This window comes from Actinophytocola sp. (assembly GCF_036378875.1).
GTDB lineage: Bacteria > Actinomycetota > Actinomycetes > Mycobacteriales > Pseudonocardiaceae > Actinophytocola.
In genome coordinates this window covers 1-57322 of the sequence record NZ_DASUVO010000017.1, presented here as the reverse complement: position 1 = coordinate 57322, position 57322 = coordinate 1, and the positions used below count along the sequence as shown (strand labels likewise).

General features: G+C 69.1%; 53 protein-coding genes, 1 tRNA gene, 1 pseudogene and 1 riboswitch (1 of these 56 cut by a window edge). Of the genes and pseudogenes, 36 read left to right on the top strand and 19 right to left on the bottom strand.

Annotated features, from left to right (window positions below):
* The 4 genes from VF106_RS04775 to VF106_RS04760 form a co-directional block, all read left to right on the top strand.
* Nucleotides 1-270 carry the 3' portion of a GNAT family N-acetyltransferase gene (locus VF106_RS04775; protein ID WP_330838314.1) on the top strand. Its footprint begins 399 nt before the window's first position, so the window shows 270 of its 669 coding nt (coding positions 400-669); its start codon lies beyond the left edge, outside the window; its stop codon occupies nt 268-270.
* Nucleotides 271-371: 101 nt separating this feature from the next.
* Nucleotides 372-1223 carry a divisome protein SepX/GlpR gene (gene sepX, locus VF106_RS04770; protein WP_330838313.1) on the top strand — a complete coding sequence of 284 codons (852 nt, stop codon included), beginning with the start codon at nt 372-374 and terminating at the stop codon, nt 1221-1223.
* A gap of 33 nt (nt 1224-1256) precedes the next feature.
* A tRNA-Ala gene (locus tag VF106_RS04765) sits at nt 1257-1329 on the top strand.
* 240 nt (nt 1330-1569) lie between these two features.
* On the top strand, nt 1570-1821 hold the full coding sequence (locus tag VF106_RS04760) for a hypothetical protein (protein WP_330838312.1): 252 nt from the start codon (nt 1570-1572) through the stop codon (nt 1819-1821).
* Nucleotides 1822-1833: 12 nt separating this feature from the next.
* On the opposite strand, the gene VF106_RS04755 is transcribed toward VF106_RS04760, so the two are convergent.
* The 3 genes from VF106_RS04755 to VF106_RS04745 form a co-directional block, all read right to left on the bottom strand.
* Nucleotides 1834-2634 carry an SDR family oxidoreductase gene (locus tag VF106_RS04755; RefSeq protein ID WP_330838311.1) on the bottom strand — a complete coding sequence of 267 codons (801 nt, stop codon included), beginning with the start codon at nt 2632-2634 and terminating at the stop codon, nt 1834-1836.
* 88 nt (nt 2635-2722) lie between these two features.
* On the bottom strand, nt 2723-3211 hold the full coding sequence (locus tag VF106_RS04750; RefSeq protein ID WP_330838310.1) for a cupin domain-containing protein: 489 nt from the start codon (nt 3209-3211) through the stop codon (nt 2723-2725).
* A 441-nt stretch (nt 3212-3652) separates the two neighbouring features.
* Nucleotides 3653-4903, bottom strand: coding sequence for an MFS transporter (locus VF106_RS04745; protein ID WP_330838309.1), 1251 nt, complete (start codon nt 4901-4903; stop codon nt 3653-3655).
* A 508-nt stretch (nt 4904-5411) separates the two neighbouring features.
* Here VF106_RS04745 and VF106_RS04740 point away from each other — a divergent pair.
* From VF106_RS04740 to VF106_RS04730, 3 genes are read left to right on the top strand one after another with little or no spacing between them, the layout of a single operon-like run.
* Entirely contained in the window at nt 5412-5726 is a 315-nt protein-coding gene (locus tag VF106_RS04740) for a hypothetical protein (RefSeq protein ID WP_330838308.1), read from the top strand.
* Nucleotides 5716-6918 carry an EndoU domain-containing protein gene (locus VF106_RS04735; RefSeq protein WP_330838307.1) on the top strand — a complete coding sequence of 401 codons (1203 nt, stop codon included), beginning with the start codon at nt 5716-5718 and terminating at the stop codon, nt 6916-6918. Before VF106_RS04740 ends, VF106_RS04735 begins: the two co-directional genes overlap by 11 nt.
* Complete coding sequence (locus VF106_RS04730; protein WP_330838306.1) at nt 6911-7240, top strand: hypothetical protein; 330 nt, start codon at nt 6911-6913, stop codon at nt 7238-7240. Before VF106_RS04735 ends, VF106_RS04730 begins: the two co-directional genes overlap by 8 nt.
* Here VF106_RS04730 and VF106_RS04725 read toward each other — a convergent pair.
* Nucleotides 7237-7830, bottom strand: coding sequence for a TetR/AcrR family transcriptional regulator (locus VF106_RS04725; protein ID WP_330838305.1), 594 nt, complete (start codon nt 7828-7830; stop codon nt 7237-7239). The two genes, VF106_RS04730 and VF106_RS04725, sit on opposite strands and share 4 nt — an antisense overlap.
* Nucleotides 7831-7925: 95 nt before the next feature.
* On the opposite strand from VF106_RS04725, the gene VF106_RS04720 reads away from it, so the two are divergent.
* Nucleotides 7926-8924, top strand: a complete 999-nt coding sequence (locus tag VF106_RS04720; protein ID WP_330838342.1) for an NAD-dependent epimerase/dehydratase family protein — start codon at nt 7926-7928, stop codon at nt 8922-8924.
* Here VF106_RS04720 and VF106_RS04715 read toward each other — a convergent pair.
* A complete protein-coding gene (locus tag VF106_RS04715) occupies nt 8857-9252 on the bottom strand; it encodes a helix-turn-helix domain-containing protein (protein ID WP_330838304.1) in 396 nt (131 codons plus the stop codon). The genes VF106_RS04720 and VF106_RS04715 overlap by 68 nt on opposite strands.
* A 28-nt stretch (nt 9253-9280) precedes the next feature.
* On the opposite strand from VF106_RS04715, the gene VF106_RS04710 reads away from it, so the two are divergent.
* The 3 genes from VF106_RS04710 to VF106_RS04700 are packed head-to-tail and all read left to right on the top strand — an operon-like array spanning nt 9281 to nt 13014.
* Nucleotides 9281-9964 (top strand): methyltransferase domain-containing protein, encoded by a 684-nt coding sequence (locus tag VF106_RS04710; RefSeq protein WP_330838303.1) that lies wholly within the window; start codon nt 9281-9283, stop codon nt 9962-9964.
* Between the two features lie 51 nt (nt 9965-10015).
* Entirely contained in the window at nt 10016-11980 is a 1965-nt protein-coding gene (gene pabB / locus VF106_RS04705) for an aminodeoxychorismate synthase component I (protein ID WP_330838302.1), read from the top strand.
* Entirely contained in the window at nt 11980-13014 is a 1035-nt protein-coding gene (locus VF106_RS04700; protein WP_414638863.1) for a nitronate monooxygenase, read from the top strand. The genes pabB and VF106_RS04700 overlap by 1 nt, the downstream gene beginning before the upstream one ends.
* 67 nt (nt 13015-13081) lie before the next feature.
* On the opposite strand, the pseudogene VF106_RS04695 reads toward VF106_RS04700, so the two are convergent.
* Nucleotides 13082-14530, bottom strand: a pseudogene (locus VF106_RS04695) (phosphatidylglycerol lysyltransferase domain-containing protein); the annotation flags it as partial.
* Nucleotides 14531-14619: 89 nt separating this feature from the next.
* Here VF106_RS04695 and VF106_RS04690 point away from each other — a divergent pair.
* The 4 genes from VF106_RS04690 (at nt 14620) to VF106_RS04675 (ending at nt 18040) form a co-directional block, all read left to right on the top strand.
* Complete coding sequence (locus VF106_RS04690; protein ID WP_330838300.1) at nt 14620-15306, top strand: hypothetical protein; 687 nt, start codon at nt 14620-14622, stop codon at nt 15304-15306.
* 110 nt (nt 15307-15416) lie between these two features.
* Nucleotides 15417-16238 (top strand): putative RNA methyltransferase, encoded by an 822-nt coding sequence (locus VF106_RS04685; protein WP_330838299.1) that lies wholly within the window; start codon nt 15417-15419, stop codon nt 16236-16238.
* A gap of 2 nt (nt 16239-16240) precedes the next feature.
* Nucleotides 16241-17470, top strand: coding sequence for a Gfo/Idh/MocA family protein (locus tag VF106_RS04680; RefSeq protein ID WP_330838298.1), 1230 nt, complete (start codon nt 16241-16243; stop codon nt 17468-17470).
* A 21-nt stretch (nt 17471-17491) separates the two neighbouring features.
* Nucleotides 17492-18040 (top strand): TetR family transcriptional regulator, encoded by a 549-nt coding sequence (locus tag VF106_RS04675; protein ID WP_330838297.1) that lies wholly within the window; start codon nt 17492-17494, stop codon nt 18038-18040.
* Nucleotides 18041-18503: 463 nt separating this feature from the next.
* Here VF106_RS04675 and VF106_RS04670 read toward each other — a convergent pair whose 3' ends face one another.
* From VF106_RS04670 to VF106_RS04655, 4 genes are all read right to left on the bottom strand, one after another.
* The gene (locus VF106_RS04670; RefSeq protein ID WP_330838341.1) at nt 18504-20033 is read right to left on the bottom strand and encodes a beta-N-acetylhexosaminidase; all 1530 of its coding nucleotides are present in this window, start codon (nt 20031-20033) and stop codon (nt 18504-18506) included.
* Between the two features lie 99 nt (nt 20034-20132).
* On the bottom strand, nt 20133-20963 hold the full coding sequence (locus VF106_RS04665; RefSeq protein ID WP_330838296.1) for a carbohydrate ABC transporter permease: 831 nt from the start codon (nt 20961-20963) through the stop codon (nt 20133-20135).
* Complete coding sequence (locus VF106_RS04660; RefSeq protein ID WP_330838295.1) at nt 20960-21937, bottom strand: carbohydrate ABC transporter permease; 978 nt, start codon at nt 21935-21937, stop codon at nt 20960-20962. The genes VF106_RS04665 and VF106_RS04660 overlap by 4 nt, the downstream gene beginning before the upstream one ends.
* Nucleotides 21934-23220: an extracellular solute-binding protein gene (locus VF106_RS04655; protein WP_330838294.1), complete on the bottom strand. Its 1287-nt coding sequence runs from the start codon at nt 23218-23220 to the stop codon at nt 21934-21936. Before VF106_RS04655 ends, VF106_RS04660 begins: the two co-directional genes overlap by 4 nt.
* Before the next feature lie 394 nt (nt 23221-23614).
* Here VF106_RS04655 and lpdA point away from each other — a divergent pair, with 394 nt between their 5' ends.
* Nucleotides 23615-25000 (top strand): dihydrolipoyl dehydrogenase, encoded by a 1386-nt coding sequence (gene lpdA, locus VF106_RS04650; RefSeq protein ID WP_330838293.1) that lies wholly within the window; start codon nt 23615-23617, stop codon nt 24998-25000.
* Between the two features lie 45 nt (nt 25001-25045).
* Here lpdA and VF106_RS04645 read toward each other — a convergent pair whose 3' ends face one another.
* Together VF106_RS04645 and VF106_RS04640 are read right to left on the bottom strand one after the other, a co-directional pair.
* The gene (locus VF106_RS04645) at nt 25046-26656 is read right to left on the bottom strand and encodes a protein-arginine deiminase family protein (RefSeq protein ID WP_330838292.1); all 1611 of its coding nucleotides are present in this window, start codon (nt 26654-26656) and stop codon (nt 25046-25048) included.
* Between the two features lie 65 nt (nt 26657-26721).
* The gene (locus VF106_RS04640) at nt 26722-28614 is read right to left on the bottom strand and encodes a propionyl-CoA synthetase (RefSeq protein WP_330838291.1); all 1893 of its coding nucleotides are present in this window, start codon (nt 28612-28614) and stop codon (nt 26722-26724) included.
* Between the two features lie 144 nt (nt 28615-28758).
* Between VF106_RS04640 and VF106_RS04635 the strand changes: the two genes are divergently transcribed.
* The 3 genes from VF106_RS04635 to VF106_RS04625 are packed head-to-tail and all read left to right on the top strand — an operon-like array spanning nt 28759 to nt 31166.
* Nucleotides 28759-30612 (top strand): serine/threonine-protein kinase, encoded by a 1854-nt coding sequence (locus tag VF106_RS04635; RefSeq protein ID WP_414638862.1) that lies wholly within the window; start codon nt 28759-28761, stop codon nt 30610-30612.
* A 2-nt stretch (nt 30613-30614) separates the two neighbouring features.
* Nucleotides 30615-30770, top strand: a complete 156-nt coding sequence (locus VF106_RS04630; protein WP_330838289.1) for a hypothetical protein — start codon at nt 30615-30617, stop codon at nt 30768-30770.
* Nucleotides 30771-30815: 45 nt separating this feature from the next.
* Nucleotides 30816-31166: a DUF1152 domain-containing protein gene (locus VF106_RS04625; RefSeq protein WP_330838340.1), complete on the top strand. Its 351-nt coding sequence runs from the start codon at nt 30816-30818 to the stop codon at nt 31164-31166.
* Nucleotides 31167-31202: 36 nt separating this feature from the next.
* On the opposite strand, the gene VF106_RS04620 is transcribed toward VF106_RS04625, so the two are convergent.
* Nucleotides 31203-32096, bottom strand: coding sequence for an SDR family NAD(P)-dependent oxidoreductase (locus VF106_RS04620; protein ID WP_330838288.1), 894 nt, complete (start codon nt 32094-32096; stop codon nt 31203-31205).
* 96 nt (nt 32097-32192) lie between these two features.
* On the opposite strand from VF106_RS04620, the gene VF106_RS04615 reads away from it, so the two are divergent.
* Nucleotides 32193-32858, top strand: coding sequence for a TetR/AcrR family transcriptional regulator (locus tag VF106_RS04615; protein WP_330838287.1), 666 nt, complete (start codon nt 32193-32195; stop codon nt 32856-32858).
* On the opposite strand, the gene VF106_RS04610 is transcribed toward VF106_RS04615, so the two are convergent.
* Nucleotides 32855-34396 carry a dolichyl-phosphate-mannose--protein mannosyltransferase gene (locus tag VF106_RS04610; protein WP_414638860.1) on the bottom strand — a complete coding sequence of 514 codons (1542 nt, stop codon included), beginning with the start codon at nt 34394-34396 and terminating at the stop codon, nt 32855-32857. The genes VF106_RS04615 and VF106_RS04610 overlap by 4 nt on opposite strands.
* 94 nt (nt 34397-34490) lie before the next feature.
* On the opposite strand from VF106_RS04610, the gene rsmI reads away from it, so the two are divergent.
* From rsmI to VF106_RS04575, 8 genes are all read left to right on the top strand, one after another.
* Nucleotides 34491-35339: a 16S rRNA (cytidine(1402)-2'-O)-methyltransferase gene (rsmI, locus tag VF106_RS04605; protein WP_330838286.1), complete on the top strand. Its 849-nt coding sequence runs from the start codon at nt 34491-34493 to the stop codon at nt 35337-35339.
* 205 nt (nt 35340-35544) lie between these two features.
* Nucleotides 35545-35784, top strand: coding sequence for a response regulator transcription factor (locus VF106_RS50820; RefSeq protein ID WP_414638859.1), 240 nt, complete (start codon nt 35545-35547; stop codon nt 35782-35784).
* Nucleotides 35784-36200, top strand: a complete 417-nt coding sequence (locus VF106_RS04600; RefSeq protein WP_330838285.1) for a hypothetical protein — start codon at nt 35784-35786, stop codon at nt 36198-36200. Before VF106_RS50820 ends, VF106_RS04600 begins: the two co-directional genes overlap by 1 nt.
* A gap of 62 nt (nt 36201-36262) precedes the next feature.
* The gene (locus tag VF106_RS04595; protein ID WP_330838284.1) at nt 36263-37186 is read left to right on the top strand and encodes a hypothetical protein; all 924 of its coding nucleotides are present in this window, start codon (nt 36263-36265) and stop codon (nt 37184-37186) included.
* The gene (locus tag VF106_RS04590; protein ID WP_330838283.1) at nt 37183-38370 is read left to right on the top strand and encodes a peptidoglycan-binding protein; all 1188 of its coding nucleotides are present in this window, start codon (nt 37183-37185) and stop codon (nt 38368-38370) included. The genes VF106_RS04595 and VF106_RS04590 overlap by 4 nt, the downstream gene beginning before the upstream one ends.
* Nucleotides 38371-38375: 5 nt before the next feature.
* Entirely contained in the window at nt 38376-39065 is a 690-nt protein-coding gene (locus VF106_RS04585) for an ABC transporter ATP-binding protein (protein WP_330838282.1), read from the top strand.
* Complete coding sequence (locus tag VF106_RS04580; protein WP_330838281.1) at nt 39053-40300, top strand: ABC transporter permease; 1248 nt, start codon at nt 39053-39055, stop codon at nt 40298-40300. Before VF106_RS04585 ends, VF106_RS04580 begins: the two co-directional genes overlap by 13 nt.
* 86 nt (nt 40301-40386) lie before the next feature.
* Nucleotides 40387-41370 (top strand): aldo/keto reductase, encoded by a 984-nt coding sequence (locus tag VF106_RS04575; protein ID WP_330838280.1) that lies wholly within the window; start codon nt 40387-40389, stop codon nt 41368-41370.
* Between the two features lie 39 nt (nt 41371-41409).
* On the opposite strand, the gene VF106_RS04570 is transcribed toward VF106_RS04575, so the two are convergent.
* The 3 genes from VF106_RS04570 to VF106_RS04560 all read right to left on the bottom strand — a co-directional run bounded on the left by VF106_RS04570 (nt 41410) and on the right by VF106_RS04560 (nt 43805).
* A complete protein-coding gene (locus VF106_RS04570; RefSeq protein ID WP_330838279.1) occupies nt 41410-42177 on the bottom strand; it encodes an ABC transporter permease in 768 nt (255 codons plus the stop codon).
* A complete protein-coding gene (locus tag VF106_RS04565; protein WP_330838278.1) occupies nt 42167-43138 on the bottom strand; it encodes an efflux ABC transporter ATPase subunit, DrrA-related in 972 nt (323 codons plus the stop codon). Before VF106_RS04565 ends, VF106_RS04570 begins: the two co-directional genes overlap by 11 nt.
* Before the next feature lie 64 nt (nt 43139-43202).
* On the bottom strand, nt 43203-43805 hold the full coding sequence (locus VF106_RS04560) for a PadR family transcriptional regulator (RefSeq protein WP_330838277.1): 603 nt from the start codon (nt 43803-43805) through the stop codon (nt 43203-43205).
* A 59-nt stretch (nt 43806-43864) separates the two neighbouring features.
* Between VF106_RS04560 and metG the strand changes: the two genes are divergently transcribed.
* The 6 genes from metG (at nt 43865) to VF106_RS04530 (ending at nt 51670) form a co-directional block, all read left to right on the top strand.
* Entirely contained in the window at nt 43865-45658 is a 1794-nt protein-coding gene (metG, locus tag VF106_RS04555) for a methionine--tRNA ligase (RefSeq protein ID WP_330838276.1), read from the top strand.
* Nucleotides 45658-46515 carry a TatD family hydrolase gene (locus VF106_RS04550; protein WP_330838275.1) on the top strand — a complete coding sequence of 286 codons (858 nt, stop codon included), beginning with the start codon at nt 45658-45660 and terminating at the stop codon, nt 46513-46515. Before metG ends, VF106_RS04550 begins: the two co-directional genes overlap by 1 nt.
* Nucleotides 46516-46918: 403 nt before the next feature.
* Complete coding sequence (locus VF106_RS04545; protein ID WP_414638858.1) at nt 46919-48277, top strand: resuscitation-promoting factor; 1359 nt, start codon at nt 46919-46921, stop codon at nt 48275-48277.
* A gap of 167 nt (nt 48278-48444) precedes the next feature.
* Entirely contained in the window at nt 48445-49311 is an 867-nt protein-coding gene (gene rsmA / locus VF106_RS04540; protein WP_330838273.1) for a 16S rRNA (adenine(1518)-N(6)/adenine(1519)-N(6))-dimethyltransferase RsmA, read from the top strand.
* An 83-nt stretch (nt 49312-49394) separates the two neighbouring features.
* A riboswitch (SAM riboswitch) is annotated at nt 49395-49484 on the top strand.
* Between the two features lie 187 nt (nt 49485-49671).
* A complete protein-coding gene (locus VF106_RS04535) occupies nt 49672-50670 on the top strand; it encodes a methionine ABC transporter ATP-binding protein (RefSeq protein ID WP_330838272.1) in 999 nt (332 codons plus the stop codon).
* Nucleotides 50671-50704: 34 nt separating this feature from the next.
* Nucleotides 50705-51670 (top strand): 4-(cytidine 5'-diphospho)-2-C-methyl-D-erythritol kinase, encoded by a 966-nt coding sequence (locus VF106_RS04530; RefSeq protein ID WP_330838271.1) that lies wholly within the window; start codon nt 50705-50707, stop codon nt 51668-51670.
* Nucleotides 51671-52249: 579 nt separating this feature from the next.
* Here the strand turns inward: VF106_RS04530 and VF106_RS04525 are convergent.
* A complete protein-coding gene (locus VF106_RS04525; RefSeq protein ID WP_330838270.1) occupies nt 52250-52786 on the bottom strand; it encodes a DUF6886 family protein in 537 nt (178 codons plus the stop codon).
* A 36-nt stretch (nt 52787-52822) separates the two neighbouring features.
* On the opposite strand from VF106_RS04525, the gene VF106_RS04520 reads away from it, so the two are divergent.
* Together VF106_RS04520 and VF106_RS04515 are read left to right on the top strand one after the other, a co-directional pair.
* Complete coding sequence (locus VF106_RS04520) at nt 52823-54589, top strand: ABC-F family ATP-binding cassette domain-containing protein (protein WP_330838269.1); 1767 nt, start codon at nt 52823-52825, stop codon at nt 54587-54589.
* Nucleotides 54590-54608: 19 nt separating this feature from the next.
* The gene (locus VF106_RS04515) at nt 54609-56282 is read left to right on the top strand and encodes a fatty acyl-AMP ligase (protein ID WP_330838268.1); all 1674 of its coding nucleotides are present in this window, start codon (nt 54609-54611) and stop codon (nt 56280-56282) included.
* 28 nt (nt 56283-56310) lie between these two features.
* Here VF106_RS04515 and VF106_RS04510 read toward each other — a convergent pair whose 3' ends face one another.
* The gene (locus VF106_RS04510) at nt 56311-56490 is read right to left on the bottom strand and encodes a hypothetical protein (RefSeq protein ID WP_330838267.1); all 180 of its coding nucleotides are present in this window, start codon (nt 56488-56490) and stop codon (nt 56311-56313) included.
* Between the last annotated feature and the right edge of the window lie 832 nt (nt 56491-57322).

Genomic DNA, 57322 nt, shown 5'->3' with positions numbered 1-57322 from the left:
GGCGTCGCGACGGCCGCGGCGGCGCTGGTCGTCGACCACTGCTTCCAGTCCGCCGGCCTGCACCGGCTGGAGGCGACCGTGCGGCCGGAGAACACGCCGAGTATCCGTGTGCTCACCAGACTCGGCTTCCGCGAGGAGGGTCTGTTCCGCCGTTACCTCGACGTGGCGGGTGCCTGGCGGGACCACTACTGCTACGCACTGACCACAGAGGACATCCCCAGTGGACTCGTGTCCCGGCTGGTCGCCGAGGGTCGCGCTGAGCACCTCTGATCACCCACACGAGTGTCGGCGCGCCTCCGACACACATGTGACTGTTGTGACTAACGTGGCACCGGAGTCGTTTGTTCGTTGTGCGGGGGAGGTGTCGAGGCATGCCGAGCTCACTTGTCGTGGTCGCGCTCGTGGTCGCATGGCTCGTCGTCCTCGTGCCCATGATCGTGCGCAAGCGCCAGGAAGTGGCGAAGACAGGCGACTCCGAACTGGCCGCACGTGTGGTGCGCAGCGGGAGCGGAGGAAACGAAGAGGGGGCGGAACCCGACACTGAGGAGGCCGCCATGATTGAAACTGATGTGATCCGGGAGGATTTCGAGGAAGATTTGGTGGCGGAAGTCACGGACGCCTCGGAGGATGTGCCGGATGACGCGGGCCAGGCTGACATGAGCTACTACGACGACGGTTACCCGCGCCGGTACCGTCCAGGTCGGGGCGGGTTCGACCCCGAGGCAGCGGCCGTCATCGCCCGCGCGAGATACGCGTTCAGACAGCGCGTCGTCCTACTCATGATCATCGGCGCCATCGCGACCGGCCTGCTCGCCGGCCTCGTGTTCCCCCAGCTGTGGTGGGCCCACGGCGCCATCGACATCGTGCTCGTCACCTACCTCGGCTACCTGCGCCGCCAGGTCCGGATCGAGAACGAGATCCGCGAACGGCGGCTCGCCCGCATGCAACGGGTCCGGCGCGCGCAGGCCCACGCACAAGCCCAGGCAGCGGCTCTGGCGGAGCCCCAGTACGTCGAGGAGCCCCGCACGGTCGAGGAGTACGTCGAGGAGATCTACCACCAGGAGGAGGAGCCACCGCGCCGCGAACGCGTCCTCGACGAGCCGCCCGCACCACCCGTACACCGCGGCAACGCGGTGGTCGTCGACGTCGACGACGAGGACCCCGCCTTCGAGGAACTCGACGACCCGGGCAACCTGCCCTACCGCCGCGCAGCCGGCGAATAGGGGTCTGATACGCTTCCCCCGCACCACAGACCAGGGGCTGTAGCGCAGTTGGTAGCGCGTCTCGTTCGCATCGAGAAGGTCCGGGGTTCGATTCCCCGCAGCTCCACTCTGGGAGGCGAGTGCTCGCGGAGGGCGCTCGCCTTTTGCGTTCCGCTCATTATTTTGCGGGGGCGACCCCCGCAGACCCCACGTTCCGGTTGGTTCCTGACCCAGCGTGGTTCTGTTGGTTGAGAGAGCTTGTCGCTCGCCTTGCTTGTCCAGGGCCGTTTTGAACGGTTGTGGTTGCCAGCCTTCGATTTCGAAGGTGTCCAGTGCCGCTGGGGTTTTGCCGCTGTCCAGTACTCGGATGCCTGGGATGGTCGACAGTCCTTCGCTGCACCTCGTCGGCGGCACCTGTCGGTGCGGCGACTGGCCGCACTGCAACTGGCCGGGTGCCGCCGGCGTCGCGAGCAGCGTGTACCGCGCCATCGCCGCGACCGGCGGCCGGGCGGCGGACACGCCGCCGCGCTGTCCGCCCGCCACCGCCGGGCTCCGCGCCAGCTATCCCGACCGTCCGGGCATTTGGGTCCCGTTCATCCACCTTGTCGGGGCCGCCTGAGAACCGGGTCGCTCATCCCTTGACGAGCCCGCCGGTGGCGCGGATGTTCTGACCGGTCAGCCAGCGCGCGTCCGGGCTCACCAGGAAAGCGATGACGTCGGCGATGTCCTCGGGGGCGCCGACGCGGCCGAGTGGGGTCATCTGGGCCGCCATCTGGCGCTCCTCGGCCGACGTGGAATTGCGCAGCATGCCGCCCTGGCCGCTGTCGACCGGGCCCGGCGAAACGGCGTTCACGGTGATGCCACGCCGGCCGAGAGCCTCGGCGGCGGTCCGCACGAACTGGTCGACCGCGGCCTTGCTCGCGGCGTACACCGACTCCAGCGGCCGAGTCAGCACGGTGATCATCGTGGACACGCAGACGATGCGCCCCTCGTCACGCAGCCGGGGAATGGCCTGCTGGAGCGCGAAGAACGCGCCCTTGGTGTTGACCGTCATCACCCGGTCGTACTCGGCCTCGGTAACCTCGGTCATCGGCTTGAGCAGCGCGATACCGGCGTTGTTGACCAGGATGTCCAGCCCGGTGATGCCGAGCCCGGCGAAGTGTTCGTCCGCAGCGGTGAACAGCTGCTCCAGCTCGGCCAGGTCGGACATGTCGGCCGCCACCGCCAGGGCCCGGCCGCCGGCGGCCTCGACCTCGGCAACCACCGCTTTCGCCGCCCCTTCATTGCCGGCGTAGGAGAACACCACGGTGGCGCCGTCGGCCGCCAGCCGATGCACGATCGCCCGCCCGATGCCGCGCGACCCGCCGGTCACCACGGCCGACTTCCCGGCCAGTGGCGGTGTCGTCGCCCATTGCGTTGTCTCGTTGTCCATGTCCCCGCCCGTCGTTCGCGCCAACCCGCTACTGGCTCACCTGAAGGAGTGGCCGGTTTCCGTACACCGGCCACTCCGCGCCTCCTGCTCAGCCGACCACGAGGCCGTAGTTCGGCGAGATCTCCTCGATCCGCTGGCGCTGCTCCGGTGTGAACGGCGGCGGTATCTCACCGGCTTCCGGCTCGCGTCCGACGTCGATGAGAAACTCGTCCAGCCCGCCAGGCAGCAGCATGAAAAGCAGCCGCGCCGGGTGTATGCCCGGATTGTAGAACCGGTGCCGGATGCCCCGCGGAACGAACACGAAGCCTTCCTGGCCGCACATGAAAGTCTCGTCGCCGGAGAGGAACTCGAGCTCTCCTTGCAGCACGAAGAATGCCTCGTCCATTTCCTCGTGGTAGTGCGGCGGCGGGCCGTCGCCGGGCAGGATGGATCCCTCAGCGAAGGTCAGCGCGCCATTGGTTGTCTCCTTGGTCGCCTTGAACGTGTACATCCCCTTGTTGAACCAGATGGTCGGCCCTTGTTGGGCAGGGAGATGGATCACTTTCGCGTCTGCGCTGCTGTCCGACAAACTGGTCACCAGGTCTCCAATTCACTCGGAATACCGACAAGATCGTCCGGACTAAGTGTCAGGAAACGATGCCTCACGCTTACAGGGTAGTGCACGGTAATCCGGTATTACAAAGGCATGGATTATGGTGGTATCGGCAATACCAGCTTTGATTAATCGCCAAATTGTGGACATTGTAGTTTTCGCAAAAGTGTCCAATGGGGTGATCTCAGCAAGATCAGCTTGGTGGTGGGAGGCTGGACAGCGAAGGCGTGGGCGAGTGCGCCGGTTGGCCGGTGGTACCCGTGAGACGTGGGGCGGGGAGCTCCTGATAGGACTGGATTTGCGAAGATCAGGTCAATGTGTCCGACCGGCCGGCGGTAATGTATTGAGCGCACAAAACTCCGGTAGGAGAGAGTCATTGGGCGGACTCTCTCCTACCGGAGCTTTGTTGGCTTCGTCAGGCGACGGTCATTTGACGTCGGCCGGCACGGTCGCCGGCTCGACGACCCCGGGGGCCACGATCCGGCAGGCCTTTCCCTCCTCTGGAGGAACCAGCCACTTGGTCGCCCAGGTCGCGGGGACGGCGACGGCGCAGATGAGCAGGCCGACCGGAACGATCGACTCGACACCCTGAGACGCCACGAGCCAGCCACCGATGACCGCTCCCACCGCGATTCCCGCGTTGGCGGCGGAGGCGCTGAGCGTTGCGGCAAGGTTGCCGCCGATGCCGGCCAGGCTGATCACCCGAAGTTGCAGCGGCGGGAAGATGGCGAACATCAGCAGTCCCCAGATGCCCATGGTCAGTGCGACCAGAACGGGCGTGGCGCCGACGAGGTAGAGCACGCCGAGCGTGAGCACCACCAGCATGTTGCCCGCCCACAGGGTCGTGGTAGGGCTGCGGTCCGCCGAGATTCCGCCGAGGAACGTGCCGGCCGCGCTGGCGATTCCGAACGCCAGCAGGAACGCACTCACCAGGCCGCCCGAGATTCCGGTGATCTCCTCGAGGTAGGGGGTGATATAGGTGAACACGGTGAACTGGCCCGCCATGAGCATGAAGCCCACGGCCAGCATCGCCAGCACCCGCGGCGCGAACGCGCACCGGGCCTGTGCGGCGAACCCTCCGGTGTCGCTGCTCTCGACGGAGGGAACGAAGGCGAGTGTGGCCGCCAGCGCCAGCCCGCCAAGAATGATGATCGCGATAAAGGTGGCCTGCCAGCCCATGGCCTGGCCGATCAGGGTGCCGAGCGGGATGCCGAGCACCGTGGCCACGGCGACCCCGCCGAATACCATGGAGATCGCCCGCCCACGCTGTTCGGGGGGCACGATTCCGGCGGCCACGACCGTCGCCACCCCGATGAACAACCCATGCACCGAACCCGTGATGAATCGCGCGACGACGAGCATGCCGAAGCCGACCGCCGCCACCGCGAGCACATTCCCGGCGATGTAGGTGGCCAGGCACAACCACGCCAGAAAGCGCCTGCCGAAACGTACGGTCAGGGCGTTGAGGACGGGGCCGCCGACAGAGATGCCCAGCGCGTAGCTGGTGACGAGCTGGCCGGTCGTGCTGATCGACACCGACATGTCCGTGGCGATGAGGGGCAGGACGCCGACGACGACGAGTTCAGCCGTACCGACGACGAATGCGCCAATCATCAGCGTTGCCAGGGCCAGCTTGTTGCGATACCGATGCCGATCCAAGTGCGTAACCACGCTCATCCGTACCATCCTAAGCGGTCGTTTCCCCGTATTTTTGCCGCGTGTGTCAATTTGGCACGTCGCCACGTCAAATATTCATCCTCGCACTGCTGATACGGGCTCACAACTTGGACGAGAAGGACAGCAAGGACTACGTTATGTCCCCAGGTCAGGTGGTACATTTGTCATTCATTAAAGCGCAGTACCGCCTTCTTGATATTCCCGAAGGCGTCTGCGGGCGCGGCTAGGTGTAAGGGGAATCCTCGGCTCGGTTCAGCTCCCGCCGGCCCTCGACGACGCCGCCGCGGACCCCGCCGACCTCACCGAGGCGGCCCGCCGACTCGGCCAGTTGGGCGACCCTCGCCGGCCGTGAGGTCCACGCTTGACTTCATGTGCACATTCAACCGTCAGGGTGACCGCATGAGGGCGCCTGGCAAACGCGGTATGGACTGACCCCGTCCGGTTCTCGATCGGCGTGTGAGATTCCGATAAAGTGTTCCCCCACCACAGCAGAGGGGGAGACAACGGGGTGGCTCACTCGGACGGATTCTTCGTCGATCCAGCAGCGCTGTCCGGTGCGCAGGCAGATATCGGCCGCCTGTTGGGTGACATGGCCGAGTTCAAGCTGGATCCCGACCATTCCCCGTCGGTCTTCGGACATGACGAGCTGGCCGAGTCCGCCAAGGAGTTCCACGACCGGTGGCAGGACGGCGTCGAGGAGCTGGCGGATGAGACGGAGCGGATCTATCGGGGACTCGGCGACACCATCGGCGAGTACAAGCGGGTCGACGCGGAAAACGCCGCTTTGATTGAAGAACTGGGGGACGATGACGGTGGCCGGTGAACGCGGTCCGAAGGAGCTGATCCCGGGAAACCCCGAACGGATCTGGGAGATGGCCGACTCGCTCACCACGATGGGCGCGGCTTTCGAGGACATCGGCAGGGGATTCCTGAACATAGACGACGGCGGCTGGCGGGGTACCGCCGCGGACGCGTTCCACGGCCACTTCGCGCGGCAACCCAGGCGTTTTCTGTCCGCCGCCGACGCTTTCGGCACCGCGGCCGTCGCGCTCGACGACTACGCGTCCGCGCTCAACTGGGCGCAACGCCAGGCCACCGAGGCCATCGCCATGGCACGACAGGCCACCTCCCCGGCCATTCCTCCCCAGCCACCGTTGACCTTGGCCCAGCAGGTCGAGCAGACGGGCGTGCTGACGACCAACGGCGAGGAACCGCGGGTCGATCCACGGACGTCGGCCGCCGACGACACGCTGAACCGGGCCCGCGACCAGGTAGAGCAGATCGGGCGCGACGCGGCGCACAAGCTGCGCGAAGCGGGTGCCCTCGCGCCACGTCGGCTGTGGCAGCCGCCAGTTGTTCCCGCCGTCGAGGCGGTGCGACGCGACACCGGCTCGCTGATCCGGTTGAGCGTCGCGAAGCACAGTGTTCTCGACGTGGCCGCGAACCACCCGGACGCGCGGTTCAAGTCCTTCCTCGACCACGAGACGTTGCGGGACCGCACGCACGACTGGGACGCCGGTGTCGCCGAGCTGCGCAAACGGTTGCGGCGCCTCGGTTTGGACCAGCTGTCGCCCCGCCTGCGGCAGCACATCTTCGAGGGCCATCTCAAGAAGCGCAAGCGCGGCAACGGTTATCGGGAACTGGGCTACCACCACCGCCAGGACGGCGTCGATCGCGGCCCGATGCGGGTCGCGCGGGTCGTCGCCGGACCGGACTCCGACGGCGTCTACCAGGCGCGCGTCGCCGGCCCGTGGACCGAGGGCAGCTCGGAGGTCCGGAGGTGCACGTTCTTCCCGGATGCCTGGACGCGGCGGGACGTGCTGCGGGCGGTTCGGTTCGCCTTCCTCAACCGGAACCACTGTGACGGGCGGAAATGGCGTGGGCGCGCCCGAGGCCTGCTCATCGAGGGATACGTCGAGTGTCGGCACACCGAACCTCCGGTGGAGGCCGGCTCGGCGCGGCTGTACCACATCGTCACGGCCTATCCGGTCTACAAAGGCGGCGGCCGTGCCTAGCCGCGTCCAGTTCAGTCGAGGCGAAGGCGGACGCGTCTCCGTCTCGGCCTCGCCGGGCTTCCAGCCGCTCGACGACTTCCTCGAGTCCGACATCGGGGACGACCTGTCCGAGCTGCGGCTGGTGGCCGAACACGCCCGCGACTGCGGTCCGGAACCGTGGGGTTTCGGCGGCAACAGCTGCCACGTGACCATCAGCCGCGAGAACGTCCACGTGGAGAACGACTTCACCGGAGAACAGGTAACCCTGCCCCGAAGCGACTTCGTACAGATCCTCGACGACTACGCCCACGAACTGTCCACGGCCCGCGAAGCGGGCGGTTAGGAAGGGGCTGTGAACGTCGTGACCAGCGCGGCGATCTGGTGTGCCAGACCGGCCGGGTCGGCGGTGCGGCTGTCCAGCTGACCGTCGAGCCACAGCGACGCGTAGCCGTGGGCCAGGCTCCACAGCGTGATGGCCAGGACGTGCCGGTCCACGCCCTCGTTCTTGGACAGGCACTCCTCGACGGTCCGGTCCAGCACGCCGAACGCCGACTCGCCGGCCGCCATGCCCTCGGCGCTCTTGTGCGGCTGCGTCAGCTCGGGCCGGAACATGACGCGGAAGTAGGCCGGGTTGTTCCGCGCGAACTCGATGTAGGTGGTGAGCAGTGCCTCGAGTGCCGCGGACGGCGTGGCCGCCGCGTCGTGGGCCTCGGCGAGCGTGGTGGCCAGGCGGCGGAAACCCTCGTCCGCCAAGGCGGTCAGCAGGGCGGCGCGGTCCGGGAAGTGGTGGTACGGCGCGCCGGGGCTGACGCCGGCCGTGCGGGCCACCTGACGCAGGCTCACCGCACCGATGCCCTCGGTCTCGATCAACTCCAGGGTCGCCCGCAGCAGCGCCTCCCGTAGTGCGCCGTGGTGGTAGCTGGTCCTGGTCATGTCCACGAGCCTAAGCGATGCGTTGCAGACAGACCCCAGCCTCATGTATACAGTGCTCAGATTATCTGAACGGTGCATAGATTGCGGGGTTGGCAATGGAGCGAGTGCTGGTGACGGGAGCGTCCGGGTTCATCGCGGGGCACGTCATCGCGGAGCTGCGGGCACACGGCTACGCGGTCCGGGGGACGGCGCGTCGGTCGGTGGACGGTGTGGACGTGGTGACCGCGGATCTGACGAGCGACGCCGGGTGGGCCGAGGCGGTCGACGGCTGTGACCACGTGATGCACACGGCGTCGCCATTTCCGGCCGGGTCACCGAAGTCCGACGACGAGCTGGTCCGGCCCGCCGTGGACGGGACACTGCGGGTGCTGCGGGCGGCGGTGGACGCCGGGGTGAAGCGGGTCGTGCTCACGTCGTCGGTGGCGGCCGTGGCCACCGGGCACCGCGAGGAGAAGGTCCGCACCGAGGCCGACTGGTCGGTCGTGGAGCGCAGCCCGGCGTACCCGAAGAGCAAGACACTCGCCGAGCGGGCGGCGTGGGACTTCGCGCGGGAGTCCGGGCTGGAGCTGGTGACGGTCAACCCCGGCATGGTGCTCGGCCCGCTGCTGACCCCCGTGATCGGCACGTCCACGCAGGTCGTGCACCAGCTGATGGCCCGCACCGTGCCGGCCTCGCCCAAGATCGGGTTCGTGCCGGTTGACGTGCGGGACGTCGCGACCGCGCACCGGCTGGCGCTCGAGACGCCCCAGGCCGCCGGCAACCGGTACATCGTCGCGGGCGAGCACATGTGGGTGCGGGAGATGGCCGCGGTGCTGGCCGAGGAGTTCAACCCCCGGGGCTACCGGGTGCCGACGGGTTCGCTGCCCACGTCCCTGTTGCGGGTCGCGGCCCTGTTCGACAAGACGGCCCGGCTGGCGCTCGACTTCGTGGGCCGGCGCGAGGCGGTGAGTGCGGACAAGGCCCGCGGAGAGCTGGGCTGGACCATGCGCCCGGTGCGCGACACGCTGATCGACACCGCCAACAGCCTCATCGAGCTGGGGCTGGTGCCGGCGCCCAGGAAGCCAGCCGTGACTGGAAGTTCGGGCAGGTCATGAGGTCGTCGTGCGGGCATTCCAACCCACCCTCCAGCATGGCCATGGCCGCCTGCGCCTTGGCGATCCGCTCCGACAGCGCGGCCATGTGACGGGCGGCGACCTCGTGTCGCACCGCCGCCGTACGCGTCCCCAACATGGTCCGGATGTCCGCCAGCGCGAAACCGGCCTCCTTCGCGATCAGGATCGCCCTCACCCGGTACAGGTCGGCATCCGAATAGCGGCGGCGGTTCCCGTCGCGGGCGGGTGTCAGCAGCCCTTCCGACTCCCAGTGGCGCAGCACGTGTGCCGGTAGACCGAAGCGGTCGGCCACCTCGCCGATTGACTTCATGTCGACATTAAGTCGCACCATGGGTGTCATGTCCACGTTGCTTTCCCTCCTTGACGCTTTCGACGACCTGTCACAGGCCCGCGACCTGCGGGAACGTACTTACGTCGGCCTCGGCGACACCGTGGTCGACGTCGGCTGCGGCAGTGGGCGGGCCGTCGGTGAACTCGTCGCACGCGGCGTGCGTGCCACCGGGGTCGACGCCGATCCGGAGATGGTCGAGGCGGCCGTGAGCCGTTGGCCGGGCGGTGAGTTCCACGTCGGTGACGCCACGGCACTGCCCCTCGGTGACGGCTTGGTCACCGGCTACCGTGCCGACAAGGTGCTCCACGTCCTCCCCGAACCCGAATTGGCCGTCGCCGAGGCACGGCGGGTCCTGAAGCCGAACGGCCGCGCGGTGCTGGTCGGTCAGGACTGGGACACGACCGTCATCGACTCCGACGACCCGGTGCTCACTCGTGCGCTCATCCACGCCCGCGCGGACGGCATGCCCAGCCCCCGGGTCGCCCGCCGGTACCGGAACCTGTTGCTGGACCACGGGTTCCGCGACGTCACCATCGAGGTCCACACGATCGTCTTCACCGGTGCGGTGATGCTGCCCATGTTGGCCACGATCGGCGAGGGCGACTGGCTCGCCGAGCAGACCGCCCGCGCGCGCGACGACCGGCTGTTCGTTGCCATCCCGATGTTCCTGGCCAGCGGGGTGCGGCCGTGACCGAACACTCCTTGCGCCTGCCATCGCCATCGGCGAGGCTCCATGGTGGCTATGCGCACGTTGATCGTCGACAACTACGACTCGTTCACGTACAACCTGAGCCACCTGGTCGGCGCGGTCACCGGCGTGGCGCCTGTCGTCGTGCGCAACGACGAGCGGGTCGACCTCCACGACTACTCCCACGTGATCCTCTCGCCGGGTCCCGGCCGCCCGGAACGGCCAGCTGACTTCGGCATCTGTGCCGAACTGATCCGTACCGCGACGGTGCCGCTGCTGGGTGTCTGCCTCGGACACCAGGGCATCTGCCACGTCCACGGCGGCACCGTCGGCCCGGCGCCCCGCGTCCGGCACGGGGAGATCTCACCGGTCCACCACGACGGCACCGACCTGTTCGCCGGTCTGCCGTCCCCGTTCGACGCCGTCCGCTACCACTCGCTGACCGTCACGAGCCTCCCGGACGACCTCGAACCGACCGCGTACACGAGCGACGGCGTGCTCATGGCCGTGCGGCACCGGCACCGCCCGCAGTGGGGCGTCCAGTTCCACCCGGAGTCCATCCGTACCGAGCACGGCCACCAACTGCTCGCGAACTTCCTGCGCCAGCCCCGAGAAAGGCCGGTCGTCGAGGTCCGCCGCACCCCGGCGACCCGCACGATCGAGCACCGGCGCGTGAGCACGAGCGCGTCCGCGGAAACCGTGTTCGACACCCTTCACGCCGGTGCCGACTACGCGTTCTGGCTCGACAGCGCCGCCGGTGGGCGCTTCTCGATGCTGGGTGGCGCGGCTCGGGTCGCCACGGCGGACGTCGCCGCCGGCACGGTCACTGTCCGCAGCGCCGGTGGGGAACAGACCGTCCACAGTGGCTTCCTCGACTGGCTGGCCCGCGACCTCGCCGAGCACCGCGTCGCGCCGCCGGACCTGCCGTTCGACTTCGCGCTGGGCTGGGTCGGCTACCTCGGCTACGAGCTGAAGGCGGAGTGCGGCTCCCCGAACACCCATCGCGCCGAGCACCCGGACGCCGCGATGGTCTTCGCCGACCGCGCGATCGTGTTCGACCACCGGGAGAACGACGTCCACCTGCTGGCGCTGGCGGACGACGGTTGGTTCGACGAGGTCGAGACCGTGCTGTCCACGCTCACCGACCAACCCGCCGAGCTGGCGCCGGTCGACCTGGAACCGTTGCGGTCGCGGCACGACCGTGCCGCCTACCTCGACCTGATCGCCGCCTGCCAGCGGGAGATCATCGCCGGCGAGACGTACGAGGTGTGCCTCACCAACCAGCTCGCCGCCGACGGCAAGCTCGACCCGTGGTCCGGCTACCGCCACCTGCGCCGCGCCAACCCCGAGCCGTTCGGCGCGTTGCTGCGGTTCGGTGAGCTGAGCGTGCTCTCCGCGTCACCGGAACGGTTCCTGCACGTCGGCGTCGACGGCATCGTCGAGTCCAAGCCGATCAAGGGCACCCGGCCGCGGGGCGCGACACCCGAGCAGGACCGCGCGTTGCGCGACGATCTCGCCATGTCCGAAAAGGACCGCGCCGAGAACCTGATGATCGTCGACCTGGTCCGCAACGACCTCGGCACCGTGGCCGTGGTGGACGGGGTCACCGTCGACAAGCTGTTCGACGTTGAGCAGCATCCGACCGTGTTCCAGCTGGTCAGCACGGTCCGCGTGCGGCTGCGGGCGGACCGTACGGCGGTCGACGTGGTGCGGGCGGCGTTTCCCGGCGGCTCCATGACCGGTGCGCCGAAGCTACGCACGATGGAGATCATCGACCGGCTGGAGGGCGGGCCGCGAGGCGTCTACTCCGGTGCGCTCGGCTACTTCTCGTTATCCGGCGCCGCCGACCTCAGCATCGTGATCCGCACGGTCGTCGCTGGCGCGGACCGGGTGACCTACGGTGTCGGCGGCGCCGTCATCGCACTGTCCACACCGGACGACGAGGTCACGGAGACGATCGTGAAGGCCGCGCCGCTGCTGCGGTTGACCGGCCAGGAGTTCCCTGGGGAGGAACGATGATTCTCGACGAGCTGGCGGAACCCGTCGTGGCAGCGCCGATGGCGGGTGGCGGGTCAACGCCGGAACTCGTGGCCGCGGTGTCGAACGCCGGCGGTCTCGGCTTCCTCGCCGCCGGTTACCTGACCGCGGACGCCGTGCGGGACCAGATCGCCCGGACCCGAGAGCTGACGCCGAAGCCGTTCGGACTCAACGTGTTCGTGTCGGAGCGGTCCGTAGTGGACGGTTCGGCCGTGGCGGCGTACGCGGAACGGCTGGCCGCCGAAGCACAGCGGTACGGCGTGCCGCTCGGTGACGCCACCGGCGGGGACGACGACTGGTCCGCCAAGCTCGCGTTGCTGTCCGAGGCACACGTGCCGGTCGTCAGCTTCACGTTCGGCTGCCCGCCGCCCGAGGTCATCGCCGAGGTGAAACGGCACGGCTCCGAGGTGCTCGTGACCGTCACCTCGGCCGCCGATGCCCGTGAGGCGGTCGCCGCGGGTGCCGACGGGCTGTGCGTGCAGGGCCAGGAAGCCGGCGCGCACCGCGGCGGCTTCACCAACGACGGCGTGGACCACACCGGCCTGATCCCGTTGCTGCGCAAGGTGTCCGCCGAGGTGGACGTGCCGCTGGTGGCGACCGGCGGGCTGTCGAGCGGCGCGGACGTGGCCGCTGTGCTCGCCGCCGGCGCGGTCGCCGCGCAGCTCGGCACGATGTTCCTGCCGTGCCCGGAAAGCGGGGCCAACCCACTGCACCTCGCGGCGCTCGCGGCCGGCGACACCCCTACCGAGATCACCCGCGCGTTCACCGGGAGGCCCGCACGGGGACTGGTGAACCGGTTCCTGGCCGAGCACTCAGGCGCGGCGCCGGCGGCCTACCCGCATGTCCACCAGCTGACCAGGGACCTGCGCCGAGCCGGGGACCAGCAGGCGATGTCGCTGTGGGCCGGGCAGGCGTACGAGTTCGCCCGGCCATTGCCAGCAGCGGAACTCGTGCGAGAACTGGCCGCCGGGGCGCGGTCGGCACTGGCAGCCGCCGCACGACGGTGGCCGGTTTAGCCAGGTACGCCCTCAGCACGGCGACGCCGATCCTGGGCAGGTCGCCCGCGTGCCGGTACGCCAGGTAGAGCGGCTCGTGGCGGGGCTGGAACTTGGCCTTGAACGCGTGCAGTGAGCCGAACCCGTACAGGGGCTCCATCAGCTTGCCCATCACGTCGAGTGCCCGCTGGATCACGCCGGCCTTGCCCTTCGCCGACCGGACCAGTGGCGCACCGGACAGCGACACGACCTCGGCGCCCTCGTCCTGGAAGGTCAGGCAGGACTCCGCGATCAGGAACTCGATCACCGGCCGGAAGCCGTCCGCGCCGCGCCGCATCATGTCGAGGGTCCAGCCGCGGGGCTTGCCGTCCGCGCCCAGTATCGGCAGCCAGGACGTGACCCCGTGGACCGTGCCGTCGCCGTCGATCGCGATGCCGACCCGGACACGCGGGTCCAGGGCCTCGGTGACGCCGCCGAGTGTGAAGCCCAGCTCAGGTGTCTTCTTGCCCTTCAGCCAGCTCCGCGAGATCTCGCGGACCTGCCGGATCACGGCCGGGTCCTCGTCGGCGAGGGTGACCATGCGGAACGTGATGCCGTCCTTGGCCGCCCGGTTGCGGGCCGTGCGGATGTCCTGCCACTTCTTGCCGCGGAACTCGAGGCCGGGCAGGTCGAGGAGGGTGTCCTCGGCGACCTGGACACGCCGCATGCCGGCCGTCGTGGTCGCGCTGACCGAGAACCATGCCGGAACCAGACCTTCCCGGTCACAGTGGGCGGCGAACGCTCGTGGTGCGGCCTGCCGCCACTCGGGCGTGCCGACCGGGTCGCCCAGGGCGATGGCGACGCCCGCGTGCCGGCGGTAGGCGACGTAGCCGCCCTCACCGTGCAGGAACTCCATGCCGCGCCAGGTGCCCATCCAGGAGAGGGTGCCCCCACCGTGGGTTTCGAGGAGCCTGAGCGCTCGGTCGTCGTCGGTGTTCCGTTCGGCGCGGCGGACGTACAGGGGCCCGAGCGGCAGGGCGACCACGACCGCGACCAGGTGCACGACGTCGGCGAGGTGCCCGATGACCAGCAGCGACCCGACGACGTAGGCGAGCAGGCCGGCCCGCGCCCAGAAGCGCCAGCGGGACGGCAGGGTCGCCGTGACCACCGCCGCGGCGGCCAGCGACCCGCCGGACGGGCCGACGTCCAGCGCCGTCGCCAGGCTGGTCCCGGAGACCAGCGCGCAGGCGCCGAGAACGCCGATGACGTGCCCGAACGCCCAGATCACCGCGGTCCGCGCGGTGCCGAGGCGGTGCTCCGCGAACCCCACGAACACGGCGAAGCTCAGGAGCACCGGGACGTAGCAGAGCGGCGTGATCGCGAACGGCGCTCCGGTGAGTACCGCCCACCACCGACCGTCATGGAACGCGGGCAGACCGTAAGCGAGTGAATCACCCCAGGAGGTGTCACCGATGGGTGTGACAAAAAGTCCGAAGAGGACGCCAAGGGTGACGAAGACCCCGAGTCCGCCTGCGGTGAACGGGTGTCGGCGCAACATGTCTCAACTCTGTCTCGGCAGGTGGCGGGAGACACTGGCGCCAGCACCCGAACCGTAGGTAGGGCTCTCCCCACCAGAAAGAAGACCCAATGAGCCGTTACCTACTGGCGGTGGCCGTTGCCGCGGCTGCCGCCGCTTCGCTGTTCGCGGGCACCGCGGCCGCGCAGCCGAAGGATGACCCCGTTTCGGGTGATGAGAGAGCCACCGCGTACTCCGGAAACGTGGTCGACCAGGACTGTGCCGAGCTGTTCGAGGGCAGCCAGGTCATCGCGTCCGGCGATCTCACGTACGTCGTGGACGGTACCAACACGTACATCGACGTGACGGGCGTCGCGACAGGCGTCAGTGTCGCCGCGGTCATCGTGAAGGGTGGCCCGGCGTACAACGAGTACCTGGCCGAGGACCTGGGCGACCTGCCGTGGGAGGACCTGCACTCCCCGCTCGTGTCCAGCGGCGAGCCGGCGCAGATCAGCCACTGGTTCGCCTGTGGTGACAAGGAAACCGACACGACAACGACCACAACCACGACGACCACGACGACGGAGCCGTCCGAGACGTCGACCACGACGACAACGACCTCCTCGGAGGTCGAGAGCGCATCGGTCACGACGACGATCGGCACCACCACGGCCGTGGCCGTTGCGGCGGCGGCCGCTGAGGGTGGCCTGGCCTCCACCGGGTTCAACGGCGGTTGGCTGGTCGTGCTGGCCGCGGCTCTGCTGCTCGCCGGTGGCGCGCTGCTGCTGCTCGTGCGTCTGCGTACGGCGCGTCGCTGACGCATCGCCCAGAGCGAACGCCCCCTTGTCCCCGGGGCGTCCGTTTTTGTCGGTGGTCCGTGCGATCGTGCGGACCATGACAAACAACACGAACGACGTATGGTCGGACGGTGCTCGCCGACGTCCTGCCGTACCTGTGCTGTCCACACTGCTCGGCCGGGCTCACGGCCGACGCCGGATCGCTCCGGTGCCTGTCCGGCCACGTGTTCGACGTGGCCCGTCAGGGATATGTGAACCTGCTGGCGGGCAAGGCGCCCGTGACCGGCGACAGCGCGGCGATGGTCGCGGCACGGGACGAGTTCCTGTCGGCCGGCCACTACGCGCCGATCGTGGCCGCGACCGTGGCGGCGGCCTCGGGGGACGGCTGCGTCCTCGACCTGGGTGCGGGCACGGGCCATTACCTCGCCGCGGTCCTCGACACCTCGCCTTCGCGGGTGGGCATCGCGCTGGAGATCGCGAAACCGGCGCTGAAGCGAGCCGCCCGCGTGCATCCCCGGCTCGGCGCGGTGGGCGCCGACACGTGGCAGCGGCTCCCGGTGCGGGACGGCGTGATCTCCGTGGCGCTCAACGTGTTCGCGCCACGCAACGCGGCCGAGATCGCGCGAGTCCTGGCACCGGACGGCCGGCTGGTGGTGGTGTCGCCAACGCCCGCGCATCTCGCTGAGCTGGTGTCCGCACTGGATCTGCTGACGGTCGGCGAGGACAAGGCGGCCCGCGTTTCCGCGTCCCTGCCTGGCTTCGACGTGTCCACACGGGACGACTGCGAGTTCACGATGTCGTTGACGCACGACGAAGTCCTCGCTCTGGTCGGCATGGGGCCGAGCGCGTGGCACGTGAACTCGGAGTCGCTGCGGTCACGGGTGGTCGCGTTGCCTTCGCCCGTGTCGGTGACCGCGTCGGTGACGGTGACGTCTTATGTGAGGGGGACGTGATGGTGCGTTATGCGATTGTCGGCGCGGGTCAGCGCGGCGCCGGGTATGCCGACTGGATCGGCCGGCACGGGGACGACGCGCGGGTGGTCGCCGTGGCCGAGCCGCGGGCGCACCAGCGTGAGTCGCTGGCGCGCCGGTACGGGGCCGAGCACGTGTTCTCGTCGTGGGAACAGCTGGCAGCCGCGCCACGGCTGGCCGACGCCGCCATCGTGTCCACACAGGACGCCGCGCATGTGGCGCCGGCCATTGCCCTGGCGCGCAAGGGATACCACCTCCTGGTGGAGAAACCGTTGGCACCGACCCCGGCCGAGTGCACCGAGTTGGTGGAGGCGGTCACGGAGGCGGGCGTGCTGTTCGCGGTCTGCCACGTGATGCGGTACCGCCCGTACACGGCACTGGTCAGACGGCTGGTCGACGAAGGCCGCGTGGGTGAGGTGATGAGTGTTCAGCACCTGGAGCCGGTGGGGTACTGGCATTACGCGCACTCGTACGTGCGGGGCAACTGGCGCCGCGGCGACCTGGCGTCGTTCATGCTGCTGGCGAAGTCCGTGCACGACATCGACTGGCTGCGGCACATCGTGGGGCGGCGGATCGAGCGGGTGTCCAGTTTCGGGTCGCTGAGCCACTTCCAGCGCTCGTCGCAACCGAAGGGCGCCGCCGACCGGTGCCTCGACTGTGCGGTGGAGCCGACGTGCCCGTACTCGGCGCCGAGGCTCTACCTGGGCATCGTCCGGTCCGGCCACACAGGCTGGCCGGTGAGTGTGCTGACCGACGAGGTCACGGAGGCGGGTGTGACGGCGGCGCTGCGCACGGGACCGTACGGCCGGTGCGTGTACGCGTGCGACAACGACGTGGTCGACCATCAGGTGGTGGCCATGGAGTTCGAGGGCGGCGCCACGGGAACGTTCACGATGACCGGGTTCACCCCGCACGTCGACCGCAGGACACAGATCTTCGGCACACAGGGCTTCCTGGACGGCGACGGTGAACACGTGCGCTTACACGACTTCGCCACGGGTCAGACGGAGACGTTCACGGTCCCGAGCACCGGCCAGGACACGGACGCCGGCCACAACGGCGGCGACGCCGGCCTGATGGCCGCCTTCACGGCCGCGGTGGAAACCGGCGACGCCGGCCACATCCTGTCCGGCCCGACGGAGTCCCTGGAGTCACATCTGGCGGTCTTCGCGGCGGAGCGCGCCCGACTTTCCGGAACGGTCGAACACGTCTGAATCGGGCAATACAGTGGATACGTGAGAGCGGACGCAGCTCGCAACGTCGACGCGGTCCTGCACACCGGCGCCCGGCTGCTGGCCGCCGACCCGGCGACCTCGATAGCCTCGATCGCCGCGGCGGCCGGCGTGGACCGAAGAACCGTGTACCGCCGCTTCGCGACCCGCGAGGCACTGATAACGGCCGTGTTCAACGCAAAACTGGCGGCCGCCGAACAGGTACTGGACACGGCCCGCCTCATGGAGGCACCCGTTGCGGTAGCACTGCATCGCTACGTAGAGGGCGCCATCCCGTCGATCCGCCTGTGGCCAGTGGAAATCAGCCCATTCACCACCGCCGACGAACACCTCGACGCCCGCCGCCGAGCGGTCCGCGCCCAACTGGACGCGTTCGTGGACCGCGCGGTAGCGGAAGGCTTCTTCCGCTCCGACCTCCCACGAGACTGGATCCGCACAATACTCGACCACACCGTGCACCTGGCCGCACAACAACTACCCGACCTACCCGCCCCACAGTGCGCCGACCTGGTGGTGAACACACTGATGAAGGGAATCGGCAGTGTTTTCTAGCTCGGGCAGGGCTGTGTTTTAGCTCGGGCAGGGCCACCGATCGCCTTCGGCGAGCGGCCTCGGGTCGGTTTGCTCAGGTGGTTGCGGGCCGGTGTGGGTGGTTGGTTGTCGTGGGTGGTCACCTGACGATGCCCGCGGCCAGGGCTCGTCCCTCGCCCCTGCCCTTGACATCGTGCGGCGGCCGCCCTCGCCAAAGATTGGCGACCTCAGCACACTTCCGAAGCGTGCTTCGCTTCGGCAGCGGCCTCGGGTCGGCTTGCTTGGGTGGTTGCGGGCCTGGCTTCAGCTGGAGGGCCCAAATCCCCTGGGAGACGTCGACCGCCACGGGTACGGTGGCGCGATCATGGCTCTGGGGAAGGAAGGCGCGGGTGCCGGTCAGCAAGTTCGTCGCCAGGGGGACCAGTGGCGGGCGGTGGTCGCGTACATCGAGCAGGCGCCCATCACCGGTCCCTCCGCGTTCTGATTACCAGGGGATCTGCGGCGAGCGGTAGAAGTCGACGCCCATCGCCTCCCAGCGTGGGCCCTGTGCGGCCAGGCGGGTGCGGAACGACGCCCAGTCGTGCGTCGACCACGGGGACCAGCCCAGTTCCGCGATCGCCGGCAGGCGCGGGAACGCCATGAACTCGATGTGGTCGCTGTTCTCCAGCGTCTCGGACCACAGCGGGGCCTCGACCCCGAGCACCGCCGATTCCGGCACGTTCTCCACGTAGGCGCCCGGGTTCCAGTCGTACGCGTCGTCCACCTCGGTGAAGCCCGCCCACGACAGGCCAAGCGGGGTGCTCTCGTCGTACTTCATGTCCAGGTACGCCTTGTTCGCCGGCGACATCAGGATCTTGTTGCCGGCCGCGGCGGCGTCGGCCACCAGTTCGCTGGTGGTGGTCGTGCCCCAGAACTGGGCGACGCCGGAGACCGGCGGTGTGGCCTTCAGGAACTCGTGCCAGCCCGCGACCTTCTTGCCCGTCGCCTCGATCATGGGGAAGACCCGGTCGAAGAACTTGATGAAGTCCGGGTCCGTGGTCACGTGCGCCTCGTCGCCGCCGAGGTGCAGGTACGGGCCGGGGGTCAGTTCCGCCAGCTCGGTGATCACGTCCTGCACGAACCGGTACGTGATCTCCTTGTCGATGCACAGCGAGCTGAAACCGACCTCGATGCCCGTGTACAGCGGCGGCGCGACGCCGTCACAGTTCAGCTCGGCGTAGGACGCCAGCGCCGCGTTCGTGTGGCCCGGCATGTCGATCTCCGGCACGATCGTGATGTTGCGGGCCGCCGCGTACTTCACCAGGTCGCGGAACTGCGCCTTCGTGTAGAACCCGCCGGGGCCGCCGCCCACCTCGGTCGAGCCGCCGTGCTCCGTGAGCCGCGGCCAGCCGTCGATCTCGATGCGCCAGCCCTGGTCGTCGGCCAGGTGCAGGTGCAGGTAGTTGATTTTGTACAGGGCGATCTGGTCGAGGTAGCGCTTCACCTCGTCCGGGGTGAAGAAGTGCCGGGCCACGTCGAGCATCGCGCCGCGGTAGGCGAACCGCGGGAAGTCGACGATCTTGCCGGCCGCCACCGTCCACGGGCCGCGCTGCTTCGTGCGGCTCTCCACCTTCGCCGGGAGGAGTTGCCGCAGCGTCTGCACGCCGGCGAACAGGCCGGCGGAGGTACGCGCCTTCACCAGCACGCCCCCGCGGTTCACCGTCAGCTCGTAGCCCTCGGTGCCCAGCCGCGCGGGGACGTAGCCGAGGTCGAGCGTGATCGCGCCCTGCCGGCGGTCCGTGACCACCGGCAGCCGATAGCCGGTCGACGGGCGCAGCACACCCGCGAGCAGCTCGCCGACACCGCGCGCGCCACGGTCGACGCTGATCACGGTGTCGCGGGACAGTTCGAAAGCACCGCCGTGGCGGTCAGGTGTGACCGACACTGGCGCCGGTATCACCCGGTTCATGCGGGACTCCTCAATGGCGCTGGCAGGCGCGCTCTGCCCGAGCACGGCCAAGCTGCCGATCGCCAGGACGGTGAAAAAACGGGACGCAGGGTTCCTGGACACACGATCCTCCCGAGTGGCTCGGACATCCAGATATAGACCACTAGTGGTCCAGACCACAACCTCTCAACCCTTGAGCGCTCCCGCGGTCGCGCCGGACACGAGCTTGCGCTGCACGATCAGGAAGAACACCAGTGCCGGCAGTGCGTACATCACCGAGGCGGCCGTGATCCCGCCCCAGTCGGTGCCGAACACCGTCCTGAACGTGGACAGCCACACCGGCAGCGTCTGCTTGTCGTTGTCACGCATGAACACCAGCGCGTACAGGAACTCGTTCCACGCGGTGATGAACGCGAACACCGAGGTCGCGACGATGCCCGGCCCGAGCAGCGGCAGCACGACCCGGCGGAACGCGCCGAACCGGCCGAGGCCGTCAACCATCGCGGCCTCCTCCAGCTCGTACGGGATGCCCTGCACGAACCCACGCAGCGTCCACACGGTGAACGGCAACGTGACCGCGAAGTACACCAACAGCAGCGACGGCAGCTTGTTCAGCAGCCCGGCGTCCTGCATCAGCAGGAACATCGGGATCAGCAGCGCCTCCAGCGGCGCCATCTGCGCGATCAGCACCAGCAGCAGGAAACCCTTGCGTCCCCGGAAACGTAGGCGTGCCAAGGGGAAGGCGGCGAGGACCCCGGCGACGAGCGAGCACAGGACCGCGCCGACGGTGACGATCAGGCTGTTGGTCAGGTGCGTGAGGAAGCCCGGCTTGTTCCAGGCACTGACGAAGTTGTCCAGCGTCAGCGACGTGGGGAACAGGTCGTAGTCGGGTGTCAGCATCAGCGTGGACGGCTTGAACGCGCTGCTGAACAGCCAGTACGTGGGGAAGGCGAACACGAGCGCGACGAGCACGCCGACAGTGTTGAGCGCGATGCGCTGGCCCCGGGTCTTCTTCATGAGATGTCAGCCTCCCGGGTGCGGAGCAGCAACTGCAGGTAACGGGCGGTGAGCGCGAGGAGCACGATGATCATCAGCACCGCCACGGCGGACGCCACGCCGAAGTGCCGTCCGGCGATGCCGCGCAGGTACATCAGGAGCGGCAGAGTGGTGCTCTCGCCGTCCGGACCGCCCTGCTTCATCGCCCAGACCTGGGCGAACACCTTGAAGTCCCAGATCACCGACAGGAACGTGGTGAGCGTGACCAGCGGCCGGATCGCGGGCCAGGACACGGTCGTGAACGACTGCCACGAGCTCGCCCCGTCGATGGCCGACGCCTCGTACAGCTCCTGCGGCGCCTGCAGCAGGCCCGCGTACATCGTGAAGCAGACGAACGGCACGGCCTGCCAGACGATCAGGATGCCGATCACGGTGAGCGTGCTCGCGCCGCTGGAGAACCAGGAAAAGCCCTGGAACGAGTCGAAACCCAGCTTCACGAGCGTCTTGTTGAGGATCCCGTACTGCTGGTCGAAGATCCACTGGTACACGGTGGTCGCGGCCAGGATGGGAGTCGCCCATGCGAGCACCAACGTCACCTGGACTGCCACCCGGACCGACTTGGACAGGTGCCGCATGAGCAGCGCGATCAGCAGGCCGGCGAGGATCGTGCCGGCCACGACCGCGGCCGTGAACAGGACCGTCCGCAGCGTGATCGTCCAGAACTCGGGTTCGGCGAGCACCGAGGTGTAGTTGTCGAGGCCGACCCACACGATCTCGCCGCGGACCAGCTCGCCGAGGTCGAGCTTGCGGAAGCTGATGCCGATGACCTGGATCGCGGGCCAGCCGAGCAGCACCACCATGACGAGCACGGCCGGCGCGAGGAGCAGGTACGGGATCGTCTTCTCGCCGAGGTTGAGGACCCGGCGACGCGGCGCCCGCGGCGGTGCCGGCGGGGTGGTTCCCGCCGGCACCGCGGTGTGGACCGTGGCTGTCATCCCGAGAAAGCGGCGTCCAGCGCGGTGTTCGCGTCGTTCGTCGCCGTGTCGAGGTCCTTGGCGCCGGTGAGGTAGGCGGTCATCATGTCCTTGAGCGGGTTCTGGCCCGCCTCGACGGTGCCCCACTTCGGGGTGGCCGGGGCGGCGTTGCCGCTCTTGGACGCCGCCGCCATCGCCTTGCTGACCGGGTTCGCGTCAAGCGCGGACAGGTCGGTGGAGGCACCCGGCACCATGCCGGCCTCGGCGAGCTGCGACTGGTACTTGTCGGAGAGCAGGAGCTTCAGGTAGGCCTTCGCGAGCTCGGGGTTCTTGCTGTTGACCGGGATCGCGAGGTTCGAGCCACCCTGGAAGACCGGCGCGGTCTTGCCCGCGGTCTTCGACGGGATCGGGAAGGCGGAGGTGTTCTTCTCGATGTCCGGGTTGTCCTTCGCGGCCGTCCCGACCTCCCACGGCAGCGCGATCATCATCGCGACCTTGCCCTGGCCGTAGATGCCGGCCTGCTCGGGGTTCTGCTCGTCGTTGTCCTTGGGCGCGGTCGTGCCGGACGCGTCGACCAGCTGCTTATAGAACTCCAGGCCCGCCTTGGCCTCGGGGGAGTTGACGGTGGCCTTGAACTCCTTGCCGTCCTTCTCGGCGATGTTGCCGCCCTCGTCGTAGATGAACGACAGGAGCGAGTACCAGTTCTGGCCCGGCAGGTAGAGCGGCTGGAACTGGGGGTCGCTGCCGAAGGTGGCCTTCAGCTTGGTGATCGCGTCGAGCCACTCCTGCCGCGAGGTCGGCGTCGCGGTGATGCCGGCCTGCTGGAACATGTCCGTGCGGTAGAGCACGACGCGGTTGGCGGCGTAGAACGGCGTCGCGTAGTCCTTGCCGTCCCATTCGCCGGATTGCTTGAGGCTGGCCAGCCACTGGTCGCCGTTCAGGTCGGCGACGTCCCCGCTCAGGTCGGTGAGCACGCCGTCAGCCGAGAACGAGGGCGTCAGCGTGTTGCCGAGCTCGATGACGTCCGGCGGGTCCTGGCTGGCCAGGGCGGTGGTGAGCTTGTCCTGGATGCCACCCCACTCCTGGACCTCGTACTTGACCGTGACGCCGGAGTTGGCTGCTTCGAACTCCTTGTTGAGGGCGTCGGTGAGGGTATCCGGCGCCGAGCCGCTCATCAGCCAGACGGTCAGCGTCTTGTCCCCGCTGCCACTGCTGTCGCTACTACCGCCACCGGAACCGGCACAACCGGCCGTGGCTAACGCGATGGCCGCCGCGCCGGCCACCAGCTTCGTCAAGCGCTTCACTATGTCGTCCTTCCGTCGCGCTGGCCGCGCGTCCCAACCAGTGGTTCAGACCAACTGGTATAGACCTAGTGGTTTAGACCAATGGTGGCACTCTGGTCCCGCGATCGCGCCGTGTCAAGACAATCGTCGAAGACGTTGCCCGTCTGTTTTCGTTGCTGTTCAACGAGATGCAGGAAAGGTGCGAGAACGACCAACGCAACCCGCGTGTCCAACACTCCGGTCGCGCGTGTCCAACACTGGGGACCGGTGAGTTCGACATTCGGGGCTAACGGCGATAGCCGGTTTTGTCGAACTCGGGGGTCCAGTGTGTTGGACACGCGGGTCTGGAGTGTTGGACACGCGAGGGGCGGGGGACGGGCGGCGGGGACACCGGTGGTTCGCCTAGGGTTGGGTCGTGAGTACACATTTCAATGTCGTGGTTCTCGGTGCCGGGCCCGGTGGGTACGTGGCCGCGGTACGGGCGACCCAGCTCGGGCTCTCCACCGCGGTCATCGAGGAGAAGTACTGGGGCGGCGTGTGCCTCAACGTCGGCTGTATCCCCTCCAAGGCGCTCCTCCGCAACGCCGAGCTCGCCCACATCTTCAACAACGAGGCGAAGACTTTCGGCATCGAGGTCGACGGCACCGTCCGGTTCGACTTCGGCGCCGCGCACGCACGCAGCCGCACCGTCGCCGACGGGCGGGTCAAGGGTGTGCACTACCTGATGAAGAAGAACGGCATCACCGAGTACACCGGGCGAGGCACGTTCACCGGCCCGAACAGCATCGAGGTCAACGGTGAGACCGTGACCTTCGACCACTGCGTCATCGCGGCCGGGGCCTCCGCCAAGCTGCTGCCCGGCACATCGCTGTCCGAGCGCGTGGTCACGTTCGAGGAGCAGATCCTCACCGACGAGCTGCCCGGCAGCATCATCATCGCCGGCGCGGGCGCCATCGGCGTCGAGTTCGCCTACGTGCTCGCCAACTACGGCGTGGACGTCACGATCGTCGAGTTCCTCGACCGGCTCGTGCCGCTCGAGGACGTCGAGGTCTCCAAGGAGCTGGCGCGGCACTACCGCAAGCTCGGGGTCACCGTCCTGACCTCGACCCGCGTCGAGTCGATCGACGACTCAGGCGACCAGGTCACGGTCGAGGTCTCCGCAGGCGGCGAGAAGAAGACGCTCAAGGCCGACAAGGTCCTGCAGGCCATCGGGTTCCAGCCGAACATCGAGGGCTACGGCCTCGAGACCGCCGGCGTGGCGACGACCGACCGCGGCGCCATCGACATCGACGAGTACGGCCGCACCAACGTGCCGCACATCTTCGCGATCGGTGACGTGACGGCGAAGCTCATGCTCGCCCACAACGCCGAGGCCATGGGCATCGTCGCCGTCGAGACCATCGCCGGTGCGGAGACCATGCCGATCGACTACCGCATGGTGCCGCGCGCCACGTACTGCCAGCCGCAGATCGCGAGCTTCGGCTACACCGAGGAGCAGGCCCGCGAGGCCGGCTTCGACGTCCAGGTCGCCAAGTTCCCGTTCACCGCGAACGGCAAGTCGCACGGCCTCGGCGACGCTCGCGGGTTCGTGAAGCTGCTGTCGGACAAGAAGTACGGCGAGCTGCTCGGCGGTCACCTCATCGGGCCGGACGTCACCGAACTGCTGCCCGAGCTGACGCTGGGTCAGCAGTGGGACCTGACCGTCCACGAGATGGCCCGCAACATCCACGCCCACCCGACGCTGGGCGAAGCGGTCAAGGAAGCCATCCACGGCCTGGCCGGCCACATGATCAACCTCTGACGAGCGGAGTGCCGCCGCGCCACTGGCGTGGCGGCACTCCGCTCGTCAGCCCACGGCCCGCCACGCGTTGGTCGTGCAGTGGACCTCGCCGCCGCCCCGGTGCGCCCAGCCGATGTCCTCCACCCAGCGGACCCGCACGCCGGGCACGACCGTCGCCGCCTTGAAGATGTCCACGCCGCCAACGACCGGCGCGTGCGGGTCCGGTGCCGCAAACGTTTGCGCATCCACGGACAGGCCGTTCGGGATGCCCGGTGACGCCGCCACGAACAGGTCGACACCCCTCGGCTTCGTGAACAGCACCGGCACCCGCACCAGCTCCTCGGCACGCAGCCCGGTCTCCGCCAGCAACACCGCGACCTGGTCGTCGATGTGCCGCGCGGCCTCCTCGTTGTCCGCGAGGAACTGGGCGCTGCCCAGCAGCGAGTCGATCGACTCCGTCAGGCGGCCGGTGAACCGCGCCGCGCCGGCGCCCGCTTCGGCGGCCGACCGCAACGTCGACACGGCCAGCCGGGGATCGGCCACCATCAGTGTCCAGCCACGCGCGTTGGCGGCCCGGACCACGTGCGTCGTCTCGTCGGCGTGCCCCACCAGCAGCCACGACGTGTCGATCACCACGGGCGGTTGTTGCCCCTGGCTCGTCAACAACCCCACGAACGCCGGATCCGGCGTCAGGTCGCCGGCCGGGTCCGACCCGTACACCAGCCGCCCCTTCGGATACCCCCGGTACGGCGGCAGCGACTCGATGTTGCCGGTCGCGTTCCGCAGGTCCTTCACGGCGTTCCGGCCGTCGTCCACCAGCTCCTGCACGACCGCCACGTCCGGACCACGCAGGTCACGGAACACCGCCCGCGCCGCCGGTCGCGGCGTGCGCACCCCGTCGACGTCCCAGATGTTCGCCGAGCGGATCGCGAACCGCATCGTCTGACCGTTCGCCCGCGCGTAGGCCGGTTCGAAGAAGTCCTGCCACCAGTTGTCCTGCCACCACATGTCGGTGCCGGTCAGGTACCGCATGGGCGCCGAGGAGAGCCCCGCGCTGAACGACTCCCAGTCGTACGGCTCCCAGGCCGGGTCCAGCCAGGTCCATCCGGATGGGTGCCCGGCTCCGTCGCCGGGCCGTGCGGCGAACACCGTCGTCGCGCGCTGCAGGTCGTGCTGCAGCATCAGCGGCGCCACCCTCAGGTGATGGCTGACCGCGTGTCCACCGGTCGTGAGCGTGACGGTCACCCGCCCGTCCCAGCCCGGCCGGCGCACGTCCTTGGCTTCTACGCCCAGCTCGACACCACGCCGCAGCTCGCCGGCCGACAGCGAGGACGCCGGCTCCCACGTGCCACCGCGCCGCACGAACACCCGCGCCCGTCTCGACACCGTGACCTGCCCCGGACCGTCGGCCCGTGCTCGCAGACGCGCCAGGTCCCGCTCGTCGGCGCGGCCGTTGACCACCTCGTCCGCCGCGTCATGGCACGCGGCCAGCTCGGCGTCGACCTCGGCGCCGAGCGCGTTCATCTGTGACTCGTCGACCTGACAGCGGCGACTGTCGTCGTCCAGGTTCGGCAGGACGACGACCGCCCCGGTCAGCGCGGCCGGTGTGGCGCTCGCCGGCGTGGCGACGAGCCCGCCCGCGAGCGCCAGCAGCGCCGCGATCCCCTTGTACCGCAACGTTTTCCTCCCTCGGTCTCGATACCGAGAAACCTAGGGAGGTCGCCGCGAGCCGTCGTCAGTCGTTAGGTGGAGGCGCGGTCGGTACCTCGGAGGACGGGACGCAACGCGTCCAGCACCGCCGGGTCCTCGATCGTCGACGGGACCGCCTCGTCGCGGCCGTTGGCGATGCCACGCATGGTCTTGCGCAGGATCTTGCCCGAGCGGGTCTTCGGTAGCCCGTCCACGACCGACACGTCCCGGAACGCCGCCACCGGGCCGATGTCGCGGCGCACCGCGGCGACCAGCTCGTCCCGCAACGTCGACTCGTCGATCTCGACGCCGGCCTTCAGTACGACGAACCCACGCGGCACCTGCCCCTTCACCGCGTCGGCGACGCCGATCACCGCGCACTCGGCCACCGCGGGGTGCGACGCCAGCACCGCCTCCATCGACCCGGTCGACAGGCGGTGCCCGGCCACGTTGATCACGTCGTCGGTACGGCCCATGACGTACACGTAGCCGTCGTCGTCGATGTAGCCGCCGTCGCCGGTCAGGTAGTAGCCGGGGTAGCGGGACAGGTACGACTCGACGTACCGCTCGTCGTCGCCCCACAAGGTCGGCAGGGTGCCCGGTGGCAACGGCAGCCTGATGGCGATCGCGCCTTCCGTGCCACGCGGCACCTCCGCGCCCGCGCCGTCGAGGATCCGCACGTCGTAGCCCGGCACCGGCACAGACGGCGAGCCCGGCTTGAGCGGCAGGTCGTCGAGCCCGCGCGGGTTCGAGCAGATCGGCCAGCCGGTCTCCGTCTGCCACCAGTGGTCGACGACCGGCACGCCGAGCTTGTCGGTCGCCCAGTGGTAGGTCTCCGGGTCGAGCCGCTCGCCGGCCAGGAACAGCGTCCGGAACCCGGACAGGTCGTACTTGCCCAGTTCGGTCGCCGACGGATCCACGCGCTTGATCGCCCGGAACGCGGTCGGCGCCGTGAACAACGCCTTCACCCCGTACTCGGAGATGACCCGCCAGAACGCGCCCGCATCCGGGGTCCCGACGGGTTTGCCCTCGTAGAGCACGGTTGTCGCGCCGGTCAACAGCGGGGCGTACACGATATAGGAGTGGCCGACGACCCAGCCGACGTCCGACGCGGTCCACCACACGTCGCCGGGGTGGATGTCGTAGACGTTCCGCAGCGACCAGGACAACGCCACCGCGTGACCGCCGTTGTCCCGCACGACGCCCTTCGGCTTACCGGTCGTGCCCGACGTGTACAGGATGTAGAGAGGATCGGTGGCCTTGACCGGTACACATGCCACCGGTTCCGCGTCGGCGACCAGTTCGTCCCAGTCGACGTCCCGCTCACCGAGCGTCGCGCGGGCCGCCTCGCGCTGCAACACGACCACCTTGTCCGGCTGGTGCTTCGTCGACGCCAGTGCCTCGTCGATGATCGGCTTGTACTCGACGATCCTGGTCGGCTCGATGCCGCAGGACGCGGCCACGATCACCCTGGGCTCGGCGTCCTCGATCCGGCTCGCCAGCTCCTTCGGCGCGAACCCGCCGAACACCACCGAGTGCACGGCGCCGAGCCGGGCACACGCGAGCATCGCGACCACCGCCCGTGGCACCATGGGCATGTAGATGATCACTCGGTCGCCCTTGCCGACGCCAAGCGAGCGCAGGGCACCGGCGAACACCGCGACCTCGTCCCGCAACTCACGGTAGGTGAACGACGCTTTGCTGTCCGTCACGGGCGAGTCGTAGATGAGGGCGGTCTGGTCCGCCCTACCGCCGTCGACGTGCCGATCGAGCGCGTTGTGGCAGGTGTTCAGCACGCCGTCCGGGAACCATCGGTACAGCGGAGCCGTGTTGTCGTCGAGGGCCGTGGCCGGCGGGGTCTCCCAGTCGAGCGACCCGGCTGCCGCCAACCAGAAGGCTTCCGGGTCCGCGAGACTTCGCTGGTACGCGTCCTGGTAGCTACCCATGGATGTTGAACCTATCTCGTTGCGGCAACCTGGTCACTGTTCTCAACGTCGACATAACAGGTCGACATAGGGTGGAACGACGAACGTGTTCATCTGGTCTGATGGAGAGACAGGGAGGGAGCGGCGGTGAACCTGCTCGTAGATATGGGTAGCTCGCTGCTCTCCCTGGCCCACAGCATCTTCCGGCCCGAGCTTTGCCCAGGTGACTGGGTGTGGGCATCGGTCATGGCCGGGTTCCTGGTCGGTTTGCTGCCGCCGCTTGGCGCGATGCTGATCGCGCTGGTCCGCAAGGGCACCGGCAACACCTACAACGCGGTCACGCTGTCGGTGTTCGGCGTGCTCGGGGGCGTGTTCGCGTTCCTGCTGCCGTGGCTGTACACGATGGGCGCGTCGGAGACGTTCCGGACGGTGTTCGTCAACCTGGAGACGGGTGTCCGGCCGGTGAGCTCCAACACCGGGCTGCCGGCAGACGAGGTCGCCACGCTGGAGCGGGTCTTCTGCCTGGACGACCCCCAGGGCACGTTCCTCGGTGGCCGGGCCAACGTCTACGAGGTGCTGATCTACCCGTTCGAGAGCGGCCCGATGCTGGTGCTGCGGTACACGATGCTGATCGTGGTGCCGGCGATCGCGCTGCTGTTCGTGTGGCTGCAGGGCCGGCTCGCGTTCCGCCGGGGACCCAAGTGGCCGGGCCGGTTCTTCTGGCTGCCGTTCCTCGCCGCGCTGCTGCTGAGCGCCTCGGTCGCCGTGAACGTGGCCACCTACATGTGGGTCGGGCTGCTGCTGGCCAGCGTGCTCGGGCTCCTGCCGCTGCTGGTGATCGGCCCGCCGAGCTGGTCGACGATCGAGCGTCGTACCAAGCAGGAAGCACTCAAGGAGCAGGCGCCCCCGCCGCCTGCCGTGACACCCAACAAGCAGAAACCACCGCCGACCATGATGTCGAACCAGCAGAAGCCGCCCCCGTACGTGCCGCCGCCCAAGCCGCCGCCGTACCAGCCGCAGCCGCCGTCCCAGCCCGTGCGGACGCCGCCGCCCACCAAGGTGGCGCCCCGAATGCCGGAACCGGAGCCGAACCGGCCCGCGCTCGCGGCGCTGGCGGCCGACCCGGGCCCGCTGCCGTTCGCGTCGGAGAAGCCGACGTCGGTGCTGAGGCCGGCGAGTGGCCGGTTCCAGAAGCTCAAGCAGCTCGGCACCGGTGGCTTCGGCACCGTGTGGCTCGCGAAGGACACGCAGCTCAACCGCACCGTCGCGATCAAGATGGCGCACGCGCCGGACGCGGAGACCGAGGAGCGGATGCTGCGTGAGGGGCGTGCGCTCGCTGCCGTGCACCACCCGAACTGCGTGCGCGTGTACGACATCGTGCAGGAGGCCGACGGCCTCGGCCTGATCATGGAGTTCATCGAGGGCGACCAGCTGGCGGAGGTCGTGCACGGCCGGGGCACGCTCTCGGACCTGCAGGCCGCCCGCCTGTGGCTGACGATGGCCGGCGCGCTGTCCGCGGCACACGAGAAGGGCGTGCTGCACCGCGACATCAAGCCGGCGAACGTGATCGTCGACCCGTCGGGCATGCCGCACCTGATCGACTTCGGCATCGCCCGCTCGAAGGGTGACCAGACGCTGACCGCCGCCGGCATGATGGTCGGCACGCCGGACTTCCTGGCCCCGGAGACGGCGACGGGCGCGACGGCCACTCCGGCCTCCGACGCGTGGCAGCTGGCGGCGACCGTGAGCTTCGCGTTGGCCGGCCACCCACCCCGTGGTGTCCGCGAGAACGCGATGGCCGCGCTGATGGCCGCGGCGAAGGCGGAGCCCCTGTCCCACCTCCCGCAGCGCAGCACCCACCTGCGCCTGCTGGCGGCCTCGCTGGACAAGGACCCGACCCGCCGCCCGACCCTGGCGGCCGTGCAGCGCGAGATGACCGCGTGGATCGCCCGTGCCGGCCAGGAGACCGCCGGCCCGGTGACCAAGATCGTCCCGCGCGCACAGATCAACCCGCGCTAGGCGTGTTCGAACCGTCACTGTTCACGCGCCTGCGACCGGCCGAACGTGTGCTGGTCGCAGGCGCGGGCGGCGGGTTCGACGTGTACGCGGGCCTGCCGATCGCGTTCGCTCAGCACGCGGCTGGCAAGCAGGTGTGCCGCCTACGAGATGCTGGTTGAACACCTCGGGCTCGACGCGATCGTGCTGGTTGACGGGGCACGGACATCCTCATGCGCGGTGATGAGGCCGGGCTCGGCACGCCGGAGGAGGACATGTCCAGCCTCGCCGCCGTGGCCGGCCTGCCGGACCGGCTGGTCAGACTGGTGGCGTGCCTCGGCTTCGGCATCGACTCCTACCACGGCGTCTGCCACGCGCATGTGCTGGAGAACCTGGCCGCACTGCAGCGTGCCGGTGCCTACCTCGGCGCCTTCTCCATCTCGCCGGACTCACCGGAGGCCATCGCGTACCTGGACGCGGTCGCTCACGCGGAAAGGTCCACCCCGGCACGGCCAAGCATCGAGGCCCATCGGGCGGCACTCACCGACGTGCGTGCCCGGCGTTCGTTCCCGCACTGACCGTTCCGGTCGCGGATCCTGGCGGCCTGGACGGGTTCAGAGGGGGAACTTCACGCCGGTGAGGTCCTCGGAGACGGTCCACAGGCGCCGCTGAAGGGCGACGTCGTAGGACTGGTTGCTGGAGGTGACCACCTCCGGGTGTCCTCGGGACTCGCCCAGCCCGTCCGGGCCGTAGTACTGGCCGCCAAGGACGGCGGGATCGGTGGCGGCACGCAGGGTCGGCAGCGCACCCATGGTCGCTTTCTGTGCGATCAGTGGCGTGACCAGCCGGGCGCCCAGGCGGACGGCGGTGGGGACGTTGCGGATGAGCTCGGTGTCGGACATGCCCGGGTGCGCGGCGGTGGCGACGGTGGTGCCGTGCCGTGCGAGCCGGCGTTGCAGCTCATAGGTGAACAGCAGGTTCGCGAGCTTCGACTGCGCGTAGGCGGCCATCCGGCTGTAGGACCGCTCCCACTGCAGGTCGTCGAAGTGGATCGCGGCGCGAACGCGGTGGCCGATGCTGCTGACGGTCACCACCCGCGAGTCGGGCACACCCAGCAGCAGGTCCAGCACCTGCCCGGTGAACGCGAAGTGCCCGAGGTGGTTGGTGCCGAACTGCAGCTCGAAGCCGTCCCGGGTGGTCTGCTTGGGCGTGTACATCACGCCGGCGTTGTTGATCAGCAGGTCGATCCGGTCGTGCTTGGTGTGCAGTTCGGCCGCGGCGTGGCCGATGGACTCCAGCGAGGACAGGTCCAGCTCCTGAACGGTGACGTCGCCGGAGATCCGCGCGGCCGCCTGCTTGCCCTTCTCGACGTCGCGCACGGCCAGCACGACCGACGCGCCGTGTTCCGCGAGGGCCCGCGCCGTCTCGAAGCCGAGGCCGGTGTTGGCGCCGGTCACGACCGCCACCCTGCCGGTCTGGTTGGGGATCTCGCGCTCAGTCCACTTCATTTCTTCCTCCATTACGGACCGGTGGTCTCTTACGAGTTCGACAGTAAGAGACCGGTGGTCTGGTGTCAAGAGACCCCTGGTCTGTAAACTGTGGACATGACGTTCCAGCGGGCACGCAGTGAGGAGCAGCGAGAGATCCGGCGCCGGACGATCCTCGACACGGCGTTGGCCATGCTCGACGAGATGCCCGTGGCCGAGCTGAGCCTCAACGAGCTGAGCCGGCGGGTCGGCCTGGCCAAGTCGAACGTGCTGCGCTACTTCGAGACCCGCGAGGCGGTGCTGATCGAGCTGCTGGAGCAGGCCATGGCGAGGTGGCAGGAGCGGTTGTCAGAGGCACTCGCCGCTGCCGTCGATCCGCGGCTTCCCGCGAAGGAGCGGGGTAACCAGCTGGCCGCCGTGGTCAGCCGGTCCCTGGCGGACGACACGGTGTTGTGCGAGCTCATCAGCGCGCAGGCCGGCGTCCTGGAGCGCAACGTGTCCGTCGACGTCGTCGTGAGCCACAAGCGGTTCACCACGGCCTACCTCGGGTCCATGGTCGAGCTGGTCCAACGGCACGTGCCGGAGCTGGGTGACGGCGCCCGGTCGGTGTGCCTGATGGCCTTCATCCTGGCCGGCGCCCTGTCGACCTACTGCCGGCCCTCCGCCAGCGTGCTGGCGGCCTACGCGACGGACCCGGCGCTGGCCGAGCTCCGGATGGACCTGCCCAGGGAGTTGGAGAACGCCGTCGCCACGCTCGTCGCCGGCACCCTGGCCAGGGGCTAGCGCCAGGAGGGCAGCCAGAGCTCCTGTTGCCAGTGGGTTTCCGTGATCGAGTCGCCGTTCAGGATGGGCCACAGCCACACGAAGTTGGCGACCACCACGCCCACGTACAGGGCCACCACGAGCAGACCGGTGCCTCTGCGTTCGTAGCCGTCCCGGGCGGTGCCCATGATCTGGCCCAGCACCAGGACGATGCCCAGCACCAGGAACGCGGGCAACGGGGTGGCGTAGAAGTAGTACATCTGCCGGTCGAGGTTGGCGAACCACGGCAGCAGCCCCGCCATGTACGCCACCACGAACGCCGCGTACCGCCAGTCCATCCGGCCGATCATGCGCCACAGGCCCCAGCCGAGCACCGGCAGCGACACCCACCACAGCGCGGGCGTGCCGACCAGCATTGTCGCGCTGACGCACCGCTGCTCACCACACGAGACGGTGCCGCCGTCGTAGTAGTAGAGCATCGGCCGCAGCCCCATGGGCCATGTCCACGGCTTGGACTCCCACGGGTGCTGGCCGGTCGCGGGGGTCACCAGGTGCTCGTGGAAGTTCAGCACGTTGCCCGAGTACTGCCACAGCGACCGTAACGCCATCGGCAGGACGTCGTACCAGCCGTGATGGCCCGCCTCGTCGGCCAGGTGCCGGTCGACGCCCGTCTCGGACATGAACCAGCCCCACCACGTGGACAGGTACACGAGCAAAGCGACCCCGACGAAGGCCCACAGCCCCGGCAGCAGGTCACGCAGGATCGTGCCCCGCCACGGTCGTGCGACGCCGGCGGCCCGACGTGCCGTGACGTCCCAGAGCACGGTCAGCACGCCGAACGCCATCACAAAGAAGATGCCCGACCACTTGGCCCCGCACGCGAGCCCGAGCGACACCCCGGCGAGGAACCGCCACCAGCGGAAACCCAGCCACGGCCCGTACGCCGACTCGGTCACCCAGCCCTCGCGGGCGGCGATCGCGAGCCGTTGTCGCACCTGGTCGCGGTCCAGCAACAGACAGCCGAACGCCATCAGCACGAAGAACGCCAGGAAGATGTCCAGCATCCCCATGCGGCTCTGCACGTGGGACACGCCGTCGCTGATCAGCAGCACGCCGGCGATCCCGCCGAGCAGGGTCGACCTCGTCAGCCGCCGTGCGATCCGGATGATCATGAGGATCATGAGCGAGCCGCAGAGCGCGGCGGTGAACCGCCAGCCCCAGGCGTTGTAGCCGAACAGCCACTCACCGATCGCGATCATCTGCTTGCCGAGTGGCGGGTGCACGGTCAGCTCGTAGGCGGGGTTGTCCTCGTACCCGCCGTTGCGCAGGAACTCCCACGCCTGCGGCACGTAGTGCTTCTCGTCGAAGACGGGTGTGCCCTTGTCGGTGGGGAAGCCGAGGTTCTGCAGCCGCACGAACCCGCCGAAGACCGCCAGGAAGCCCGCCACCAGCCAGCCACGTAGCCGGTCGGTCGGCATGGGCTTGCCGACCAGGTGGACCTCGGCGAGGTCGGCCTCGGACAGGGGCTTCCCGCCGGGGCCACCCAAGCTGGGCGACACCGCAGCCGGGCGGTCGGCGAGAAGACTCACGGGCAATGATCGTAGGCAACGCGGTGTGTCATCCGCGTCGGGATCGGCAACTCGGAGCGGGGCGATGGCGGAACGACTCGGCAGGCTGGTCCTCGCGGCCACTCCACTAGGCGACTCGCGGGACGCGTCGCCGCGCCTCGTCGAGGCGCTGACCACGGCGGATGTGGTCGCGGCTGAGGACACCCGCAAGACGCGCGCGCTCGCCGCGGCCCTCGGCGCGACCCCGACCGGCCGGGTGGTGAGCTTCTACGACGCCGTTGAGACCAGCCGTGTCGGCGGCCTGGTCGCGGCGGTCGAGCAGGGCCAGACTGTTCTGCTGGTCACCGACGCCGGCATGCCCAGCGTCTCCGACCCCGGCTTCCGGCTGGTCGCGGCGTGCGTCGAGAAGGACCTGCCGGTCACCTGCCTGCCAGGCCCGTCCGCGGTGACCACCGCGCTCGCCCTGTCCGGCCTGCCGTGTGAGCGGTTCTGTTTCGAGGGCTTCGCACCCCGCAAGGACGGCGAGCGGCGCCGGTTCTTCGCTGCTCTGGCGGACGAGCCGCGCACCACCGTCTTCTTCGAGTCACCGCACCGGATCGGTGCGACGCTCGCCGTGGCCGCCGAGGTGCTGGGCCCCGAGCGGCGGGCCGCCGTGTGCCGGGAGCTGACCAAGACGTACGAGGAGGTCCGCCGGGGCGGCCTTGCCGACCTGGCGGACTGGGCGGCCGACGGGGTGCGCGGCGAGATCACCGTGGTGGTCGCGGGTGCCGCGCCCGCCGCCGCGCCGGATCTCACCGTCCTGGTCGGGCGGGTGCGGACGCGTGTCGCGGAAGGTATCCGACTGAAGGAAGCCGTCGCCGCCGTCGCCACCGACGCGGGCGTGAGCAAGAAAGCCCTGTATGACGCGGTCGTCACTGAGCACAATGGAGCGTGACCATACCGCTGGGGGTAATTTTCTGTCACCGTCCGATTCCGTTGCGGTACGATCATGCGATTCGTCCGTTGACTCACCTTTCGGTGGGTTCGGTCGCATGGGGGCTATGTGGATGCGGAGAGTGACAGACATGTCGACAACCGGCCGACCGATCGTGAGCTAGAAGTACTGGAACTCGTCGCGGCCGGTTTTCCCCAACGGGGAAATCGCGCGACGCCTGTTCATCACCGAGCGCACGGTGAAGTTTCACCTCTCCGGGCTGCGACGCAAACTTCGTGCCCGCGATCGCGCACATCTGGTCGCCCTGTCCTTTCGGACAGGTTTACTCACCGTCAACTGTACCGAGGGGCAGTACGGGCGGGCCGCTGAATCGCTAACTTTGTTCTCGTCGCGCGACACCAAGGGAAGGTCGGAGAGGAATCCTGACGAGAACGGGGAGAATTAGTGCGACGGTTGAAGGCGGCCATGGCTGTCCTGCTCGGCGCTGTGACGCTGCTGTTGGCTCCGGTTGGCGTGGCGAGCGCCGACGACAACGGTAACGGTCTGCCGCTGTGTTCGCCAGAAGAGATCTGTTTCTGGTACAACGAGAGCAATATTCTCGAGAAGCAGTTCTACTGGAACTCCGGGCACGGTGGGTACAACTTCATGGGTGTGTCCAACGGCAACTACTATGTATCCGACGAGCCTCTGCAGAACAATGCCAGAGACATCACGAACAAGGACAGTGAGTGCACTGTGTTCGTCGGTATCTGGCACGGTAACGGCAACTGGACCTGGGAAAGCTTCCCGAACGACCAAAACCGGTATTTCCTGCGTACCGTGAACAACAGAAATGACTACCACCAAAGGTGCGGTGTATAACGCCGTGTGATTGACGGGCCCGTGGGGTGGTACCGCTCCACGGGGCCGTGGGAAAGGTGACGATGAGGGTCCCAGCGCTTGTCCGGGCGTTGTGTGTCGTGACGGGGGTGGTGGTCGCCGGGGGCTGCACGTCGGACGCCGAGCCGGCGCACACCCCGAGCCGGGTGCCGGCAGAGCGCATGTCGGACGACGTGTTCCACAGCGACGAGATCAGCCTGATCGAATACACGAAGAACAAGCTGATCGCGGACTGTCTTGAGCGAAACGGCTATCCCGAGAAGAACCAGGCGGGCGTGCAGGAGCACCCTGGCACGTTCGACTACCTCGTGCCCAAGGCGTCCGACTGGGCCACCCGCTCCGACGAACAGGCCAGACTCCTGGGGTTCGGCGAGAACTCACCGGCGGAGGCGGCGCGGGTGATGGGTCTGGAGGAGGGCTACACCAAGGCGTCCGACGACTGCCGGGCCGAGGCCGCGGCCGAGCTCGGGCCGGACTCCGTCGAGACCGTGTCCCAGGCCTCGGAGTTCGCCAACTCGATCGCCAGCGAGATCGCCGCGGTGCTGTACGACGGCGACGGCGCTGAGGCCAAGGAGCTGACGAGCCTGTACGTGCCGGTGATGGACTGCCTCGAGACGAAGGGATACCGCCCCTCCCAGCAGGGCGAACGGAACCTGGAGGCGTACGGAGCCTTCGAGAAGAAGGGGCGACTCGAGGGTCCGGAGCCGGCCAGGCCGGCGCCGGCGTCCGGCCGGATCACGGTCCTGCCTCCGGTACCGGAGCGGCGGTACGTCCCGGCGCCGGAAGAGGCTGAACTGGCCGTGTCGCTCGCCCAGTGCGCCAGGCAGACCGGTTTCGCGGACAAGGAGTTCGCACTGAGACTGCGTGTCACCAGGGCGGCCATCGGGAAGTACGAGGCGGAGCTCACGGAGCTGACCCCGAAGGTCGAGGCGCTGGCGAAGAGAGCCGCGAAGCTGGTCGGCCAGTGACCGAGCGGACTCCTGCCCGCAGGCGGTGGCGGCGGCTGGTCGCCACCGCTGTGGCGGTGCTTGTCGTCGCGGTCGCGGTGGCGGTCGGCGTGTTCCTCGGGCCGCGGTTGAAGTCACCGGAGCAGGCGGTGGCCGATGCCGCGCCGCCACCCGCGTCGCTGGTGACCGCTCGGGTGGAGCGGCGGGTGCTCGCCGAGTCGGTCGTGCTGCGTGGCACCGTCGAGCCGGGGGCGTCGATCAAGCTCGAGGTCCCGCCGGGCCTGGCCGGCCCGACGGCGGTGGTCACCGACGTACGCGCCGAACCGGGGGAGCCGCTTCGGGAGGGTGCGGTGCTGGTGGAGGTGGCCGGGGCACCGGTCTTCGGGCTGGTGCTGCCCTTCCCGCTGTACCGGGACCTGACCGACGGGTTGTCCGGCCCCGACGTGCGGGAGGTGCAGCGGGCGCTCGTACGGCTCGGCTACCGCACGGCGGTGAGCGGCACGTTCGGCGCCGACACCCAGGACGCGCTCCGGCGGTTCTACGCGGCCCGTGGCTACCCCGTGCCGGAGCAGGCCGGGCCGCAGACGACCACGCCGATGCTGCCAAGGACGCACGTCGTTCGGCTGGACCAACCCGGTCGCACGATCTCCGCCATCCCCATCGCTGTCGGCGCGGTCCTGTCCGAACCGGCCGCGGTGCTTGCCGAGTTGGACGCCGGGTCGGCGACGATCACCGCGCTCGCTGGACAGCAGCAGGTCGCGTTGCTCGTGCCGGGCACGACGGCGGACATCGTGGACGACGTGCGGGCACTGACGTCGACGGCGGTCGTGGAGACCGTGGCGACTGAGCCGGCGCAGGGCGAGACCGGTGCGGCCTTCCCGGTTCGGCTGACGTTCACCGGCGCCGAGCTGACCCCGACGCCCAACCACACCGTGCGGGTCACCATCGGCGCCGCGCTCGACGCCGCGCCGGTACTGGCCGTGCCGGTCACCGCCGTGTACGCACGGCCGGACGGCAGCACGTTCGTCACCGTCGTCGACGACCCTGAGCGAACCACGGACGTGACTGTTCGCACCGGCAGGTCGGCCGGCGGCTGGGTCGAGATCGCGCCGGAACGGAGCCAGCTCGACGTCGACGCCAGAGTCGTGGTCGGATCCGACTTCCGGGCGGACACGTCGGACTCGGCAGCGACTCCGGGTGGTTGACCCTCATGACCGAGCCACTGCTGCGGCTGACCGGGGTCAGCCGCACCTATGACGACGGCGTTCCGGTGTACGCCCTGCGTGAGACGGACGTCACCATCGCCTCCGGCGACTTCGTCACCATCACCGGGCAGTCCGGTTCCGGCAAGTCCACCTTCCTGAACGTGCTCGGTCTGCTCGACCGCCCGACCACCGGGTCGTACCGGGTGTGTGGGGCGGAGACGGTCAGGGCGCCCGAGCGTCTGCGGGTGGCGGTGCGCGGTCAGCTGTTCGGCTTCGTGTTCCAGGCCTTTCACCTGCTCGCCGGGCGCAGTGTGGTGGACAACGTCGAGCTCGGCATGCTCTACGGCCCGCACCCGCCACGGGTGCGCCGCGCCATGGCCGCCGCCGCTGTCGAACGGATCGGGTTGTCGCCTCGTGCGCACGCCGATCCGAGGACCCTGTCCGGTGGAGAGCGGCAACGGGTGGCCATCGCCAGGGCGATCGCGGCCCGGCCACGGGTGCTGTTCTGCGACGAGCCCACCGGAAACCTGGACAGCGCCAATACCGACAACGTGCTCGGACTGCTCGCCGAGCTGAACGCGGACGGCCTGACGGTCGTGGTCGTGACGCACGAGACCGCCGTCGCCGAACGCGGTGACCGGCGGCTGCGGGTGTGTGACGGTGTCGTCGAGGAGGTCACCGGATGTCCCGTGTGACACCGGGGGACCTGGGCCTCGGCAACGCCCGGTTTCGGGTTCGTGACCTGGCAAGGGAAGCGTGGCTGTCGGTGACCGGGCACCCGGCGCGATCATTGCTGACCGCGATCGGCACGGTGCTCGGTGCGGCCGCTTTCGTCGCCACCCTCGGGCTGTCAGCCACGGTCTCCGCGCAGGTGTCCGATTCCTTCGACGTCCGGCGTGCGACCGAGGTCGTGGTGCGCGCGGCGGACGAGCGGGACACCGGCCCGCCCGCCACCAGCGCCGACCCCACCCCGTCGTGGCAGACCCGGCAGGCGCGGCAGCGACTGGTGGAGCTGAACGGGGTCGAGGCGGCCGGCTCACGGGTACTGCTGCCGGAACAGTCGGTGCGGCGCACGGCGGACAGCGCCGCCGCCGAGCGGAAGGCACGGGTGATCGGGATGGACTCCGGCGCCTTCGGGGTCATCGAGCCTCACGTCGTGCTCGGCCGCACCTTCGACGCGTTTCACGATCGCACGGCTGCGCCGGTGGCGTTGTTGCCCGCGAACATCGCCGACGGCCTCGGTATCACCCGGGTCGGTGTCGCGGTGTTCGTCGGCGATCGCGCGTACACGGTCATCGGGATCTTCGATGACGTGGCCCGTCACCCCGAGGCTCTGCTCAGCGTGCTGATCCCGTTCGACACCGCGAACCCGTCGACCGGCGGTGCGGTGGCGGGGGTCGAACGGGACCTGGTGATCAGGACCGCCCCCGGCGCCGCGCAGCTGATCGGCAGCCAGGCCGCGCTCGCACTGGCGCCGGAGAACCCAGCGGCGTTGCTCGCGGTCGCGCCGCCGGACCCGGCCACGTTGCGCCGCGAGGTCGAGGGCGATGTGGCACAACTCTCCCTCATCCTTTCGTTGGTTGCCCTGGCGATCGGCACGGTGTCCATCGCGAACGCGGCGACCGCGGGCATCGCCGCACGGATCCCGGAGATCGGGTTGCGGCGTGCCGTCGGTGCGCGTCCCCGGCACATCTTCAGCCAGCTGCTGGCCGAGACGACCGTTCTCGGTGCTCTCGGCGGACTGATCGGCGCCGTCGGTGGGGTGCTGATCACGATCGTCGTGTCTTTGACCAGAGGTTGGCAACCGATCATCGACGTGCCTACCGCGCTGCTCGCGTCCTCCGCTGGCGCGCTGGCGGGGCTGCTCGCCGGGTTGTTGCCGGCATGGCGTGCGACCCGGATCCAACCCGTCAGCGCGCTGCAGCGCTGAGCTACCGATTTGACCTGGAGCGTGCTCCAGGGTGTTCCCTGGAGATCAGCCGCGGCAGGGGTTCGCGGCGATGGAGGAGATACCACGTGGTCGACAAGCGCACGCTCGGTGACCTGGAGGTTTCGCCGCTGGGGCTTGGCTGCATGGGGATGTCGGAGATCTACGGACCGGCCGACGACACCGAGTCGATCGGCGTCGTCCACCGGGCGCTCGGGCTGGGTGTGAACTTCCTGGACACCGCCGACGTCTACGGCCAGGGCCACAACGAGGAGCTGGTCGGCCGGGCCATCACGGACCGTCGCGACCAGGTCGTGCTGGCGACCAAGTTCGGCATCAAGCGGATCGTCGGCGGCGGAGTCGTCGAGGTCGACGGCTCCCCGGACTACGTTCGCGCGGCGGTCGACCGCTCGCTCGGCCGGCTCAAGGTGGACACGATCGACCTCTACTACCTGCACCGGCGCGACCCGAACGTCCCGATCGAGGACACCGTCGGCGCGATGGCCGAGCTGGTGACCGAGGGCAAGGTGCGCCACCTCGGTCTGTCCGAGGTCAGCGCGGACACGCTGCGCAAGGCGCACGCGGTGCACCCGATCGCCGCGCTCCAGTCGGAGTTCTCGCTGTTCAACCGCGAGTTCGCGGTCAACGTCCTGCCGACGGCCCTGGAGCTGGGCGTCGGTGTGGTGCCGTACTCGCCGGTGGGTCGCGGCCTGCTGACCGGTGACCTGGACACGTTCCGCAACCTGCCGGAGGACGACTTCCGGCGCGGCCTGCCGCAGTTCCAGGGCGAGAACCTCGATCGCAACATCGTGCTGGCGGAGCGGGTGATCGGCATCGCGAAGACTCTCGGGGTCACCCCGGTCCAGGTGGCACTGGCCTGGCTGTTGGCGCAGAACGAGCACATCGTGCCGATCCCGGGCACCAAGCGGGTGAAGTACCTGGAGGAGAACGCGGGCGCCGCGGCGGTGACACTGACCGCCGACCAGCTGGCGGAGATCGACTCGGCCTTCCCGGCGGGCGCGGTCTCCGGCGACCGCTACACCCCGGAGGGCATGCAAGCGGTCAACCGCTGACCTGTTATAGGGGGCACCGACGCGGTGCCCCCTATAACCTCAGGCGTTCTCGCGCTGGAACGTGCGCGCGCCCCACCACACGGCCAGGATCGTGATCGCGAACAGCACGACGCTGCCCGTGAGCAGCCCGTCCGCCGAGTAGTCGCCGCGGAACGAGGCCCGCTCGGCGTCCATGACGTGCGCGAACGGGTTGATCCGGGACAGCACGTACAGCCACTTCGGTGCCAGCTCGGTCGTGATCGGCACCAGGATGCCGGTGAGCAGCAGCAGCGGCACCGAGATCGTGGTGAGCAGCGCGGGGAACGCCTCCTCGCTGCGCACGATCATGGCCATCGCGTACGAACTGGACGACAGCGTGACAGCCAGCAGCATGACCATCACCAGGCACAGCAGCACACCGGCGATCGGCGCGCGCATGCCGAACACCAGGTAGGCCACCAGCAACAGCAGGATCCCCTGCACCAGCAGCTGAACGGTGTCATGCAGGACGCGGCCGAGCAGCAGCGCCAGCCGACTCACCGGAGTCACCCGCATTCGCTCGACGACACCGGTCCGAAGATCGCCCAGCAGCGCGAAGCCGGCGAACATGCTGCCGAACAGGCCGAGCTGGACCAGCAGCGCCGGTGCGAGGATCTGCCAGCTGTCGCCGGGCGGGAAGCCGGGCGTCGAGGACACGATCTTCTCCATCAGCGGCCCGAACAGCAGCAGGTACAGCAGCGGCTGCATGATCCCGATCAGTACCCACGCGGGGTTGCGCAGTGAGATCGCCATGTGCCGGCGGAACACCAGCCAGATGTCAAGAACCATTGGCGCTGCCCTCCTCGGCGTCGCGCAGTGTCCGCCCGGTCATGGTGAGGAACACGTCGTCGAGCGACGGTCGCTGCACCTGGACCGACGTCATGGCTATGTCCTTCCCATCGAGTGCCCGCAGCAGCTCCGGCAGCGCGGTGTCGCCCCGTGGCACGCGGAACCGCACAGTGTTGTCCGAAGTGGTCACCTCGGACGCACCGGGCAGCTGCCTGGCGATCTCGGCCGCGTCATCGACCGACTCCGCCGGCACCCCCACCGCGACGCCGTCGCCGGACACCCGCGCCTTCAGCTCGTCCGGCGTGCCCTCGGCGACGATCTTGCCGTTGTCGATGACGAGGATCCGGTCACACAGCGAGTCGGCCTCCTCCAGGTAGTGGGTCGTGAGGAACACCGTCAGGTTGTGCTCGTCGCGCAGCGAGCGGATGTGCTCCCACAGGTTCGCCCTGCTCTGCGGGTCGAGCCCGGTGGTCGGCTCGTCGAGGAACACCAGCCCCGGCGAGTGGATCAGTCCCAGTGCGATCTCCAGGCGGCGTTTCTGTCCGCCGGACAACGTCCTGACCATGCGCTGTTCGAGGCCCTCGATGTCCAGCTGTGCCGTGAGCTCCGCGCCCCGCCGCGTGGCGTCGGCCTTCGAGAGCCCGTAGAAGCGGCCCTGGATCTCCATCTCCTCGATCACCCGGCACTCGGGTGCCGTGCTGCCGCCCTGGGCGACGTAGCCGATCTTCTTGCGGACCCCGACCGGGTCGGCGAGCAGGTCGACCCCACCGACCGTGGCGCTCCCGGCCGTCGGCCGCAGCAGCGTCGTGAGCATCCGCAGTGTCGTCGTCTTCCCGGCGCCATTAGGGCCGAGGAAGCCGACCAACTCCCCAGCGTGCACGTCGAGGTCCACTCCCCGGACGGCCTCGACGGTACGGCCCCGGGACTTGAAGGTCCGCGCGAGGCCGCGTGCTTCGATCATGTCCATCCTTTCGTAGTCAAATTTGACTAGGCGCAGGACAGCATGCTCCGACTCGCCGCGATAGTCAAATTTGTTTAGTGGGTGCGCCGAACGCGTCGCCGTCGTCGTCGGCCATCGTGTACTTGCCGGTCTCCAGGCGGGTGACCAGCTCGCGAAGCCATTCCTCCTGCGCCGCGACCGATGTCAGCCACAGCCGGTACAGCTCGTGGACGTGCTCGGGCTGGCCCCAGTCGTCGCTGGTATCGAGGAGATTCTGCGCGTTCGCGTGCTGTCCGGCCAGCTCGGTCAGCCGGTGTCGCAGCAGGTTCACCGCCCGCGTGCGGGGGAGTGCGGTCAGGAACGTCACGGCCGCGGCCAGCCGGTAGGCGCCCTGCGCCGAGTCGTCGCTCTCCGACAGGTACCGGGCGAGCAACAGCTGGAACTCGGTCTCGCCGTCCTCGGTGAGCCGGTAGGCGGTGCGGTCCGGGCCGCCGGGATGAGCCTCGGTGGAGGCCACCTCGAGCAGCTGCTCGGTCTCCATCTTCCGCAGCGCGTGGTAGATCGAGCCGGGCGCCACGTTCGCCCACTTGTCCGCGGACCAGGTCAGCAGCTCGCGACGGACCTGGTAGCCGTGGGCGCTGCCGTGCATCCGCACCACTCCGAGCACCAGCAGCCGTGTGGCCGACACCGTGCCTCCCTGATAACCCGTTCGTCCCCGACCTGCACAGCTCCGTAGGCTATTCCGGTATGAGCAACCCCGTGCTGACAGCGGTGGCCTGGCCCTATGCCAACGGCCCCCGCCACATCGGTCATGTGTCCGGATTCGGAGTCCCCTCGGACGTCTTCTCCCGGTACATGCGGATGTCCGGGCACAAGGTGCTCATGGTGTCCGGCACGGACGAGCACGGCACGCCGATCCAGGTGCAGGCCGACAACGAGAACGCCACCCCGCAGCAGACCGTCGACAAGTACGCCCGCCAGATCGGCGGCGACCTCCAGGGCCTCGGGCTGTCCTACGACCTGTTCACCCGCACCACGACCGGCAACCACTACAAGGTCGTGCAGGACCTGTTCCTCGGGCTGTGGAAGAACGGCTACGTCGTGGAGAAGACGCAGCTGGGCGCCATCAGCCCGTCGACCGGCCGCACGCTGCCGGACCGCTACATCGAGGGCACCTGCCCGATCTGCGGCTACGAGAGCGCCCGAGGCGACCAGTGCGACAACTGTGGCAACCAGCTCGACCCGGCCGACCTGAAGAACCCCCGTTCGAAGATCAACGGCGAGGTCCCGGAGTTCATCGAGACCGAGCACCTGTTCCTCGACCTGCCGGCGTTCGCGGGCGCGCTGGGGGAGTTCCTCGGCTCCAGGAAGGACTGGCGGCCGAACGTGCTCAGGTTCAGCCAGAACCTGCTCGACGACCTCAAGCCCAGGGCCATCACTCGTGACCTGGACTGGGGTGTGCCGATCCCGCTCGACAGCTGGCGGGACAAGCCGATGAAGCGGTTCTACGTGTGGTTCGACGCGGTCATCGGCTACCTGTCGGCGTCGGTGGAGTGGGCGCGCCGGTCGGGGAACGACGACGCGTGGCAGGAGTTCTGGACCAACCCGGACGCCGAGGCCTACTACTTCATGGGCAAGGACAACATCGTCTTCCACTCGCTGATCTGGCCATCGCTGTTGCTCGGCCAGAACGGCACGGGGGACCGGGGCGGTTCGCCCGGCGCGTTCGGCACGCTGAACCTGCCGACCGAGGTGGTCTCGTCCGAGTTCCTGAAGATGAGCGGGTCGAAGTTCTCCACCTCGCGCGGCACGGTCATCTACGTGCACGACTTCCTGCGCGAGTTCGGCCCGGACAGTCTGCGCTACTTCATCTCGGTGGCCGGGCCGGAGACCCAGGACGTCGACTTCACGTGGGAGGAGTTCGTCCGCCGCGTCAACTTCGAGCTGGCCAACGAGTGGGGCAACCTGGTCAACCGGTCGATCTCGATGGCGCACAAGAACGTGGGCGCGGTGCCGAACCCGACCGCGATCACGGCCGACGACGAGGCGCTGAAGGCTCAGTCGCGGGACGCGTTCGCGCTCGTCGGCGACAACCTGCGCCGGTCGCGGTTCAAGCAGGCCGCGTCCGAGGCCATGCGGGTGGTGAGCGCGGCGAACAAGTACCTGTCCGACCAGGAGCCGTGGAAGAAAAAGGACGACCCGGCCCGGCGGGACACGATCCTGCACACCGCGCTGCAGGTCGTACAGGACGCGAACACGATGCTCACGCCGTTCCTGCCGCACTCGGCGCAGAAGGTGCACGAGGCGCTGGGCGGCAAGGGCGTGTGGGCGGCGCAGCCCGAGTTGCGGGAGGTCGAGGACCTGGACCGGCCGGGGCAGATCAACCCGATCCTGACCGGGGACTACGCGGCCGAGGCGGCCACGTGGGAGTCCACGCCGATCGAGGTCGGCCGGCCCCTGGAGAAGCCGACGCCGCTGTTCCCGAAGCTCGACCCGAAGCTCGGCGAGACCGGGCCAGAGTGGGCGCCGGTCATTTCCTGATGACCGAACGTCGTGGGGAGCGTCCTCCTGTACCGGAGGCGCTCCCTTTTCCAGTAGTTGACAGTCATACGCACCTCGATGCGTGTGGCGCCAAGAACGCCGCCGACGTCACCGAGATGGTCGACCGGGCCGCCGCCGCCGGGGTCGGGCGGGTCGTGACGGTGGCCGACGACCTGGCGGCGGCTCGGTGGGCCGCTCAGGCCGCCATGTGGGATCCGAGGGTGTTCGCGGCGGTCGCCGTGCACCCGACCCGCACGGCGGGGTTCACGGAAGCGGACCGTGCGGTCATCGAGGAACTGGCGCGCCAGCCGCGCGTGGTGGCCGTCGGCGAGACCGGGCTCGACTACTACTGGGACTACTCGCCGCCCGAAGCGCAGCAGGAGGCGTTTCGCTGGCACATCGACCTGGCCAAACGCGTTGGCAAGCCGTTGATGATCCACGACCGGGACGCCCACGAGGACATCTTCCGGATCCTGTCCGAGGAAGGCGCGCCACCGAAGGTCGTCTTCCACTGCTTCTCCGGAGACGCCGAGTTCGCCCGCCGCTGTGTCGACGCGGGATACGCGCTCTCGTTCGCCGGAACCGTGACGTTTCGCAACGCACGCGCCCTACGTGACGCACTAGCGGTAATTCCCAGTTACCAGTTGCTGGTGGAGACCGACGCGCCGTTCCTCACGCCGCACCCGTTCCGAGGGCGTCCTAACGAGCCGTACTGTGCCGCGTACACATTGCGTGCGCTTGCGCAGTTCAGGGGCGTGGATGTGGAGTCGCTGGCCGAGGAGGTCACGGCGACCGCCGAGCGCGTGTTCGATCTCCCTCGAACTACTGACCGTGAACCCGGTAGTCGCGACGTGTGAGCGTTGCTGTAGTCGGGTGACGGCCGCTACTCCATCCGTGACGTGACCACCATCACGACATCCGCCGATGTGTTTGCGCAACCTGCCCGTCGCCGTTACTGTCCCGTGACCGTACCCGGGACGAGGTTGTCCAGGGCTACTCGCGGGTGAGGCCGGTGCGATGTCGGGGACCGGTGGCCAACCGCGAGAAGTCGTAACAAGCGAAAGCTCGCGACCGCGCAGAGGATGGGCGCGGCAGCGGCCTTCAGGAGGTATCGACCCTGTGACTGGATCCGGTAGCAGACCAGGTAGTTCGGCGAACGCCGACACTGACTGGTTCACCCCGGTCGAAGCCGGACCCGTGACGACGGTCCTCGACGAGGACTTCCGCGCGTGGCGTTCCGAGTTCCCCGACTTCTACGCGATGCCGGACGCGGACGAGAACGCCTACTCCGGTTCCCTAGCGATCACCGACCACGACGTCCGTGTCGCCCTCGGCCCCCAGGCCGACGAGCTCATGGCCGCGGCGAACGTCGACGTCGACGAGCTGATCAAGCTGATCAACGCCGAGACGACCGTCATTCCGGTCATTCCGGACGCGCTCTCCACCGACGGCACGGCCTACGAGCTGCAGACCGACGACGCCCCGCCAGAGGTCGTCACCGGCGTCAAGCGCTGGAAGAAGTCGTTCCTCAAGGCCACCATCGCGTCGGTCCTGGTCTCGCTGATCGGCGGCGGCGCCGCGGCGATCGCGATGAACAAGTCCGTCACGGTCGACATCGACGGTGAGGCCCACCAGGTCAACACCTACGCCGACACGGTCGGCGAGGTGCTCGAGGACGAGGGCATCAACGTCGGCAGCCACGACGCCCTGTCCCCGTCCCCCAGCGCCGCGATCAACGACGACGGCAAGATCGTCCTCCAGCGTGGTCGCCAGCTGCACCTGACGATCGACGGTGAGAAGCGGGAGTTCTGGGTCCGCGCCACGACGGTCGGCGAGGCACTGCGGCAGCTGAACCTGTCGGTGGACGGCGCGAAGCTCTCGCAGGGCTCCGACAAGGAGATCCCGCTCAACGGGATGTCCCTCGAGATCAAGACCGTCAAGAACATCACGCTCTTCGACGGCGGCAACGCCCCGCAGGCGATGAAGACCAACGCCGTGACCGCCGGCGAGCTCCTCGCGGACCTGAAGCTGACGCTGGGTCCCGATGACACCATCACGCCGACCTCGGACCTGAAGATCACCGAAGGCGCCGAGGTGCGGATCACCCGCAACGGCGTGACGGTGATCAACCAGACCGAGACCATCGAACCGCCGGTCCAGAAGATCGAGGACCCGGAGGCCGAGAAGGGCTCCGAGGTCGTCGTGGACCCCGGCGCGGCGGGCGAGCGCATCGCGACCTACCGCATCACGGTCAAGAACGGTGAGGAGACCGGCCGCGAGGAGATCGGCTCCAAGATCACCGTCGAGGCCAAGCCCAAGGTCGTCAAGATCGGCACCAAGAAGCCCCCGCAGCCGGTCATCAGCGACGGCGAGGTGTGGGACCGCCTGGCGAAGTGCGAGGCCGGCGGCAACTGGGCGATCAACACGGGCAACGGCTACTACGGCGGCCTCCAGTTCAACCTGAGCACGTGGCAGTCCAACGGTGGCACGCAGTACGCCGCCTACCCGCACCAGGCGACCCGCGAACAGCAGATCGCCATCGCGACACTGGTCCGCGACCGCCGCGGCGGTTACGGCGCCTGGCCGTCGTGCGCTCGCCAGCTGGGCCTGCCGACGTAACCACCAAAGACCTCGGCTCCCCGAACTGTGGGCCGGTGCTCCCCGCCCGGAGCCCGGCCCACAGGCATGTCCACACCCTGTGGACAACTTCCCGAGACTGTCGGTCCTCCATGGGACAATCGATACCGGGGGCCGGAGGCCGGCTCCCGGTCACTAGGCTCTGCCGGGTGACCGAGGCCGGGACGAGCGCACTCCTGGGCCCCGCCGACATTCGGCGGCTGGCCGGGGAACTGGACGTGCGCCCCACCAAGAAGCTTGGCCAGAACTTCGTCCACGACCCCAACACGGTGCGCCGCATCGTGACCACGGCCGCCCTCACCCCCGACGACGTGGTCCTCGAGGTGGGCCCCGGCCTTGGCTCGCTCACCCTCGCCCTGCTGCCGGCCGCCAGCCACGTCGTCGCCGTCGAGATCGACCCCGTCCTCGCCGCCCGCCTCCCCGCGACCGTCGCCGAACGAGCCCCCGACCTCGCGGACCGCCTGACGGTCCACAACAGCGACGCCCTACGCGTCAGCGCCGACCAACTCACCCGGCAGCCGACCGCGCTCGTCGCCAACCTGCCCTACAACGTGTCGGTCCCCGTCGTCCTGCACCTGCTCGCCGAGCTGCCGACCATGACCAAGGCGCTCGTCATGGTCCAGGCCGAGGTCGCCGACCGGATCGCCGCAGGTCCCGGCACCAAGGTCTACGGAGTGCCGAGCGTCAAGGTCGCCTGGTACGCCGAGGCCCGCCGCGTCGCGACCGTGCCGCGCAGCGTCTTCTGGCCCGCGCCGAACGTCGACTCCGCGCTCGTCCTCCTCACCCGCCGCCCGACCCCCGACGCCGACCGGGACGCCGTGTTCGCGCTGGTGGACGCGGCATTCGCGCAGCGTCGCAAGACCCTGCGCGCTGCGCTCGCCACCTGGGCGGGCTCGGCCGACCGGGCCGCCGAGATCCTCACCGGCGCGGGGGTCGACCCGTCCTCACGTGGCGAGACCCTCACCATCGCCGACTACGTCGCCATCACCCGAACGGCAGGTAAGGCACTCCGCTAAGGGTGTGATCTGGCGAATATCAGGACTCATTCTGTGGGGTCCTGGTTGCGTTTTGGCGGGTCGGTCAGGTGTACTACTTGAGGTATCCATCCCGAGCGGCCGAGAGACCTGGCTCTAAGACGCCGCAGCAACCACCCGTCGCGGGCAGGTGCTACCGCCAGGAGCGATGGAGGAGTGAGAACGGTGAAGATCCTCACCACCAGGCGAGTCATCGACCAGTGCCGTCGCACGGTCTCAGGCTGTCGTCGCTGACGCTCATCACCCTGATTCGAGCCACCCGACGATTCTGCCGCCCTGCGTACAGGGCAATCACCTACACGCGCGAACTGAGTGTCGCGCGAGCCTGGACTGGAGCACACCATGATCACTGTCGAGAACCTGACCAAGTCTTTCCGAAGTAGCAACGGCGCGGTCGTCGCGCTGGACGACATCACCCTGGACGTACCCACGGGGGTCATCGCCGGCGTCGTCGGCTCGAAGGGGTCCGGCAAGTCGACCCTCACCCGCGTCCTCGCACTGCGTGAGCGCCCGGACGCCGGCGTCGTCCGTCTGGACGGCCTCAACACCGCCAGCCTCGACCAGCGCACCCTGCGCGTCGCGCGTTCGAAGATCGGCGTCGTGCCGGCCGGTGACTCGCTGCTCCAGCAGCGCACCGCCGCGGGCAACATCGCGTTGCCGCTGGAGCAGGCCGGCGTGGACGGCCCGCAGCGGCGGGAGAAGGTCGGCAGGCTGCTCGACCTGATCGGCCTCACGGACAAGGCCGCCACGTACCCGGACCAGCTGACCGCGGGCCAGCGCCAGCGTGTCGCGGTCGCGCGGGCGCTGGTCGGCGAGCCGGCGGTGGTGCTGGCCGACGACCCCACCGGCCACCTGGACACCACGGGCGCCGCGGGCGTGCTCGCCGTGCTCGACCGGGCCCGTGCCGAGCTCGGCGCCACCGTGCTGGTCGTCACCCCGGACGCGGGCGTCGTCCGCAAGATCGCCGACGACGTCGCGGTGCTGGAACACGGCCGCATCCTGGAGCAGGGCAAGCTGCTGGACCTGATCGCCGACCCGGACAGCCGCGTCGCGCGGTCGGTGCTGCCGACCATCGACCCCGCGGCCCCCGGCGTCGCCGACGTCGTACTGGTGGGCTTCGCGTCGATCGGCGCGCTGCTGCCGGAGGCCGCGAGCCGGTTCGGCACGGAGATCACGATCGCGGGCGGCGGCGTGACCAAGATCGGTGAGACGCCGGTGGCCCGCTTCCGGCTCGCCGTGAAGGGGAGTGACCGGGTCGACGCCGCGCTGGGCTGGCTGACGGAACGTGGCGCTCACGTCCGCCGCGCGTTGCACGGGCCGCGGGGTGTCGCGGCCGCGTAACGGCCGGTCCGCAGGGTGCCCGTAGGCTAAAGGAGTGCTCGCAGTAGTCCCCCGCCCGGTGACCGTCCGGGTGCCGTCCAAGGTGAACCTGCACCTCGCGGTGGGTGACGTGCGCAAAGACGGTTTCCACGAGTTGACCACCGTGTTCCAGTCCTTGTCGCTCACCGACGAGGTGACGGTGGCGGTCGCGGACGAGCCGGGGGTCGAGGTCCAGGGCGAGGGCGCCTCGGCGGTGCCCACGAACGGTGCGAACCTGGCGTGGCGCGCGGTGGAGGAACTCGCGCGCCACGTCGGTCGCGATCTCGGTGAGCTGAAGGTGCGGGTGCTGATCCGCAAGGGCATCCCGGTGTCCGGCGGTATGGCCGGCGGCAGCGCGGACGCGGCGGCGACGCTCGTGGGACTCGCGAACCTGTGGAAGCTGGACATCGGCCGCGACGAGCTGGCCACCATCGCGGCCAACCTCGGCAGCGACGTGCCGTTCATGCTGCACGGCGGGACGGCCCTCGGCACGGGCCGCGGCGAGGCGATCGTGCCGGTGCTGTCCCGGCACACCTTCCACTGGGTGCTGGCGTTCGCCCGAGGCGGCCTGGCCACGCCGAAGGTGTACGGCGAGTTGGACCGGCTGCGCGCGGAAGGCGAGCCGCCCCGCGTGGGTGAGGTGGAGCCCGTGCTGGAGGCGCTCGCCAGCGGTGACCCCCGGCAACTGGCGTTGTTGCTGGGCAACGACTTGCAGGCGGCCGCGGTGTCCCTGCGGCCTGGGCTGCGCCGGACGCTGCGTGCCGGGGTCGCGGCGGGCGCACTGGCCGGCACGGTGTCGGGTTCTGGTCCGACGTGCGCGTTCCTGTGTGCCGATGCGGACGACGCGCTGCGGGTGGCGGCCGAGCTGTCCGGTGCGGGTGTGTGCCGGACGGTTCGGGTGGTGCACGGCCCGGTGCCCGGCGCACGCGTGGTCGGCGGCGACGACGAACCGCGTTCCGCGCCACCCCAGGTGCACGCGTGACATGACCGGCGGCAATTCCGCCGAGGTTCTTGGCCGCCGACCAGCGCGCGGATGGCCTGTTTTCGGCTGACAAAGCCGCTGCTCGGCGCGGCGCCGCAAACGTCCTCGCCAGCAAATTCGCCCCGCCAGTGCACGAAAGTCCCATTCGCGCGTTCGGGGGGCCCCCGATTTCCACTCTACCAGCGAGCACCGACAATTCTTGTCGAGCACGTCCTCGCGGTGGTTTTGTAGTGATCCACGCGCTCAGGCATGTTCCAGTGGGCCAATTCGCTTCCGGCATGCCCGTCGCGAGTCCTCGATGCGCTGTCAAGTCGGCGGTGAACTTCCCTTGCCGGTCTTCGAGTTCGAGCCGATCGACGGTGTGCGGCGGTTTCGGGAGGCCCGGCAACATCATGGTTGCCACAGCGCGCTTCCTGCTTCCTCCTCGAGGCGGCCTCCGGCCCCCGGAATCCATTCTAGCGGCGGGCACCGACAAACAGCGGAAGTTGTCCACAGCCCACCCGGTTATCCACAGGTCGACTTGCGCGATTGGTTCGCCACGCCCGATTCCCGTAGTCTCGGTTTCGAGGTCGAGTCCACCTACGGTCTCGGTTTCGCGTTCCTCAACCGAATTCCGCTGAACCCCAGTGTCGTGCTGACCACGGCGTCCCAGAAAGGCCACAAGTTGTTCAGGACCCGCAGTTGTATTCCGCATTCCTCGTGCAGTCGCAGCAAGTCGCCAACCTCTTCCGGCGGGCCGAGCGGCGTCACTGGCTTGGTCGACACATGTGCGTTGGGCACCGGCGTGCCGATCGGGTGGAACGGCTTCGCCGGCAGGCGGTACGCGTACAGGCGCACCGTCCGCATGGCCTCCAGCCATCCGTACTCGATGGCGTGTACGCGGTCGCCACCGCCCGGGCCGAGCACTCGTTCACGGTCGGCGCGCGTCGACGACTTCGTGGCCCACGCCATGGCGCGCGGGCAGTCGCGTGGGAACCAGTAGTCCGGGCACCGTGCCGAGTCGACGGCCCACACGTATGGCTCTGACGCCTGTGCCGTGGCCGCCACGTGGGGCTCGAACCGGCTGATCGTCGGGTCCTCGGAGAAGTGCAGCAGCTCACCCGGTCGCGGGCGCATGCGAGCAGCCTACCGACAGTCGGTAACGTCACGGTCGTGGTCAACCTGGTCAACCTCGAGGCAGTCGACAAGAGCTACGGCGTCAAGCCGCTGCTCGACGGCGTCTCCCTCGGCGTCGGCGTCGGTGACCGCATCGGCGTCGTCGGGCTCAACGGTGGTGGCAAGACGACCCTGCTCGAAGTCCTTGCCGGGATCGAGCCGCCCAATGGTGGGCGGGTCAGCCGAGGGCGGGAGCTCCGGCAGGCGGTCGTCACGCAACGTACTGAGCTGGCGGACGGGGCCACGGTGCGCAACGCCGTGCTCGACCCGCTCGGCATCACCGCCGAACACGAGTGGGCCGCCGACCCGAGGGCACGGTCGATCCTCGACGGGCTGGGCATCACGACGTTCGGCCTCGACGCGCCCGTGGCCAGCATGTCCGGTGGGGAGCGGCGTCGCGTCGCGTTGGCCGCCGCGCTCGTCCAGGAGCTCGATCTGCTGATCCTCGACGAGCCGACCAACCATCTCGACGTCGAGGGCGTGCGGTGGCTCGCGGAGCACCTGCTGGCCCGACGCACCGCGCTGGTGGTCGTCACGCACGACCGCTGGTTCCTTGACACTGTCTGCACCCGCACCTGGGAGGTGACCGGCGGGAAGGTCGAACAGTACGAGGGTGGCTACGCCGACTGGGTGTTCGCACGTGCCGAGCGGGCGCGGCTCGCCGCGACGTTGGAGGAGAAGCGGCGCAACCTCGCACGCAAGGAGCTCGCCTGGCTGCGGCGTGGCGCGCCGGCGCGCACGTCCAAGCCTCGGTACCGCATCGAGGCCGCGGAGGTGCTGATCTCCGACGTGCCGCCGCCGCGGGACTCCGTCGAGCTGCTCGCGTTCGCGAAGCGTCGGCTGGGACGCACGGTGCTGGAGCTCGAGGACGTGACGCTCCGCGCGGGTGACAAGACTCTGGTCGAGCGCCAGACCTGGCGCGTCGGTCCAGGCGACCGCATCGGGCTCGTCGGGATCAACGGGTCGGGTAAGACGACGCTGCTGCGGCTGCTCGCCGGGGAGGTCGAACCCGTCACCGGGCGGCGTGTCGAAGGGCAGACGGTGCGCATGGCGTACCTGACGCAGGAACTGCACGATCTGCCCGGTTCGCTGCGCGTGCTGGAGGCGGTCGAGGAGATCGCGCGTCGGGTGACGCTCGGCAAGCAGGAGCTGTCCGCATCGCAGCTCACGGAGAGGTTCGGGTTCCCGGCGGCACGTCAGTGGACGCCGGTCGGTGACCTGTCCGGCGGTGAGCGGCGGCGCCTGCAGCTCGCGCGCCTGCTCATGGCCGAGCCGAACGTGCTGCTGCTCGACGAGCCGACCAACGACCTCGACATCGACACGTTGCAGCAACTCGAGGATCTGCTGGACTCGTGGCCGGGAACGCTGGTCGTCGTCTCGCACGACCGGTACCTGGTGGAGCGGGTGTGTGACACGGTCGTCGCGTTGCTCGGCGACGGGCGGATCACCAACCTGCCCGGCGGCATCGACGAGTACCTCGCACGACGTGACGCCGCCGAAGCCCAGGCGGCTCCGGTGTCGAAGCCTGTGGAGGGACCGAAGTCCGGCGCGGCCGAGCGCAGGGCGGCGCAGAAGGAGCTCGCCCGGATCGAACGGCAACTCGACAAACTCACCAAGCGGGAAACGGAACTGCACGAGGCGCTCGCGGAGGCGGCGACCAACGCGGATCGACTGCTCGAACTGGACGCTGAGTTGCGGACGTTGTTGGCCGACAAGTCAACTGTCGAACAACGTTGGCTGGATGTGGCGGACGTCGCCGAATAGTCCCATCTACGCTTGGGGTATGAGTCGTTTCGTCGACAAGCTGGTCACCACCGCCGTTGCTGGTGATCGCGGAGTCACCACCGGTGAGCCGGGGAAGCCGGTGCGTACCACGTGGGCGCGGGTGCACGAGCAGGCCAGGGCGGTGGCCGGCGGACTCGTCGCCCACGGCATGGCCCCCGGGGACGCGGTCGCGGTGCTTGCCGCGGCGCCGGCCGCGATCGGGCCTGCGGTGCAGGCGGTGTGGCTCGCGGGCGGCAGCGTGACGATGCTGCACCAGCCGACGCCGCGCTCCGACCTCGGGTTATGGGCCGAGGACACCGTGCGCGTGCTGAACATGATCGGCTCCAAGCTGGTGCTGCTCGGTGAGCCGTTCGACCAGCTCGCGCCCGTGCTCGACGAACACGACATCGGCTACCGGCTGATCACCGACCTCGCGGTTGGCACGCCGCTGGCGTCGTTCGTCGAGGTCGACGAGGACGCGCCCGCACTGCTCCAGCTGACCAGCGGCTCGACGGCCGACCCGAAGGCCGTGCGGATCACACACGGCAACCTGCTCGCGAACATCACGGCCATGGCCGACCGGGCCGAGCTCGACCCGAAGCACGACATCATGGTGTCGTGGCTGCCGATGTTCCACGACATGGGCATGGTCGGCTTCTACACCACGCCGATGGCCTTCGGGATCGAGCTGGTGAAGATCACACCGGTGGACTTCCTCAGCGCGCCCCTGCTGTGGGCGAAGCTGATCTCCGACTATCGCGGCACGATCACGGCCGCACCGAACTTCGCGTACGCCCTGCTGGGCCGCCGACTTGCCGGTGTGGACAACGAGGACGAATATGACCTGTCCACACTGCGCATCGCACTGAACGGCGCGGAACCGATCGACGAGAAGGCCGTGGCGGCGTTCGTGAACGCCGGTGCCCGCTTCGGAATGCCGCCAGAGTGCGTGTTCCCGGCGTACGGCATGGCGGAGGGCACGCTCGCGATCTCCTTCGCCCGCCCCATGATCGGTCTGCGACTGGACCACCTGGACGCGGTTGCCCTGGAGGAAGAGAACCGCGCGTTACCCGTTCCGGTGGACGCACCCGAGTCGGACCGCCGAACGTTCGCCATCCTCGGTCCCCCGCTGGACGGCTTCGAAGCAAGGATTGTCAACACATCCACGGGCGAGACGCGGTCCGAACGCGAGGTCGGCGAGATCCAGGTACGAGGCGAGTCGGTGACCCCCGGCTACCTGACGGTAGACGGCCCACTGGCCACACAGGACAAAGACGGCTGGCTGGCCACCGGCGACCTGGGGTACATAGTGGACGGTGAGATCGTCATCTGCGGCCGCGCGAAAGACGTGATCATCCTGGCAGGCCGCAACATCTACCCAACAGACATCGAACGCGCGGCAACCTCGGTAGACGGCGTACGAGCAGGCAACGCGGTTGCGGTCCGCCTGGACGCGGGCACCCGCCGAGAACGGTTCGCGGTGGTGGCGGAATCCCGCTTCGCCGGCGACACCGAAAAGGAAAGGGTCCTACGCAAGGAGATCGGCGCGCGAGTGTTCGAGGCAGTGAACGCCCGCCCGTCCGCGGTCCTCGTACTCCCGGCCGGCACACTGCCCAAAACCCCCTCGGGCAAACTCCGCCGCGCGGCAGCAGGAGAGCAGCTGGCCGAGTCACTCAAAACCGCCACGCCGTAGCGAAAGAGTCCAAGCCTGTGGGTTGGGCTCAGCGCGCGCGGCGGGTCAACTCATCCACCCAGGCCTGGCGGAGAGTGTCGATGGCGCCGGTGTGATAGCCCTGCCCGACGAAGAAGGTGCGCGAGAGCTTGAGGCTGGCGAGCGCGGTCGGGTCGGGCGCGTCCGGGCTGTAGAGCGCCTCGGCGAAGAACCGCATCAGGCGTTCCACATCGCCCGGACGGTAGCCGCGTTCGTCGGGCGGCGCCGGGGGAAGTGGCAGGGCGAGATGCTCCGAGTCGCGCCACGCATCCGGGCCCGCGGCCGCCAGTGACCTGGGGTTGCGACCGCCCCGCCGCACAGGTTCCGGCGCGGAATCTGAAGAGGCCGACGGTGTGGCCGCAGGGTTCGCCAACGGAGCTGCTGACGCGGACTCGAGGGCGGCCGCTGGCGGCGCGGCTTCGGGGATCGCCGGCGAGGCATCGCGATCGGCAGGCGGCGTGAGATCGGGAGCAGCCTGCGCGGGGTCGGGACTGACCGGCAGAGGCGTTTTCGAGTTTGCCGGCATGGGTTGAAGGGCCGCGGACTGGGAGGTGGCCGGCTGAGTGGGTTGTGGAGTGGCCGGTGTGGGTTGGTGGGTGGCTGGCGGTGTGGATTCCGAGGTGACCGGCGTGGATTCCGAGGTGGCCGGCTGAGTGGGTTGGGGAGTGGCCGGTGCGGGTTGATGGGCGGCTGGCGGTGTGGACTCGGGGGTGGCCGGCAGGGTGGGTTGGTGGGTAGCCGGTGTGGGTTGCTGCGCGCTCTGCGTTGCGGGTTCGTGGGTCGCCGGAGATGTGGGTTGGGAGATCGCTGGCGTGGGTTGATGTGCGCTAGGTGTCGCGGGTTCGTGGGTCGCCGAAGGCGTGGGTTGGGAGATCGTTGGCGTGGATTGATGGGTTGTCGGCGGTGTGGACTCGGGGGTGGCTGGCACGGTGGGTTGGTGGGTAGCCGGTGTGGGTTGCTGCGCGCTCTGCGTTGCGGGTTCGTGGGTTGCCGGAGACGTCGGTTGGGAGATCGCTGGCGTG

Coding starts and splice junctions, on each gene's coding strand:
- VF106_RS04745 (WP_330838309.1), bottom strand. CDS start 4,903: ATGAGCGTGGTTACGCACTTGGATCGGCATCGGTATCGCAACAAGCTG.
- VF106_RS04755 (WP_330838311.1), bottom strand. CDS start 2,634: ATGGACAACGAGACAACGCAATGGGCGACGACACCGCCACTGGCCGGG.
- VF106_RS04585 (WP_330838282.1), top strand. CDS start 38,376: ATGACCGAGCCACTGCTGCGGCTGACCGGGGTCAGCCGCACCTATGAC.
- VF106_RS04760 (WP_330838312.1), top strand. CDS start 1,570: ATGCCTGGGATGGTCGACAGTCCTTCGCTGCACCTCGTCGGCGGCACC.
- VF106_RS04595 (WP_330838284.1), top strand. CDS start 36,263: ATGAGGGTCCCAGCGCTTGTCCGGGCGTTGTGTGTCGTGACGGGGGTG.
- VF106_RS04710 (WP_330838303.1), top strand. CDS start 9,281: ATGTCCACGTTGCTTTCCCTCCTTGACGCTTTCGACGACCTGTCACAG.
- VF106_RS04525 (WP_330838270.1), bottom strand. CDS start 52,786: ATGCGCCCGCGACCGGGTGAGCTGCTGCACTTCTCCGAGGACCCGACG.
- metG (WP_330838276.1), top strand. CDS start 43,865: ATGAGCAACCCCGTGCTGACAGCGGTGGCCTGGCCCTATGCCAACGGC.
- VF106_RS04720 (WP_330838342.1), top strand. CDS start 7,926: ATGGAGCGAGTGCTGGTGACGGGAGCGTCCGGGTTCATCGCGGGGCAC.
- rsmI (WP_330838286.1), top strand. CDS start 34,491: ATGGCGGAACGACTCGGCAGGCTGGTCCTCGCGGCCACTCCACTAGGC.
- VF106_RS04725 (WP_330838305.1), bottom strand. CDS start 7,830: ATGACCAGGACCAGCTACCACCACGGCGCACTACGGGAGGCGCTGCTG.
- VF106_RS04715 (WP_330838304.1), bottom strand. CDS start 9,252: ATGAAGTCAATCGGCGAGGTGGCCGACCGCTTCGGTCTACCGGCACAC.
- VF106_RS04660 (WP_330838295.1), bottom strand. CDS start 21,937: ATGACAGCCACGGTCCACACCGCGGTGCCGGCGGGAACCACCCCGCCG.
- VF106_RS04580 (WP_330838281.1), top strand. CDS start 39,053: ATGTCCCGTGTGACACCGGGGGACCTGGGCCTCGGCAACGCCCGGTTT.
- VF106_RS04665 (WP_330838296.1), bottom strand. CDS start 20,963: ATGAAGAAGACCCGGGGCCAGCGCATCGCGCTCAACACTGTCGGCGTG.
- VF106_RS04615 (WP_330838287.1), top strand. CDS start 32,193: ATGACGTTCCAGCGGGCACGCAGTGAGGAGCAGCGAGAGATCCGGCGC.
- VF106_RS04550 (WP_330838275.1), top strand. CDS start 45,658: ATGACCGAACGTCGTGGGGAGCGTCCTCCTGTACCGGAGGCGCTCCCT.
- VF106_RS04620 (WP_330838288.1), bottom strand. CDS start 32,096: ATGAAGTGGACTGAGCGCGAGATCCCCAACCAGACCGGCAGGGTGGCG.
- VF106_RS04515 (WP_330838268.1), top strand. CDS start 54,609: ATGAGTCGTTTCGTCGACAAGCTGGTCACCACCGCCGTTGCTGGTGAT.
- VF106_RS04565 (WP_330838278.1), bottom strand. CDS start 43,138: ATGATCGAAGCACGCGGCCTCGCGCGGACCTTCAAGTCCCGGGGCCGT.
- sepX (WP_330838313.1), top strand. CDS start 372: ATGCCGAGCTCACTTGTCGTGGTCGCGCTCGTGGTCGCATGGCTCGTC.
- VF106_RS04535 (WP_330838272.1), top strand. CDS start 49,672: ATGATCACTGTCGAGAACCTGACCAAGTCTTTCCGAAGTAGCAACGGC.
- pabB (WP_330838302.1), top strand. CDS start 10,016: ATGCGCACGTTGATCGTCGACAACTACGACTCGTTCACGTACAACCTG.
- VF106_RS04690 (WP_330838300.1), top strand. CDS start 14,620: ATGAGCCGTTACCTACTGGCGGTGGCCGTTGCCGCGGCTGCCGCCGCT.
- VF106_RS04640 (WP_330838291.1), bottom strand. CDS start 28,614: ATGGGTAGCTACCAGGACGCGTACCAGCGAAGTCTCGCGGACCCGGAA.
- VF106_RS04570 (WP_330838279.1), bottom strand. CDS start 42,177: ATGGTTCTTGACATCTGGCTGGTGTTCCGCCGGCACATGGCGATCTCA.
- VF106_RS04635 (WP_414638862.1), top strand. CDS start 28,759: ATGGGTAGCTCGCTGCTCTCCCTGGCCCACAGCATCTTCCGGCCCGAG.
- VF106_RS04545 (WP_414638858.1), top strand. CDS start 46,919: ATGCCGGACGCGGACGAGAACGCCTACTCCGGTTCCCTAGCGATCACC.